This window comes from Pseudomonas sp. Pseusp15, from assembly GCF_059492165.1.
In genome coordinates, this window is sequence record NZ_CP168523.1 from 399,779 (window position 1) to 456,042 (window position 56,264).

The window sequence follows — 56,264 nt, forward strand, 5'->3', positions numbered from 1 at the left end:
ATCGCGGTGTTTTGTGCGGGATGCCAAGCGGATGAAAGAAGGGTTGGTGGCGGTGGTTGAGCCAAAGGGTGCTGCGGTCACGGCCTGAGGATTGATCGTTCCCACGCTCTGCGTGGGAATGATCGGCGGGCGGGACAAGGCAAACAAAAAGGCCCGCATCGCTGCGGGCCTTTTCACTTTTGGCGATGGAGCAGGGCGGTTTAGCCCGCTACCAACACCCGAATCGCTTCCAGTCGCAATGCCGCTTTGTCGAGCATGGCCAGGCCTTGCTCGCGCTGCTTGCGCAGGGCAACCAGTTCGCTGTCGCGCACGGTCGGGTTGACCGCTTGCAAGGCGGTCAGGCGCGCCAGTTCTTCGTCGGTATCGGCCGCCAGGCGACGTTGTGCCTCGGCCACGCGCTCGGCGTGACGCGGGGTGATCTTCTCTTCGCCGGCGTTGATCCGTGGCGTCAGCTGGTCGCGCTGGGCCTGGATGAACTTGTTGGCGCTGGCGCGGGGCACGCTTTCCAGTTGATCGTTCAGGGTTTCGAACGACACCCGGGCCGACAGGTCATTGCCATTGGCATCAAGCAGGCAGCGCAGGGCGGCCGGCGGCAGGTAACGGCCCAGTTGCAGCGAACGCGGGGCAACCACTTCGCTGACATAGAGCAGTTCCAGCAACACGGTGCCCGGTTTCAGCGCCTTGTTCTTGATCAGCGCCACGGCGGTGTTGCCCATCGAGCCGGACAGGACCAGGTCCATGCCGCCCTGAACCATCGGGTGCTCCCAGGTGATGAACTGCATGTCTTCACGAGACAGCGCCTGGTTGCGGTCGTAGGTGATGGTCACGCCTTCGTCGTCGCCCAGCGGGAAGCTGGCGTCGAGCATTTTTTCGCTGGGCTTGAGGATCAGCGCGTTTTCCGAATGGTCTTCGCTGTCGATGCCGAAGGCGTCGAACAGGGTTTCCATGTAGATCGGCAGGGCGAACTGATCGTCCTGTTCGAGAATCGCTTCGACCAGCGCATCGCCTTCACCCGCGCCGCCGGAGTTGAGTTCCAGCAAGCGGTCGCGACCGGTGTGCAGTTCGTCTTCCAGACGCTCACGCTCGGCGCGGGCCTCGTCGATCAGTGCTTTCCACTCACCATCGTCGGTCTCTTCCAGCAGCGGCAGCAGGCGCGGGCCGAACTGATGCTGCAAGGCGTTGCCGGTCGGGCAGGTGTTGAGGAATGCGTTCAGCGCTTCGTGGTACCACTGGAACAGCCGCTCTTGCGGGCTGGTTTCCAGGTATGGCACGTGCAGTTCGATGACGTGCTTCTGGCCGATCCGGTCGAGACGACCGATGCGTTGCTCCAGCAGGTCCGGGTGCGACGGCAGGTCGAACAGCACCAGATGGTGCGAGAACTGGAAGTTACGGCCTTCACTGCCGATTTCCGAGCAGATCAGCACCTGGGCGCCGAATTCTTCGTCCGCGAAGTAGGCGGCGGCGCGGTCACGCTCAAGGATGTTCATGCCTTCGTGGAACACCGTGGCCGGAATGCCGGAACGCACGCGCAGGGCGTCTTCCAGGTCCATGGCTGTTTCGGCGTGGGCACAGATCACCAGCACTTTGGTGCGCTTGAGCATTTTCAGGGTGTCGATCAGCCATTCGACGCGCGGGTCGAATTTCCACCAGCGTTCTTCTTCGTTGGCGTCCGGCTGGGACTGGAAGCTGACTTCCGGGTACAGCTCGATGTGATCGCCCAACGGCAGTTCGAGGTATTCGGCCGGGCACGGCAGCGGGTACGGGTGCAGTTTGCGCTCCGGGAAACCCTGCACGGCGGCGCGGGTATTACGGAACAGCACGCGGCCAGTGCCATGGCGGTCCAGCAGTTCGCGGACCAGACGGGCGCAGGCTTCGGTATCGCCATCGTTGACTGCGCTCAGCAGGGCTTCGCCTTCGTTACCGAGGAAGCCGTGAATGGTCTTGTGCGCTTCAGGCGACAGGCGCCCTTTGTCCAGCAACTCCTGAACGGCTTCGGCCACCGGGCGATAGTTTTCGCTCTCGGCGCGGAAGGCATGCAGGTCATGGAAACGATTCGGGTCGAGCAGGCGCAGACGGGCGAAGTGGCTGTCCTGGCCCAGTTGTTCCGGGGTTGCGGTCAGCAGCAATACGCCCGGGATCGTTTCAGCAAGCTGCTCCACCAGGGAGTACTCAGGGCTGACCTGGTCTTCGTGCCACACCAGGTGGTGCGCTTCGTCGACCACCATCAAATCCCAGCCGGCGGCGAACAACGCGTCCTGGGCTTTCTCGTCTTCCACCAGCCATTCGAGCGCCACCAGGGCAAGCTGGGTGTCTTCGAACGGGTTGGTGGCATCGCTTTCGATGAAGCGTTCTTCATCGAACAGTGCAACTTGCAGGTTGAAGCGGCGGCGCATCTCCACCAGCCACTGGTGCTGGAGGTTTTCCGGCACCAGGATCAGCACGCGGTTGGCGCGGCCCGAGAGCAGTTGGCGATGGATCACCAGACCGGCTTCGATGGTCTTGCCCAGGCCCACTTCGTCGGCCAGCAGAACGCGCGGCGCGATACGGTCGGCGACTTCACGGGCGATGTGCAACTGGTGCGCGATCGGTTGCGCGCGCACACCGCCCAGGCCCCAGAGCGACGATTGCAACTGGCGGCTGGTGTGTTCCAGGGTGTGATAACGCAGGGAGAACCAGGCCAGCGGGTCGATCTGGCCGGCGAACAGACGGTCGCTCGCCAGTCGGAACTGAATGAAGTTCGACAGTTGGGTTTCCGGCAGGGTGACCACTTCGTTCTGCCCATTGAGGCCGTGGTAGACCAGCAGGCCGTCAATGTCGTCGACTTCCTGTACGGTCAGTTTCCAGCCCTCGAAGTGAGTAATCGAGTCACCCGGCGAAAACCGCACGCGGGTGAGGGGCGCATTCCGTAGCGCATACTGGCGAGTGTCGCCAGTGGCCGGGTAGAGCACGGTCAACAAGCGGCCGTCCTGTGCCAGAACGGTGCCTAAACCCAGCTCGGCTTCGCTGTCACTGATCCAGCGTTGCCCCGGTTGATACTGCTGCGCCATGCTGCCTGACTCCCACCTTGAAAAAGCGGGCTATCTTAACGGAATGAGCCTTCAGGGCCAAAGGATTACTCAATAGGAGCTACCGAAGGTTGCGATCTTTTGATCTTCAAGTCCTGAAAAGATCGCAGCCTTCGGCAGCTCCTGTCTGTGCGTTGGGTCACAAGTTTTCGACCGATGGCTCAAGTCGCCATCCCCGCAGCCGACAGCCTGCTGACAGGAGACCAAAAATATGCTGCCACCGATGCTCCCCTTGAGCGCCGTGCCGATCACTTCACAGCAGGATCCGATCCGCCAGCGCCCGGATATTCCCCCCGTGGTGTCGGTGCAGGAAAGCTCCAATGAAAGCACCATCGACCTGCAAAACCGCGACCCGGAAGAGGCGGGCCTGCAGCTGCGCGAGGAGCAGCGTCGGCAACAGGAACGGGAGCGGCGCCGTCGCGAGGCCGATGAGGATCCTGAAGAGCATTTGGCGATCCCCGGTAATGAGCTCAATGCCGACAATACCGTGCCGGTGGTGCCGTTGATGGAGAGTCAGCCACGTCAGGGGTTGTGGGTCGATATCGAGATCTGAAGTGTCGGAGACTGGTCAGCGCCCGCGCCAGACCGCATTATTGGCGCAATCCTGTCGCCTTTAGCCGGCAGCTGAATTCATTTCCAAGCGATGCACTGAACGCCATGAGCCAAGATGACAAGCTGATCGACCTCAATTCTGAACGTGCCAAACGGGTTCATGACCTAAATGAAAAGCGCCTGAACGAAGTGCGCCAGGCATTTGAGCAGGCCATGCCGTTGGGTAAAGCGAAGAAAAAGCCGAAGAACAAACCGAAAAAGCGTTGAAACACCCTGCATCCGTTGATGCAGGTCAGTTATTTCCCTTCCTTTACGCCCAGTCTCGGGCGGCATTGATCCCGGTCAATTTTCTCTCCTGCCCGATTGGTTAACTTAGCCCCATCGCAACAGGGCAAGTCCAGGAGGCCAGTCATGTTTTTCGATAACGTGGTGATCGCCGGAGTGCTGACAGTCGGCCTCATGGTTCTGTTTTTTGCAGGGTTTGGATTTTTTATCTGGAAGGATTCGCATAAGCGGAGAAAACCGTAGTTCTTTCTGGAGCAATGAGCACGCAAGGCATTTTGGGCGACTTCGGTCGCCCTTTTTTTTGTGCGATCGAAAGGGACGCGGAGCGTCCCGGGCTGCATTCCCACGCAGAGCGTGGGAACGATCTAATACCGAAATGCGGGCAATAAAAAAGGCGCGAACCTCACGGAACGCGCCTTTTTCAGTAGCGGTGTATCAGCTACCCAGTGCCTTGGAGGCCAGCCAGAACAGGCCGGCCGACAGGGCTACGGTGGCTGGCAGGGTCAGGACCCAGGCCAGCAGGATGGTTCTGACAGTACCGCCTTGCAGGCCGCTTTTGTTCGCGACCATGGTGCCGGCCACGCCTGAGGACAGGACGTGGGTAGTGGAGACGGGCAGGCTGAAGATGTTGGCCAGGCCGATCATGCTCGCGGTGGTGATCTGCGCCGACATGCCTTGGGCATAGGTCATGCCTTGCTTGCCGATTTTCTCGCCGATGGTCAGTACCACGCGCTTCCAGCCGACCATGGTACCCAGGCCGAGGGCCAGTGCGACCGCCAGAATCACCCAGAACGGGGCGTATTCAGTGGTGGTGGTCAGGTCCTTGCGCAGTTTGTCCAGGTCAGCCTTTTCACGGGCAGCTAGGCCAGGCAGCTTGCTGACTTTCTTCGCCGTGTCGTCCAGGCAGAGCAGGTAACGACGCACTTCGATGCGGCTTTCCGCCGGCAGCGAGTGGTAGTCAGCTACACCCTTGAGGGTGTCGAGCAGGGCGGCGATGGTCGGTTCGGTCTGTTGCGGGTTGCAACGGAATTTCTCCGGCAGATCACCTTCCACGCTTTTGCCCAGGGCCAGGAACTCACCCAGCGTATCGGCATTGCGCTTGTAGAACTGGCTCAGGTGCAGGGTCGCATCGCGCGTCCGTTCGATCTGGTAGGTGGTGCTGCCCAGGTCGAGTACGAACTGCGCCGGGACGATACCGATCAGCACCAGCATGATCAGGCCGATACCTTTCTGGCCATCGTTCGAGCCGTGCACGAAGCTGACCGCCATGGCCGAAATCACCAGTACCAGACGGTTCCAGAACGGCGGGTGTTTCTTGTCGTCGATCTTGCGGCGCTGTTCCGGTGTCTTGTGCATCTTGGACAGCGGACGCCACCATTTAAGGCCGATCAGCACCAGGGCGGCAACGAGGAAGCCGGCCATCGGCGAGAACACCAGGGACGCGCCGATGTCGATCGCTTTCTGCCAGTTCACGCCGTCGGCCAACGGAATGTCGTTGATCAGGGCGTTGGCCAGGCCGACACCGAGGATCGAACCGATAAGCGTATGGGAACTGGAGGCCGGAATACCGAAGTACCAGGTGCCCAGGTTCCAGGTGATGGCGGCGGCGAGTAACGAGAACACCATGGCCAGCCCGTGACCGGTGTTCACATTGATCAACAGTTCTACCGGCAGCAGATGGACGATGGCATACGCCACCCCCACACCGCCCAGCAGCACGCCGAGGAAGTTGAACACACCGGAAAAGAACACCGCCAGATGAGGCGGCATGGCTTTGGTGTAGATAACAGTGGCCACCGCGTTTGCGGTGTCATGAAAGCCGTTGATGAACTCGAAGGCGAGGACAAAGGCCAGGGCGAGCAAGAGGCTCACAAGCACCCAAGCATCCAGTCCGCTGAATAAATCGATCATGAAGGTTTTCTGACCCGTTCGTAAGGGGGCGCGATTATGCCAGAAAAGACTGATAATCGATGCACTTGCTGCTCATCGGTTACATTCTTCAATGAATTAGTGGATGGCAATCCCCTGAATCCCAGGGTTTTTCAGGGGCCTACAAGTCATTGAATTCGCTTGGAAAGGCAGCTGCCACAAGGGTTTCTCTCGTTGGGACGAGAGGCTTGAACGCTTGTGTGAAATATCTGAGAAGAAGGTCAGGCAAGAGCCGTTTGCCTCATCGAATGGATGAGGAAGCCGCTGCCCGCTTGTAGCGGGCGCGAAAAGCACCATCGATACAACCCGTTTTTAACGGGTGCAGACGCAGGCTCTTGAAAGGATTCAAGTCGAGGCGGTCATGGCTCTTCGGCTTTGAGTTCCTTTTCCATCTTCTGCAATTCCTGGGTGAAGGCCTGATCCTGAACGGTGGCGCGTTTACGCCAGGGTTTGCGTTCGGGTTCGGGCTGAGCGGCGTAGGTGGTGATTTCCCCGCCGTAAACTTCCTTGTAACGTTGTTCCTGGCGCTCAAGTTCCGCGCGCAGTTCGTCTTTCGTCACAGTGCTACCTAATTGAGTTGAGATTAATTCTGGTGAAACGCGCTGCATCGATCTATTGACCATGCTCGTCGAAAGGGCAATGCCTGATACGACATCGTTCCCACGGCATAATCAATACTTCAATGTTGCAGGCGGCCACGGCACCAGAGAAAAACAGCTGACGCAGCATCAGTCTCCTGTTTCAGCGAGCGCGTTGGCGGAACATATTAAATGAGCGTCAAGCGCTTGCTGCGGACAGCGGCGATGGATATCGCGCTGCCGGCGGGCGGAATCGGTACAAAAAAACCGGTCGCCTCTGAAATGCATTATAGCGGTCGATTCGAAGAACACTATCTCTTGGCAGTTAAAAGTAGTTCCTCATGTGTGATTGTTTTGTTGCTCGCAACTTGCCGGTAACTACGGTGGACTGATGCCAGTTGCAGTGGTGACTTTCTGGCGCCATTAAGCCGGACAAATTATTACATCGTTCTCCTTTAAACCAGTGACCGAAAATAACAACCGTATTGTGGGTGAGTGAAAGCAGGATGGCTGAATGCACGCAGCACGATTGCGATTATCGGTCTGTGGTTCGATAATCGCCCAATCCTGGCAGCCGCTGGCTTGTGTGTCAGACCGGGGCCGCTTGTAATAGTCGCTGATCCGTGTGGGGAACCTGATATGAACGATCAAATGCGCAATTCCTTCGCTTCAGTGGCGCCGCCGATCGTCGCCTCGCCCGCCAAGCGAATCCAGGCCCTGACCGGTGACCCGGATTTCATGACTTCCCTGGCCCGTGGCCTGGCGGTGGTGCAAGCGTTCCAGGAGCGCAAGCGGCACCTGACCATTGCACAGATCAGCCACCGCACGGAAATTCCCCGCGCCGCTGTGCGACGTTGCCTGCATACGCTGATCAAGCTCGGCTACGCCACCACCGACGGGCGCACCTATTCGCTGCTGCCCAAAGTCTTGACCCTGGGCCATGCCTATCTGTCGTCGACTCCACTGGCGGTGTCTGCCCAGCCGTACCTGGACCGCATGAGCGAGCAACTGCACGAGGCCTGCAACATGGCCACGCTGGAGGGTGATGACATTTTGTACATTGCGCGCTCGGCGACTACCCAGCGGCTGATTTCCGTCGACCTCTCGGTGGGTGGGCGCTTGCCGGCCTATTGCACCTCCATGGGCCGGATTCTGCTCGCCGCGCTGGACGACACGTCGCTGCGCGAATACCTCGACCATGCAGACTTGCAAGCCAAGACCAGTCGCACCCTGCACACCCCCGAGGCCTTGCTCGAATGCTTGCAAGAAGTACGGCGACAAGGCTGGTGCATCGTCGATCAGGAACTGGAGCAAGGCCTGCGCTCGATTGCCGTGCCGGTGTATGACGCTTCTGGCCAGGTAGTGGCGGCGCTGAACGTCAGCACCCATGCCGGCCGGGTCAGCCGCAGCGAGCTGGAGCAACGTTTCCTGCCAGGTCTGTTGAGTGCCAGCCGCGACTTGAGTGCGCAGCTGTTCGCCTAAGCTGTTCGATAAACGCACAGAGTCGCGTTTATCGAATTGACGCTGTTTCTCTCGGATCATTAATGTCGCGGCAGCGTCATCCGGCGCTGCTGGCCTTCAGCCGGTTACCGGACGACGACCCAATAATAATGAGAAGAGGCATCGTCATGTGCACGTTTCCCCACTGTCGCTGTTCCCACCGGCTTAGCTGCCGAAACCGGATCGCCTGATCCCGACCTTCTTTTCTTGTGACAGCGTCAGCCTCGGCTGGCACTTGTTCGACTGCGTTCTTTGCGTGGAATAAAAATAATGAACCAGCCTCAGTCTGCTGTAGGGAACTGCCTCGATGTGCAGTCCTTCATCAACGCTCAACCCATTTCGCGCTACCAATGGCGGGTGGTGATCCTGTGTTTCCTGATCGTCTTCCTCGATGGCCTCGACACCGCGGCCATGGGGTTTATCGCGCCGGCATTGTCCCAGGACTGGGGCATCGATCGCGCCAGCCTCGGCCCGGTGATGAGTGCGGCACTGATCGGCATGGTCTTTGGCGCCTTGGGTTCCGGGCCGTTGGCTGACCGCTTCGGGCGAAAAGTCGTACTGGTAGGCGCGGTGTTGTTGTTCGGTGCGTTCAGCCTGGCATCGGCTTACAGCACCAATGTCGATCAACTGCTGGTGCTGCGTTTCCTCACCGGCCTGGGCCTGGGCGCCGGCATGCCGAACGCGACCACGCTGCTGTCCGAATACACCCCGGAACGCAAGAAGTCCCTGCTGGTGACCAGCATGTTCTGCGGCTTCAACCTCGGCATGGCCGGGGGCGGTTTCATCTCGGCCAAACTGATCCCGGCCTTCGGCTGGCACAGCCTGTTGATGATCGGCGGGATTTTACCGCTGATACTCACCGTCGTTTTGCTGTTGTGGTTGCCTGAATCGGCGCGCTATCTGGTGGTGCGCAATCGCGGTACCGACAAAGTGCGCAAGGCTCTGGCACCGATCGACCCAGCGCTGGTGGCCCAGGCTTCGAGCTTCAGCGTGCCGGAACAGAAAACCGTGAAGGCACGCAATGTGTTCGCGGTGATCTTCTCCGGCACTTACAGCACCGGCACATTGTTGCTGTGGCTGACGTACTTCATGGGGCTGGTGATTGTTTATCTGCTGACCAGTTGGTTGCCGACGCTGATGCGTGACAGCGGCGCGAGCATGGAGCAGGCCGCATTCATTGGTGCGCTGTTCCAGCTGGGTGGGGTGTTGAGCGCAGTGGGCGTGGGTTGGGCGATGGACCGGTTCAATCCGCACAAGGTCATCGGCACTTTCTACCTATTGGCTGGGGTGTTTGCCTACGCGGTAGGGCAGAGCCTGGGCAACATCGCCGTGCTGGCGACCCTGGTGCTGGTGGCCGGGATGTGTGTCAACGGCGCGCAATCGGCAATGCCGTCGCTGGCGGCGCGTTTTTACCCGACGCAAGGGCGGGCGACCGGTGTGTCGTGGATGCTTGGGATTGGCCGCTTCGGCGCGATCCTCGGGGCGTGGATGGGCGCGACGTTGCTGGGCCTGGGCTGGAACTTCGAGCAGGTGTTGACGGCTCTGGTGATTCCGGCCGCGTTGGCGACCACGGCGGTGGTGATCAAGGGCATGGTCAGCCATGCGGATGCGACCTGATCCGGCTTGAGAGTGATCGTTCCCACGCCGAGCGTGGGAACGATCTGAAATGCTTTTTTGGGATCGGTAGTGAGGTAACAATCTGTTCGATAAACGAACACTCAGTCGATTATCGGATTGTTTGGGTTGTTCCAGGGGCTTAATCTTCAGTCATTCCGGCGCTGCGCATCGGCGCCTTTTTCCCACACTGTCGGTTCATAACAAAACGGGAGCCTGCCCCATGGCTGAAATCCTTTCGCTGCATGACGCGGTGAAGCAGTTCGTCAACGACGGCGATACCGTCGCGCTCGAAGGCTTCACTCACCTGATTCCTACGGCGGCCGGTCACGAAATCATTCGCCAGGGCAAGAAAGACCTGACCCTGGTGCGGATGACGCCTGACCTGATCTACGACCAGTTGATCGGTGCCGGTTGTGCTCGCAAACTGATTTTCTCCTGGGGCGGCAACCCTGGCGTCGGTTCGCTGCACCGTCTGCGCGACGCAGTCGAGCGGCAGTGGCCGCATGCGCTGGAAATCGAAGAGCACAGCCACGCCGACCTGGCCAATGCCTACGTCGCGGGCGCTTCGGGCTTACCGTTCGCGGTGCTGCGAGCCTACGCCGGTTCCGACCTGCCGAAGGTCAACCCGCTGATCAAGACCGTCACGTGCCCGTTCACCGGCGAAGTGCTGGCGGCGGTGCCGTCGGTGCGCCCGGACATCACCGTGATTCACGCGCAGAAAGCCGACCGCCAAGGCAACGTGCTGCTCTGGGGCATTCTCGGGGTGCAAAAAGAAGCGACGCTGGCGGCCAAGCGTTGCATCGTCACCGTCGAAGAAATCGTCGATGACCTCAATGCACCGATGAACGCTTGCGTGCTGCCGACCTGGGCTCTGAGCGCGGTCTGCCACGTACCGGGCGGCGCGCATCCGTCCTACGCCCACGGTTACACCGAGCGTGACAACCGCTTCTACCAGGCCTGGGACCCGATTGCCCGCGACCGTGAAACCTTCACCGCGTGGATCAACGAGTACATCCACGGCTGCGCTGACTTCAGCGAGTTCCAGGCCAAGCTGGCCGCTGCTTCGGAGGCCAAGTAATGACTTACACCACCAATGAAATGATGACCGTCGCCGCCGCCCGCCGCCTGAAAAACGGTTCGGTGTGCTTCGTTGGTATCGGCCTGCCGTCGAAAGCCGCCAACCTGGCGCGACTGACGTCCTCGCCCGATGTAGTCCTGATCTACGAATCGGGTCCGATCGGTGCCAAGCCAAGCGTACTGCCATTGTCGATCGGTGACGGCGAGCTGGCGGAAACCGCCGACACCGTCGTCCCGACCGGTGAGATTTTTCGCTACTGGCTGCAGGGCGGGCGCATTGACGTCGGTTTCCTCGGCGCCGCGCAAGTCGACCGTTTCGGCAACATCAACACCACTGTGGTCGGCGACTACCATCAGCCGAAAGTTCGTCTGCCAGGTGCCGGTGGCGCGCCGGAGATTGCCGGTTCCGCCAAGAGCGTGTTGATCATCCTCAAGCAGTCGGCGCGCTCCTTTGTCGACAAGCTCGACTTCATTACCTCGGTTGGTCATGGCGAGGGCGGTGATTCGCGCAAACGTCTCGGCCTGCCAGGCGCCGGTCCTGTCGGCATTATTACCGACCTGTGCATCATGGAACCGGAAGCCGGCACCCATGAATTCGTGGTCACCGCGCTGCACCCAGGGGTGACCCGCGAGCAAGTGATCGCGGCCACCGGTTGGCCGATTCGTTTTGCCGACGCCGTTGAAAACACTGCCGAGCCAACCGAAGTCGAGTTGACCGCGCTGCGTGATCTGGAAGCCCGCACTGCGGCGGCCCACGGCCAAGCACCCGGAGAAGCCTGATGCGCGACGTTTATATCTGTGACGCGATTCGTACCCCCATCGGCCGTTTCGGCGGTGGCCTGTCGGCGGTTCGCGCCGATGACCTGGCCGCCGTGCCGATCAAGGCGCTGATGGCGCGCAACCCGTCGGTGGACTGGAACGCGGTGGACGAGGTGTTCCTCGGCTGCGCCAACCAGGCCGGCGAAGACAACCGCAACGTGGCTCGCATGGCGTTGCTGCTGGCGGGGCTGCCGGAAACCATTCCTGGCGTCACCCTCAATCGCCTCTGCGCTTCGGGCATGGACGCTATCGGCACTGCGTTTCGGGCTATCGCCAGCGGTGAGATGGAGTTGGCGATTGCCGGTGGCGTCGAATCGATGTCCCGCGCGCCATTCGTGATGGGCAAGGCGGACGCGGCGTTTTCGCGCAACATGAAGCTGGAAGACACCACCATCGGCTGGCGTTTCATCAATCCGTTGATGAAAGCCCAGTACGGCGTCGATGCTATGCCGCAAACCGCTGATAACGTGGCCGACGATTACCAGGTTTCCCGCGAGGATCAGGACGCTTTCGCACTGCGCAGTCAGCAACGGACAGCCGCCGCGCAAGCCGCAGGATTTTTCGCCGAAGAAATCGTTGAAGTGCGCATTGCCCACAAGAAGGGTGAAACAGTGGTCAGCCAGGACGAACATCCTCGCGCCGACACTACACTCGAAACCCTGGCCAAACTCAAACCGGTCAACGGCCCCGACAAAACCGTCACCGCCGGCAATGCCTCCGGTGTGAACGACGGTGCCGCAGCGCTGATTTTGGCTTCGGCCGAAGCCGTGAAGAAACACGGCCTGACCGCCCGCGCCAAAGTGCTCGGCATGGCCAGCGCCGGTGTCGCACCACGGGTGATGGGTATCGGCCCGGTGCCGGCGGTGCGTAAATTGACTGAGCGCCTGGGCGTGGCGGTCAACGATTTCGACGTGATCGAACTCAACGAAGCCTTCGCCAGCCAGGGTCTGGCGGTGCTGCGTGAACTGGGACTGGCGGATGACGCGGCCCAGGTCAACCCGAACGGTGGCGCCATTGCCTTGGGCCATCCGCTGGGCATGAGCGGTGCGCGTCTGGTGCTGACTGCACTGCATCAACTGGAAAAGACGGGCGGCAAGAAAGGCTTGGCGACCATGTGTGTCGGTGTCGGTCAGGGCCTGGCCCTGGCGATCGAACGGGTCTGACGCACAGAAGCGACTAATAAGAATTGAGGAAAGCGCAATGACTGACAAACCAGGTTACCGTCGCCCGCAGGCGGGCACTCAGCCGGAATACCTGCACCCTCCTTATCAATCCACCAACCTTCGCTCGCCGTCCAAGCCGTTGGTGTTTTTGCCTCATTCGCTGTCGGAAATCACCGGCCCGACCATCGGCGCCGAGCGTATTCAGGAGCGGGACAACGACTTGACCGCCCAGCACTCGGGCGAGCCATTGGGTGAACGGATCATCATCCACGGCCGTGTGCTGGATGAAGACGGTCTGCCGGTGCCGGGCATTCTGGTGGAGATCTGGCAGGCCAACGCCGCCGGTCGTTACAACCATGCCCGCGATCTGCACGACGCACCGATGGACCCGAACTTCACCGGTACCGGCCGCACCGTGACTGACGCCGATGGCTGGTATCAATTCCAGACCATCAAGCCTGGCGCCTACCCGTGGGGTAACCACCACAATGCCTGGCGTCCGGCGCACGTCCATTTCTCCCTGTTCGGACCGAGCATTCTGACGCGCCTGGTGACCCAGATGTATTTCCCGGGTGACCCGTTGCTGGCTTACGACCCGATCTACAACTGCGTGCCCGATACCAGCGCCAAAGAGCGTCTGATCGCCAGTTTCGATCTGGAAAAAACCATCCCTTCCTATGCCCTCGCTTATCGTTGGGACATCGTTTTGCGCGGCCGCGACGCCACGCCGATGGAGAAATAAGATGACGCTGAACGCGACCACGTCCCACACCGTCGGACCGTACTACCACATCGGCCTGACCTGGCTGAACCGTGAAGACTTGACCGTTGAACAGACCCTCGGCGAGCGTGTGGCGATCACCGGGCAAGTCGTCGACGGCAATGGCGACTTCGTCAACGACGCCATGCTCGAAGTCTGGCAAGCCAACGCCGCTGGCAAGTACGACCACCCCGAAGACGATCAGGACAAACCTCTGGACCCGAACTTCGAAGGGTTTGGTCGGGTGCCGGTGGATGCGCAAGGGCGCTTTCGTTTTACCACGATCAAGCCGGGCACTGTGGAAGGCCTGAAGGGCACGACCCAGGCGCCGCACCTGGTGGTGCTGGTGTTTGCTCGCGGGTTGGTGAAGCACTTGCTGACGCGGATTTACTTCGATGGTGAGCCAGCCAACGTGGCGGACCCACTGCTCGAATGCGTGCCCGCCGAACGTCGTGGCACCTTGTTGGCGAAGCAGGATGCTGCGGGTGTTTATCAGTGGAATGTGATTCTGCAGGGGACGGATGCGGAGACCGTGTTCTTCGATTATTGAGTGATCGTTGCTCTTGTGGCGAGGGAGCTTGCTCCCGCTGGTTTGCGAAGCAAGCCCAAACCCGGCTGACATGATGTATCAGGCAAACCGCGCCAACCGGTTTTACGACTGCTTCGCAGCCGAGCGGGAGCAAGCTTCCTCGCCACAGAGATTGCATAGCTCTCAGGTCATGCATCTGCGGAACGGGACTATTGCGAAATATGTCTAGACTCTCACGGTCCCCACAGAGTGAAAAAACAATGACAACCTCCACAGCTGTCTACACCGGTGAAGAACGCAGCAAAAGAATCTTTGCGATTGTCGGCGCCTCGTCCGGCAATCTGGTCGAGTGGTTCGACTTCTACGTCTACGCCTTCTGTGCGATCTACTTTGCCCCGGCCTTTTTCCCGTCCGATAACCCCACGGTGCAGTTGGTCAATACCGCGGGCGTGTTTGCCGCCGGGTTTCTGATGCGCCCCATCGGCGGCTGGATCTTCGGTCGGCTGGCGGACAAGCACGGGCGCAAGAATTCGATGCTGATCTCGATTCTGATGATGTGCTTCGGTTCGTTGCTCATCGCTTGCCTGCCGACCTACAACAGTATCGGTGTCTGGGCGCCGATCCTGCTGCTGTTCGCGCGCTTGCTGCAGGGTTTGTCGGTGGGCGGCGAATACGGCACCACCGCGACTTACATGAGCGAAGTCGCCCTCAAGGGCCAGCGCGGGTTCTTCGCGTCGTTCCAGTACGTGACGCTGATTGGCGGACAGTTGCTGGCGGTGTCGCTGGTGGTGATCCTGCAGCAGTTCCTCAATGAGGATGAGTTGCGTGCCTACGGCTGGCGGATTCCGTTCGTGGTCGGTGCAGTGGCTGCGTTGATTTCATTGTTCCTGCGTCGTGCGCTCAAGGAAACCAGCAGTAAGGAAATGCGCGAAAGCAAGGATGCCGGCAGCATTGGTGCGCTGTTCCGCGATCACAAGGCAGCCTTCATCACCGTGCTGGGTTACACCGCCGGCGGTTCGCTGATTTTCTACACCTTCACCACGTACATGCAGAAGTACCTGGTGAACACCGCTGGCATGCACGCCAAGACCGCCAGCTACATCATGACCGGTGCACTGTTCCTTTATATGTGCATGCAGCCGCTGTTCGGCATGCTCGCCGACAAGATTGGCCGGCGCAATTCGATGCTCTGGTTCGGCGCCCTCGGGACGTTGTTCACCGTACCGATCCTGTTGAGCCTGAAAAGTGTCAGCAGTCCGTTCCTGGCGTTTGTGCTGATTACCGTGGCGCTGGCGATCGTCAGTTTCTACACCTCGATCAGCGGTCTGGTGAAAGCCGAAATGTTCCCGCCAGAGGTGCGCGCCTTGGGCGTCGGCCTGGCGTATGCAGTGGCCAATGCGATCTTCGGCGGTTCGGCGGAATATGTAGCGCTGAGCCTTAAAGCCGGGGGCATGGAAAACTCGTTCTACTGGTACGTGACGGTGATGATGGCGGTGGCGTTCCTGTTCAGCCTGCGACTGCCGAAACAGCCGAAGTATCTGGAAAACGACCTTTGATCTTTCCGCGGGGGGCCTCACAGGCCCTCGCCTGTAAGGACTGTTTATGAATCAGCGACCGGGCAATCAATTGTTCGATGCCTACTTCACCGCACGCAACATGCGTGAGGTGTTCTGCGATCAGGGCCGGGTTCAGGCCATGCTGGATTTCGAAGCCGCACTGGCCCGGGCCGAAGCGCGGGTTGGCCTGATTCCGCAAGCGGCTGTCGTGTCTATCGAAGCGGCCTGCCGGGCTGAGCATTATGACTTCGCCGCCCTCGGTGAGGCGATTGCCACGGCGGGCAATTCGGCGATCCCTTTGGTCAAGGCGCTGGGCAAGCAGATCGCCAAAAGCGATGCCGAAGCCGAGCGCTACGTGCATCTGGGCGCGACCAGCCAGGACGTGATGGACACGGGCCTGGTGTTGCAATTGCGCCGCGCGCTGCAACTGATCGAAGCTGATCTGGCGCAGCTGGGGGAAACCCTCGCGACCCAGGCCAAGCGATACGTCGCCACGCCGCTGGCCGGGCGCACCTGGTTGCAACACGCGACACCGGTCACCCTTGGCATGAAGATCGCCGGTTGGCTGGGCGCGGTAACCCGCAGCCGCCAGCGTTTGCTGGAACTCAAGCCGCGCCTGCTGGTGCTGCAATTCGGTGGCGCCTCCGGCACCCTCGCAGCCCTTGGCGATCAGGCGATGCCGATTGCCGAAGTCTTGGCCGCGGAACTGCAACTGACCTTGCCGGAACAACCCTGGCACACCCAGCGTGATCGTCTGGTGGAGTTCGGCGCGGTGCTTGGCTTGATCGCCGGCAGCCTCGGCAAACTCGGCCGCGACATCAGCCTGTTGATGCAGACCGAAGCCGGCGAAGTGTTCGAACCGTCGGCGCCGGGCAAGGGCGGTTCCTCGACCATGCCGCACAAACGCAACCCGGTGGGCGCGGCGGTGCTGATCGGTGCGGCGACGCGGGTGCCGGGTTTGCTTTCGACTTTGTTCAGCGCGATGCCCCAGGAACACGAGCGCAGCCTGGGCCTGTGGCATGCCGAATGGGAAACCCTGCCGGAGATCTGCTGCTTGGTGTCGGGCAGCCTGCAGCAAGCGCTATTGGTGGCCGACGGACTGGAAGTGGACGCGATGCGCATGACCCGCAACCTCGACCTGACCCAGGGCCTGGTGCTCGCCGAAGCCGTGAGCATCGTCCTGGCGCAACGGGTCGGTCGCGACACCGCGCATCATCTGCTGGAGCAATGCTGCAAGCGTGCTGTGGCCGAGCAGCGTCATCTGCGCGCGGTACTCGGCGATGAGCCGCAAGTGACCGCCGAGTTGTCGGACGCTGAACTCGATCATCTGCTGGACCCCGCCCATTACCTCGGTCAGGCCCATACCTGGGTCGAGCGAGCGGTGGCTGAACATTTTGCGTTGACTGCCTGAAGGAGACTGCTGTGGCATTCGTACAACTCGCCGAGGGCGAACTGCACTACCAAATTCAAGGGCCGCAACTCGATGGACCGGTGGATGCGCCGGTACTGGTGCTGTCCAACTCACTGGGCACCGACCTGCACATGTGGGACGCGCAGATCCCGGCGTTCACCGAGCATTTTCGGGTGCTGCGTTTTGACACCCGTGGTCACGGCAAGTCATTGGTGACGCCAGGGCCGTACAGCATCGAGCAACTGGGCCGCGACGTGCTGGCGCTGCTGGATGCGTTGCACATCGAGCGCGCACATTTCTGCGGTCTGTCCATGGGCGGGTTGATAGGCCAATGGCTGGGGATCAATGCCGGTCAGCGTTTGAACAAACTGATCGTGTGCAATACCGCGGCGAAAATCGGCGATCCATCAGTGTGGAACCCACGGATCGAAACCGTGCTGCGTGACGGCGCGGCGGCAATGGTGGCATTGCGTGATGCGTCGATTGCACGCTGGTTTACCCCGGATTTTTCCGCTGCCAATCCGGCAGCGGCGAAGCAGATCACCGACATGCTCGCGGCTACCTCGCCTGAAGGTTACGCGGCCAATTGCGCGGCGGTGCGCGATGCCGATTTCCGTGATCAGTTGTCCTCGATCAAGGTGCCGCTACTGGTGATCGCCGGTACTGAAGACGCGGTAACGCCACCGTCCGGCGGGCATTTCATTCAGGAACATGTGCGGGGCGCCGAGTACGCCGAGTTCTACGCCGCGCACCTGTCCAACGTCCAGGCCGGCGCTGCGTTCAGCGAGCGGGTGCTGGCGTTTCTTTCAGGTCATTGAGGAATTTTTTGTGGACGAGAAACAACGTTACGACGAGGGCATGAAAGTCCGTCGCGCAGTGCTCGGTGACGCCCACGTCGACCGCAGCCTGAGCGCGCTGACCGAGTTCAACTCGGAGTTCCAGGAGATGATCACCCGCCACGCCTGGGGCGACATCTGGACCCGTCCGGGCCTGCCGCGCCACACCCGCAGCCTGATCACCATCGCCATGCTGATCGGCATGAACCGCAACGAAGAACTCAAACTGCACCTGCGCGCCGCCGCCAACAATGGCGTAACCCGTGGCGAGATCAAGGAAGTGATCATGCAGAGCGCGATCTATTGCGGCATTCCGGCGGCCAACGCGACGTTCCACCTGGCCGAGTCGGTGTGGGATGAGTTGGGGGTTGAGTCGCGGGAGTGATCCGCGAAAGTTGTGTTGCTTGAGCTGACGTCTTCGCGGGCAAGCCTCGCTCCTACAGGTGGTGTGATCTGTAGGAGCGAGGCTTGCCCGCGAAGGCGTTTTAGAGTCTTACAGCAGGCTGATCGGATAGCTGACGATCAACCGGTTCTCATCGAACTCGTTGTTGCTGAAGTCACGGCGGATGGTGGAGTTGCGCCATTTGACGTTGAGGTCTTTGAGTGCGCCGCTTTGTACGGTGTAACCCAGTTCGCTTTCGCGGCCCCACTCCTTGCCGTCGCTGGTGGTGGCGGTGTGGACGTTGTCGCCGCTGATGTAGCGGTTCATCAGGGTCAGGCCCGGCACGCCCAGAGCGGCGAAGTTGTAGTCGTGGCGCACTTGCCAGGATTTTTCCCTGGCGTTGTCATAGCTGGAGTTGTAGCTGTCGTTGGCCAAAGTGCCGCCGCTGGTGCCGTTGACCCGCATCCAGGCGTTGTCGCCGGTGAGTTTTTGCAGGCCGACGTAAAAGGTGTTGCCACCGTATTTGGCCGAGAACAGACCCGACCAGGTCTTGTTGTCCAGCTCGCCCGCCCGGGCGCTGCCGTCATCCTTGCCGTAGAAGAACCCGAGATTGGCGCCCAGCGTCCAGTCACCCAGCGGTTGGGTGTGGATCAGGTTGACGTATTGCTGGCTGTAGATGTCCTTGAGTTCAGCATTCCACAGGCCGATCTGAGTACGCTTGTCGTTGAAGACGTATTCACCGCCCTGGAAGTTGAAGCGGTCTGAGGTGAACGCCGCTTTGCCGGTCATCGACATGTCATTCATGCTGCTATCGTCGCGCGGGCTGTTGGCGCGGAACTGGCCGCCGTAGAGCGTCAGGCCATTGATTTCCTTCGAGGTGATCTGGCCGCCACGGAAGGTTTGTGGCAGCGAGCGACCGTCGTCCGAACGCAGGATCGGCAGCACCGGCATCCATTCGCCGACCTTCACTTCGGTCTGGGACAACTTCGCCTTGAACGCCACGTTGGCGCGACCGAAGTTGTCCGCCGGGCGGCCATCGTGATCCAGCGGCAGCAATTGCGTCCCGCCGGTGCCTTTACCGCCGTCGAGCTTGACCGAATACAACCCCAGCACGTCCATGCCGAACCCGACGGTGCCCTGGGTGAACCCGGATTTGGCGTCGAGGATAAAGCTTTGCGTCCATTCTTCAGCCTTGCCCTGGCTCTTGGTCGGATTGGTGAAGTTACGGTTGATGTAGAAGTTACGCAGGTTCAGGTTGACCTTGGCACCTTCGACAAAGCCTGCTTCCTCGGCCAAGGCGGGCAGGGCCGCGCCGGCCAGTGCGATGGCGATCAGACTGGGGAACAAATACTGCGTGGTGGAGGAAGTCATGGACTCGGGTCTCTCTAATTGTCAGGGATAAGGCAGTACACAGCCGCAACCAAGGGGTCGCAGACAAAAAATCGAATTCGGATAAGGGGGCGGGCGAGATCAGCCGGAGCGCAGAGGGCGCGTAGTCATGGTGTCGGACCTTGTTGTTATTGATTTTTGCAGGTGCGGACAATGGTGCGAGGGATGGGCGGGGGATTCAATTGGGGGGGATGGGGTTTTGGGCGATTAACGAACACTAATCGACGTCAGCGTGGGCGCGGACGGTATGAGGCATTCCTAATAAAATCCCATAGTTATTCGGGTTGATAAGGGGCATCCGCAGGTGTGTTCTATTAATGGCGCCTTGTTGTTTTGTTGATGTTAGATGGAAGTGTTTATTGCTTTAGTTGTAAGACGTTTCCTACAGTGTTGGCTGTCATTAAAGGTAGATCAATAGTCGCCGGTTAAACTTAAGAATTGGTGTTGTCGGTTATCGTAAAAAGATTTAAAGAGAGCCATGGGCTTGGCTGGAAAAGAAAAGAGGCCTTGCTATATTCAAATTCCTCAGGCGGGCAAAAGAAACTCTCTTGCTTCGTCAGGGGATGTTTTTCGTCATGCCGAAATAACAAGGAGAAGTACCATGGGTAATAAAGTCAATCAGGAACGTTTGGCCTCGGTTCTGGGACGGGCCGTGCTGGACGAAAAATTTGCCAACGCCTTACACAGTGATCCGGCAGGGGCGGCTAAAAATATTGGCGTGCACTTAAGTACTGACGAGATCGCGGCGGTTAAAGGTATTGATGCTGCAAAACTGACGGCAGCTTCCTCCAGCATTCGGAGCAACCTGGGGATACGCGCGGTATTCGATACACAGAACCAGCAGCAACAAGCGCGCATGGATTAACGGTGGGTGATGCCATTTGGCGTGCCACGAAAGGTGGGCTTTTACGGTGGTACGCCGAATGGCCTTATCAGACTCATGACCTGAAGCATTCGGGCACGGAGTGAATGACGCATGTCTGTCACCTTGGCTCCAATGAATGACGCGGACTTTGCTACGTTCGCTGACAGAGCGCTTGCTGAATATGGCGACGGGATGGTCGCCGCCGGCGAGTGGGGCCAGGAGGAGGCGTCGCAAAGGGCACGAAGCGTCTTCGAGCAATTGTTGCCGCAAGGGCGATTGACTGAAAAGAATCAACTCTGGGTAATCCAGGATCAAGCGCGGCGCATCGGTGAATTATGGGTTGCCGAACGACACGCTGGCGCCGGTCGGATCGCCTTCATTCTGGATATTTACATTGACCCCGGCGAGCGCCGCCAGGGTTATGCAAAACAATCGCTGCTGGCCCTGGAATCATGGGCGAGCCAGGCGGGATGCAAGGAAGTGCGGTTGCATGTCTTTGGTCGCAACGATGCGGCGCGTCGTCTTTATGAACAACTGGGTTATGGCATTGCCAGTCTGACAATGGCGAAGCCGTTGCCGCCAACCTAAGGGAAGGTTGAGAAATGGACATCGGTAACAGTGGTCAACGTGAGCTCTCGGTCGAGGATTTATTTCAGGGCACGACCTTCCTTGCGGATTCGGAGCCTTCGCGATTTGAAGTCTTGCTGGAGCGTGTCAGTCGAAATCGATACACCAGCTTTGTTGCGCTGTACACCGAACTTTTTCAGTTGTTTCCCAACGCGCCACATCTTGCAGAGTTTTTTGAACAGGCATTTAATCTTATCGTCCCTCCGACCCGTGAACAGCGCTTGATTATTAATGATCCGGTGTTTCAAGTGTGGAATGTACTGACGGCTCATTATGCCAATCTGGTCATCACGAAAAAGACCGAGGACAGGAGTGAGCTGGAAAAAATGCTGTGCGAATTTCCTGAGATGTTAGTGCGTGTCAAAGCATCCGACAGTTCCCGCGTGAATCATTATTGCCCCCCTGTGCATCGGTTTGATGTCGATCCGCTGGTAGCGATAGTAATGCCGCCCAGTTATGAGTTTCCGGAGGATGAAGCCGTCCGCAAACAGTTGGAGCGTAGCGGTTACTCCGTACGTTTTTTTTGCGACGTGGTGAATATTGCCCTGTTGCGCATAGAGCACACATGGCCCGCCTGCCGTGAGCAAATCAAAAAACTGGTCAAGTCGATTTTCTATTTACCCGATGGTTCATTTCGAAGCTGTTCGGCGTCCCGTTTCACCGGAATCATCCTGTTGTCGAGCCGGGATGATTCGATACTCGATCTGGAAGAGTCCCTGGTGCATGAGGCCACCCATCAGTTGCTCTATCACATTGTCGAGGCGTGCCCGGTCGTTAAGGAAGAGACCTCGCGGGAGCCGTTGTACACCTTGCCGTGGTCGGGACAGAAGCGTGACTTTTATGGCTACTTCCACGCGTTTTACGTGTACATCGCGTTGGTCAAATACCTGGGGCGGGTTCGTTCGCGTTCGACCGATGAGCTGCAACGGGCGCAAAACCGTCTTCTGTACATTCTGCGAGGCTTGATCAAGGCATTGCCGGACTTTGAGGCCAGCACTGAATTCACCCCACAAGGACGTCAACTTCTGGAAAACCTCGCCAAAGAGGTCAGAGCGCAGGAAAACCAATATGCCGGGCTGTTGGCGATATCGGGGACTGATACTGAGCAACAACGCTTGCTGGGTCTGACCGCCTGAAGCCGGGGAGGCTCACATGGGGATGTTTGATGCCTCGTCCTATCCCGAGGCCGGAGTAGGGCTGGAATACCATTTGCCACGGCGCAGGGCACAGGATGACCGGTCGGAGGATGGACTTGACCCGACGGTCGAGCGAATTCTCGCTGAGGGTTTGCCGCATTTCGATTACGTCGAGTTTCAGCCGACCCACTGCATCCTGCAGCCTCGTTTACTTGACGTCAGCGCTCGAGTACCGAGCCTGCTGCACTCGTCCAGTTTGTCCCTGGGCAGCGTGGGCATCGCGATGGATCGCGAATTTCTGAACATGACGCGGAGACTGTGCGACAAAACCCGCTCGCCGTGGCTGGCCGAGCATATTTCCTGGTCGCGTTTCCACGGTGGCGACACGCAGCATTTCATTTTGCCGACCCTGGCCCAAGAGGTGGCTGACACGGTGGTGGCCAATGCCATCGAATTGCGCGAGCTCACGGCCACACTGCTGGTGCTGGAAAACGCACCGCGGTTGTTTTCATTGCCGGGCGCACAAGAGCAGTCCGAAGGCGAGTTCATTTCCAGTGTGGTGGAGCGCAGCGGCTCGGGATTTTTGCTGGATCTCGACAGCGCGATCACGACCGCCAGAACCCAGGGTTACGACCTGAACGACTATTTGCGTTCGTTGCCGCTGGACCGGTTGATTGAAATTCACACCAGCCATCCACGGCGGGATTGGGACATTTTGCGTGAGCTGTTCAGATCATCCCCGGTGAAAGCGATTACCCTGGAGTGGGATATTTCGCGCAAAACCGATGACGCGGAACTGTTGACCTTGATCAAGGCCATCAAGTCCTTGAGGCCCAAGGCCCTGTTCTGGCAGGAGCTTGATCAACAGGGTGATCAACAGACGCCGTCGGAGGACGCGCAGACCCTGCTGAAACTCAGGGAAAGCACCTGGCTCAGCGTTGGCTCGGCGTCGTTTTTTATCCGAGACCGGCAGCAGGACTTGAGCCTGGAGTTTGACGTGACGTTGCTGCCGTTACTGCGCCATTTCCTGAGCCCGCAAACGCTGGAAAGTGCCTTGTTGCTGCCGGGGGTTTTGCAAAGTCCTGCACAGGACGACAACCTGGCGTTTCTGAGAACACTGGTCAGCCATGGTGTTTTGCTGCCCGTGGTGAATCAATCGGGTTCGGTCACGTATAACCAGGGTAAGCATTCGCTCAACCTTTGGACCCGTTGGGATGCAGCGCTGGAGTTTTACCTGAGTACCCGGACCGGCTCGCACACGCCCTACATCAGCGTCGCCGAGCTGGAAACGGAGCTGGAGCAAAAGGCCTCGGCGCAACCTCAGCCGTCGGCGTTCAAGGACTACTGGTCCCATCCGTTCATCGCCCTGGAAAACCCGCTGTTGCCTGCCTGTGCGATTGCTCAGCCGACGCTGCTGGACTCGCTGTGCAATCGCCGTACGTCGCGAACCTTCAGTGATCAGCCGTTGAGTTCGGAACAACTGTCTTTGTTGCTCTACTACACCTGGGGCGCGACCGTCGTGCAGCACAACCGCATGGGTGACTATTTCCTGAAGAAAACCTCGCCGGCCGGCGGTTCGCTGCAGGGCACCGAGGTGTATGCGGTGCTGATGAACGTGCAGGGTTTCGAGCGGGGGCTTTACCACTATTCGGTACGCCGTCATGGGCTTGAGCTGATTTCCCTGGAAGATCCGCGAGCCTGGATCAGCGAGGCTTGTGGTGGACAGGCGTGGATCAAGGATGCGGCAGCGGTGTTCGTTTCCACGGCGCGGGTCGAGCGAATGGCCTGGAAATACGAATTCAGCCGCGCATTGCGGGTGGCGCTGATGGATGCCGGGCATCTGAGTCAGACCTTTTCCCTGCTGGCCACCGCGCTGGGCCTGGGCAGTTTCACTACCGCAGCGTTACGCGACGAAATGTTCGAAAACCGCTTGGGGCTCGATTATCTGGAAGAGCCGGTGTTTCTGGTCAATGGAGTCGGAGGGTGAAGCGAACAGGCTGGTTTTTTTCATGACCAACAAAAAGCCCACCAAACGGTGGGCTTCGTATTTGCGGAGCTATCAGAACAACTTCATCTTCGGCGCTTCTTCTTTCAACGGCTCGTTCTTCGCCGTCTGTTCATTCCAGCCACCGCCCAACGCCTTGTACAGGTTGACCGCGCTGGTCAGCTGCGCCAGGCGGTCGGTGATCAGCGCCTGTTGGGCACTGAACAGCTGGCGCTGGGCGTCGAGGAAGGTCAGGTTGCTGTCGACCCCGATGCGATAACGACGCTCGGCCAGACGGTAGTAGTCCTGGTTGGCGCTGACGAAATCACGCTGAGCCTGCAACTGCTCGGTGTAGGTCTGGCGTGCGGCCAGGCCATCGGCGACTTCCTGGAAGGCTGTTTGAATGGACTTCTCGTAGTTCGCCACGCTGATGTCTTTCTGGATCTTGGAGTAATCCAGGCTGGCACGCAGGCTGCCGGCGTTGAAGATCGGCAGGTTGATTTGCGGCTGGAACAACCAGGTGCCCGAACCACCCTTGAACAGACCGGACAGGTCCGGGCTCAGGGAGCCGGCATTGGCGGTCAGGCTGATGCTCGGGAAGAATGCAGCCCGCGCCGCGCCGATGTTGGCGTTGGCGGCCTTGAGGTTGTATTCGGCCTGGAGGATGTCCGGGCGACGTTGCAGCAAGTCCGACGGCAGGCCGGCCGGCACGTCGCTCAGCAGGTCGTCCGACAGTGGCTTGGCTGCTTGCAGATTGGCCGGGATGCCGGTGCCGAGCAGCAACACCAGGCTGTTTTCATCTTGGGCGACCTGACGGGTGTATTTGGCCTGTTGCGCACGGGCGTTTTCCACCGAGGTACGTGACTGGGCCAGATCCAGCGCCGAGGCTACGCCCACTTCGTTGCTGCGCGAGGTGAGCTTGTAGCTCTCCTCGAAGGCACCGAGGGTTTCCTGGGTCAGTTTCAGCAGTTCCTTGTCGGCCTGCCAGGTCAGATAGGCATTGGCCACGCTGGCCACCAGACTGATCTGCGTGCTGCGCCGTGCTTCTTCAGTGGCGAAGTACTTCTGCAGGGCCTCTTCGCTCAGGCTGCGCACCCGACCGAACAGGTCGAGTTCGTAGGCGCTGATGCCGACGGTGGCCGAGTAGGAACTGTTGATGTTCGCTTCGCCGGTTTGCGAGGCCCGTGCCGGAACCCGCTGACGACTGCCGCTGCCGGTGGCCGAAACCGCCGGGAACAGGTCGGCGCGCTGGATGCGGTATTGAGCCGCATAAGCGTCGATGTTCAGCGCCGCGACACGCAGGTCACGGTTGTTCTCCAGCGCGGTCTGAATCACCTGCTGCAGCGCAGGGTCGTGGAAAAACTGCTTCCAGCCCTGTTCGGCGGCGGCCTGGTTGGGCGCCTGGGCCGGCGAATACGCCGGGCCTTGCGGGTATTGGCCTGCCACCGGTGCTTCAGGCCGCTGATAATCGGGTATCAGCGAGCAGCCACTCAGCACGAAAGCGGTGACTGCCAGGGAGAGTAGCGACTTGCTCATTAGCCAGCCTCTTGAGGAGTTTCAATGGCGTCATCCTGGTCGGCGACTTTGCGCTGGCCCATGGACGACACGGTGACGAAGAACAACGGAACCCAGAAGATCGCCAGGATTGTGGCCGTGAGCATACCGCCAATCACCCCGGTACCGATCGCATGTTGGCTACCCGAACCTGCGCCCGTGGAAATGGCCAGCGGTACCACGCCGAGCACGAATGCGAGCGAGGTCATGATGATCGGTCGCAGACGCATCCGGCAGGCTTCGATCGCTGCATCGCGCAGGCTACGCCCTTGCTCATGCAGTTCCTTGGCGAACTCGACGATCAGAATGGCGTTTTTCGCCGCCAGACCGATGGTGGTCAACAGCCCCACCTGGAAGTACACGTCGTTGGACAGGCCGCGCAGGCTGGTCGCCATCAGCGCACCGATGATCCCCAGCGGCACGACCAGCATGACCGCGATCGGGATCGACCAGCTTTCATACAACGCCGCCAGACACAGGAACACCATCAACAGCGACAAGGCGTACAGCGCTGGTGCTTGCGAGCCGGACAGACGTTCCTCGTACGACAGACCGGTCCAGGAAATACCGACACCGGCCGGCAGTTTCTTGGCCAGGGCTTCGACTTCGGCCATGGCCTCACCGGTGGAATAGCCGGGCGCCGGGGCACCGAGGATTTCTATCGCTTCCACGCCGTTGTAACGGGCCAGTTTCGGTGAACCGTAGATCCATTCACCCCTGGCGAACGCCGAGAACGGAACCATGGTGCCGGCGCTGTTGCGCACGTACCACTTCTTCAGGTCTTCAGGACTCATGCGAGCGCCGGGCAGGCCTTGCACGTAAACCTTCTTCACACGACCGCGGTCGATGAAGTCGTTCACATAGCTACTGCCCAGGGCAATCGACAGGGTGTTGTTGATGTCGGTGAGGGTCACGCCCAGGGCGCTGGCCTTCTCATCGTCGATTTCCAGCTGGTACTGCGGCTCGTCATTCAGGCCGTTCGGACGGACTTGCGACAGGACCTTGCTTTGCGCCGCCATGCCGAGGAACTGGTTACGGGCTTCCATCAGCTTGTTGTGACCGATGCCGGCACGGTCCTGAAGGAATACGTCGAAACCGGTGGCGTTACCCAGTTCCAGTACCGCTGGTGGCGCAAAGGCAAACACCATGGCGTCGCGGAAGGTAAAGAAGTGCTGTTGGGCACGGGCCGCCAGTTTGAACACGCTGTTGTCGGCGTTACGTTCGTCCCATGGTTTGAGCATGATGAACGCCATGCCCGAACTCTGGCCACGGCCGGCGAAGTTGAAGCCGGTCACTGTAAACACCGAGGCCACTGCATCGCCTTCGCCGCCATCCTTGCTCGGACGCAGCAGGAACTCGCGCATTTCATCCACGACCACTTGCGTGCGCTGGGAGCTGGAACCGGCCGGGGTTTGCACCTGGGCAAACAGTACGCCCTGGTCTTCTTCCGGCAGGAACGCCGTTGGAATGCGGGTGAACAGCCAGATCATGCCGACCACGATAATCAGGTACGCCAGCAGGTACGGAGCCTTGTACGCGAGCATGTTGCCGACGCCGCGCTCGTAGCTTTTGACGCCACGGTCGAAGTTGCGGTTGAACCAGCCGAAGAAGCCGCGTTTCGGCGTGCCGTGCTCGCCTTTCGGAATCGCCTTGAGCATGGTGGCGCAAAGCGCCGGGGTGAAGATCAATGCAACCAGCACCGACAAGGCCATGGCCGAAACGATGGTGATCGAGAACTGCTTGTAGATCACACCGGTGGAGCCACTGAAGAACGCCATCGGCAGCAGTACCGCGGACAGCACCAGAGCAATACCGACCAGCGCACCCTGGATCTGCCCCATGGATTTCTTGGTGGCCTCCTTGGGTGACAGGCCTTCTTCGCTCATGACCCGTTCGACGTTTTCCACCACGACGATGGCATCGTCCACCAACAAGCCGATGGCCAGCACCATGCCGAACATGGTCAGGGTGTTGATGCTGAAGCCGAATGCCGCGAGGATCCCGAATGTACCCAGCAATACCACCGGCACGGTCATCGTGGTGATGACGGTGGCGCGGAAGTTTTGCAGGAACAGGAACATCACCAGGAACACCAGCACGATCGCTTCGACCAGGGTTTCAACCACACCCTTGATCGACTCGGTCACCACCGGAGTGGTGTCATACGGGAACACCACTTCCATCCCTTGCGGGAAGAACGGCTTCAGGTCATCGATGGTTTTGCGCAGGGCCTTGGCGGTATCGAGGGCGTTGGCACCGTTGGCCAGTTTCACTGCCAGACCAGAGGCCGGGCTGCCGTTGAACTGTGCGCTGACGCTGTAGTTCTCGCCCCCCAGGCCTACTTCGGCGACGTCTTTGAGGCGAACCTGCGAGCCGTCCTTGTTGACCTTGAGCAGGATTTCCTTGAACTGCTCGGCAGTCTGCAGGCGGGTCTTGCCGATGATCGTAGCGTTCAGTTGCTGGCCGGGCAGGGCGGGCAAGCCGCCGAGTTGACCGGACGAGATCTGGACGTTCTGCGCCGCGATGGCGGTTTTCACGTCCACCGGGGTCAGGTTGAAGTTGTTCAACTTGGCCGGGTCGAGCCAGATCCGCATCGCGTACTGGGCGCCGAAGACCTGGAAGTCACCGACACCGGCGGTCCGCGAGATCGGGTCCTGCATGTTCGACACGATGTAGTTGGACAGGTCGTCCTTGGTCATGCTGCCGTCGCGCGACACCACACCGATGACCATCAGGAAGTTTTTCACCGACTTGGTCACGCGGATACCCTGCTGCTGCACTTCTTGCGGCAGCAGCGGGGTGGCCAGGTTCAGTTTGTTCTGGACCTGAACCTGCGCGGTATCGGAGCTGGTGCCCTGCTCGAAGGTCGCGGTAATGGTCATGCTGCCGTCGGAGTTACTTTCCGACGAGACATAACGCAGGTTGTCGATACCGTTGAGCTGTTGCTCGATCACCTGCACCACGGTGTCCTGCACGGTTTGTGCAGACGCGCCAGGGTAAGTCACGGAGATCGCAATGGCCGGAGGCGCAATGCTCGGGTATTGGTTGATGGGCAGCTTGAGGATCGATAAAGCCCCGACCAGCATGATCACCAGGGCAATTACCCAGGCGAAAATCGGACGGTCGATAAAAAATTTCGACATGGTTTACTCCCCTTTGCCGCCGACAGCGACTTTGGCTGCCTGTGCGGGGACCGGGCTCTTGGCGTTGACGTTGGTGGCTTCAGTGGCCTTGACTTCAACACCAGGTCTGACGAATTGCAGCCCTTCAGTGATCAGGCGATCGCCTGCCTTCAAGCCGTCTTCAATCAACCATTGGTTGCCGACAGTACGGCTGGCCTTGAGCTGACGCAGTTCGACCTTGTTGTCCGGACCCACGACCAGCGCGGTCGGGGTGCCTTTGAGGTCGCGGGTCACGCCTTGTTGCGGCGCCAGAATCGCCGCGCTGTTCACGCCGGATTGCAACTGAGCGTGAACGAACATGCCCGGCAGCAGGGTGTGATCAGGGTTGGGGAACACCGCGCGCAGAGTCACGGAACCAGTGGTCTGGTCTACCGAGACTTCAGAGAACTCGAGCTTGCCGTCCACGGCGTACTGGCTGCCGTCTTCCAGGGTCAGCTTGACCGCGGCGGCATTGTCGCCCGCCTTTTGCAGACGACCGCTTTCCAGTTCGCGGCGCAGCTCAAGCAGCTCCACCGAGGACTGGGTCACGTCGACATAGATCGGGTCCAGTTGCTGGATGACCGCCATGGCGTCGCTCTGGCCGCTGCTGACCAGCGCGCCTTCCGTCACCGACGAACGGCCGATTCGACCGGAGATCGGTGCGTAGACCTTGGTGTAGCGCACGTTGATCTGGGCGGTCTGCAGGGAGGCTTCCGATTGCAGGCGGTTGGCCAGTGCCGTGTCGTACTCCTGACGGCTGACGGCCTGTTCGTCGACCAGTTGCTTGTAGCGATCGGAGATCGACTTGGTCGAACGCAGGTTGGCTTCGGCGCTTTTCAGGGTCGCGTCATAGACCGACGGGTCGATCTGATACAGCTGCTGACCGGCCTTGACGTCGCCGCCTTCCTTGAACAGTCGTTTGAGAATGATGCCGTTGACCTGTGGGCGAACTTCGGCAATACGGAACGCACTGGTGCGCCCTGGAAGTTCGGACGTCAGGGTGAAGGCTTGTGGTTGCAGGGTTACGACGCCGACCTGAGGGGTGGGTGCGGCAGGTGCCGCCTCTTCCTTTTTACATCCACTGAGCAGCGATGCCAGGGCGAGGGCAGTAACCAGAGCGGTAACAGCTGGCTTGAATTGCATGAAGATCCTCGGGTCAGGCGCGCAAGTTGCGCACAAGAAAGGTGGAAGGTTAAAAAATTTTACCGGGTGGATAAGTAGCTTGCTAAGGAATATACTTACATTCATGCTTGTTTGTAAATACCTTGGCGGCGTACCCACACCGTTACAAAAGCCGTCCAAAGATTTGAATTGTAGGCCTGAGACGAAGCCCGAAAGCGCTCGCCTCACTTCTATTCAGCGGATGCTCAGACATCGCTGAGGCACCCTGATTGAGGTTTTACTGCCATGGTCCGTCGCACCAAAGAGGAAGCTCAAGAAACCCGAAGCCAGATACTCGAAGCGGCAGAAAAAGCCTTTTTCGAGCGGGGCGTGGCACGCACGACGCTGGCGGATATCGCTACCCTGGCCGGGGTGACTCGCGGGGCTATCTACTGGCATTTCAGTAACAAGGCGGATCTGCTGCAGGCGATGCTCGATACCCTGCACGAGCCGCTGAATGAAATGGCCAAGGCCAGTGAAAGCCAGGACGAACTCGACCCGCTGGGCTGCATGCGCAAACTGCTGATTCATTTGTTTCATCAAGTTGCACTGGACCCGAAAACCCGACGCATCAACGAGATTCTGTTTCATAAGTGCGAATTCACCGATGAAATGTGCGACCTGCGCCAGCAGCGCCGAACGGTCAGCCTCGATTGCAATGTGCGAATCGCGCTGGCCCTGAGTAATGCGGTGAATCGCGGGCAGTTACCGGAAAACCTCGACGCTGCCCGCGCGGCCATCAGCTTGCATGCCTACATCGATGGCATCCTGTATCAGTGGCTGTTGGCGCCCGACAGTTTTCAACTGCACATCGAAGCCGAGCGTTGGGTCGACACAGGTTTGGATATGCTGCGCTTGAGTCCCAGCCTGCGCAATTGAAACAAAATGCGTAATTGGATCCGTTTTTGTCAAGGCATGACGCGGGGAATGTCCCTGCTTCGCGCGCCTTTTTGCAATGGGATGCTTTTATATACGTACGTTCGCCAGGTTGATAGGTAGCGAGCTACGTATTTTGTAGGGATTTTGTGTCGAGTATGTGAATGAGTGTGAACGCCCCGGCTACAAGGGCGCCGAATAGCCGACCAAAGGCATCGCATTTGCCTCGGTGACCTTTGATCTTCCATACGCAAAAGCCCCGGCTCTTTCGAGTCGGGGCTTTTGCATTTCAACGGTCGAGGCTTACAGCGTCGGATAGTCGATATAACCGACCGGGCCCTTGCCGTAGAACAGTTCCGGACGCGGCTCGTTCAGCGGTGCATCGGCCTTCAAGCGCGCTGGCAGGTCCGGGTTGGCGATGAACGGCACACCAAACGCCACCGCGTCGGCCTTGCCGCTGGCCAGCCACTCGTTGGCGCTGTCCTTGGTGAAGCGTTCGTTGGCGATGTACGGGCCGCCGAAGGCTTCTTTCAATTGCGGGCCGAGGCTGTCGGCGCCTTCTTTTTCGCGCGAGCAGATGAACGCGATGCCGCGTTTTCCCAGTTCGCGAGCGACGTAGGTGAAGGTCTCGGACAGGTTGTCGTCGCCCATGTCATGGGAGTCGGCGCGCGGTGCCAGGTGCATGCCGACGCGGCCAGCGCCCCAGACTTCGATCACGGCGTCAGTCACTTCCAGCAACAGGCGCGCACGGTTTTCCAGGGAGCCACCGTAGTTGTCGGTGCGCTGGTTGGTGCTGCTTTGCAGGAACTGGTCGAGCAGGTAACCGTTGGCACCGTGGATTTCCACGCCGTCGAAACCGGCGGCCTTGGCATTCTCGGCCCCCACGCGGTAAGCGTCGACGATGTCGGCGATTTCAGCGGTTTCCAGGGCGCGCGGAGTTGGGTAGTCGGCCAATGGACGAACCAGGCTGACATGGCCTTTAGGCTGGATGGCACTCGGTGCGACCGGTGCTTCGCCGTTCAGGTACGAAGGGTGGGAAACCCGACCCACGTGCCACAGTTGCAGGAAGATTTTGCCGCCCGCGCCGTGAATCGCTTTGGTCACGTTGCTCCAGCCGCGCACCTGGTCGTTGGACCAGATGCCGGGAGTGTCCGGGTAACCGACGCCCATCGGCGTGACCGACGTGGCCTCGCTGAGGATCAGGCCGGCAGAGGCGCGCTGCACGTAATACTCGGCCATCAGCGCGTTCGGCACACGGCCTTCGTCGGCGCGGCAGCGGGTCAACGGTGCCATGATGATGCGGTTGGCCAACTCGAGGTCGCCCAGTTTGATCGGATCGAAAATTGTCGTCATTTAATAGCTCTCTTTTAGCGATTAATGGGTAGCGGGGGCCAGCTCGGCATCGCCGCTCTGACGGAAAGTAATCAGGGTCACCAGCAGGGCGAGCACCGCCAGTGCGGCTGCCGCGAGTGGCACGCGGGTCAGGCCGAAGCCGTGGGCGATGACGCTGCCGCCGACCCAGGCACCGAGTGCGTTGCCGACGTTGAAGGCGCCGATGTTCAGGGTCGACACCAGGTTCGGTGCAGCCTTGCCGAAGGTCACCACGTTGACTTGCAGTGCCGGCACGGCGGCAAAGCACGCGGTGGCCCAGAGGAACAGGGTGATTTCGGTCGGGATCAGGGCCACGCTGGTCCAGGTCAGCACGGTGGAGACCACCGCCATGGTGATGAACACACCGATCAGCGTCGCCGCCATGCCTTTGTCAGCCAGCTTGCCGCCGATGATGTTGCCGACTGTCAGGCCCAGGCCGATGAGCACCAGGGTCCAGGTCACGCCACGCGGGGAAACACCGGTGACTTCGCCCAGCAGCGGCGCGACATAGGTGAACAAGGTGAAGACCGACGCGGCGAACAAGGCGGTCATGCTCAGGGATAACCAGATACCGGCCCCCTTGAGGGCGCGCAGTTCGGCGCGCATGTCGAGTTTCTCTTCATCGCGCTTGGCCGGCAGAAAGCGAATCAAACCGATCAGCGCAATCACACCGATCACGGTCACTGCCCAGAAGGTCGAACGCCAGCCGGCTTCCTGGCCGAGCGCGGTGCCCAGCGGTACGCCGAGGACGTTGGCCAGGGTCAGGCCGGTGAACATCAGGGCCACGGCCGACGCACGTTTGTTGGCCGGCACCAGGCCTGCCGCCACCACCGAACCGATGCCGAAGAACGCGCCATGGCACAAGGCGGTGACCACACGGGCAAACATCAGGACGTTGTAGTCACTGGCCAGGGCGCAGAGCAGGTTGCCGATGATGAAAATCCCCATCAACGCTACCAGCGCGGCCTTGCGCGGCAGCCTGGCGGTGGCCAGTGCCATGAACGGCGCACCGATGGCCACGCCCAGGGCGTAACCGGTCACCAGCCAGCCGGCGCCGGGGATCGACACACCGAGGTCCGCCGCCACATCGGGCAGCAAGCCCATGATGACGAACTCGGTGGTGCCGATGGCGAAGGCGCTCAAGGCCAGAATGAGTAGCGAGAGGGGCATGATTGATTCCTTATCGGCCAAAGGGTCAGAGCTCTTTGCTGAAGGTGCGAAGGAACTCCTGGATGGTTTCCTCGTTGCGTTTGAAAAAATGCCACTGGCCGACTTTGCGGCTGCTGATCAGGCCGGCGCGTTGCAGGGTCGCCAGGTGTGCGGACACCGTGGACTGCGACAAACCGCAACGTTGATCGATCTGCCCGGCGCAGACGCCGTGCTCGTTGCTGTGGGTCTGGTCGGGAAATTCGACGGCCGGGTCTTTGAGCCAGTGCAGGATTTCTCGCCGTACCGGATGTGCCAGGGCTTTTATTATTTCGTCGAGGTCGAGGTTCATGGCTTGGGGCTCGTGATGAGTAAAACGTTATATCGCGATGGGGCGAACTTTAAATCGGTATTTCGCGATATACCAATATGATTTCGGTCTGATGACTGCGTAAATCGGTATATCGGGTTATAACGATATTAGTGAGGCAGTGCTAAGCTGCGTCCATGAACTATCTCGCACATCTGCACCTCGGTGGCCAACGCCCCGGTCAAATGCTCGGCAGTCTGTATGGCGACTTCGTCAAGGGACGGCTGCAGGGGCAGTTCGATCCGGAGGTCGAGGCGGCCATCCAGTTGCATCGCAGCATCGATGTCTTCACCGACCGTCATCCGTTGGTGGATGTCTCGTTGTCACGGTTTTCCATCACGCGCAGGCGTTACGCCGGGATCGTGCTCGATGTGTTTTTCGACCATTGCCTGGCGCGGGACTGGGCGCTGTACGCCGACCGTCCGCTGGGGCAATTCACCTCGGATGTTTACCGGGTGCTGCTGGCCGAGCCGCAGTTGCCGGAGCGCCTGGCGAAGATTGCGCCGCACATGGTGGCCAATGACTGGTTGGGGGCTTATCAGGAATTCGAAGTGCTGGAGCAGGTACTGCGGGGGATTTCACGCAGGCTGACGCGGCCCGAGGAACTGGCCGCGGCAATGCAGGAGTTGCGGCGGTTGTATGAACCGTTGAGCGAGGATTTCCGGTTGTTCTATCCGCAGCTTCAAGACTTCGCACAAAACCGCTGACACCAATCCTTCTTTGTAGGAGCGAGCGGTGCGGCGATCCGACTTGCCCGAGAAGCGGTCCTCGAGGGCGCCAAAAGCTTCGCGGGCAAGCCTCGCTCCTACAAACGCAAAATCAGGCGGCGATCAGTTCGCCGGCACGCCGTGGCTCGGCAGGTTTCGCGACTTCACCAAACAACGCCTTCTGCACCGCCTGCTGCGCCTCGAACGCCAGCGCCGCGCGTTCCCGGTCCTGGCACTCGATCGGCTTGAGCAGGTGAATCTCCACCTCACCCCGATCATTGGCGAACAAGCGCATCAGGTGTGACAGCAAATCATCATCGCCAATGAACGGTGCCAGGGTATCCAGCTCGCCGTTGCGCAGATAACGAATCGCCACCGGTTGCAGCGCCACTTCGGAATCGATCGCCGCTGACAGCAAACGACCATGAAACGTGCGCAGCGAACGCCCATCGGTGGTGGTGCCTTCCGGGAACATCAGCAGCGGGTGTTCCTGTTCCAGATGGCGAGTCATCTGTTTGCGGATCAACTGACTGTCGCCTGAACCACGGCGAATGAACAGGCTGCCAGCCTTGGCCGCCAACCAGCCCGCCACCGGCCAGGTGCGCACTTCAGCCTTGGACAGGAATGACAGCGGCGTGAGCATGCCCAGCAGCGGAATGTCGGTCCAGGACACATGGTTGCTGACCCAGAGCATCGGCGCCTTCGGCAATTGACCATTGACGGTGACATGAAAGGGCAGGGCATTGCTCAGCCGCGCCATGAAAAACCGCGACCAGCGCTGGCGACGGACCATCGAATGGGCAATCCCCAGTCGTTCGAACGCGCCGAACACACTGGCCATGGTCAAGCCCAGCGCCACCACCATCAGCACTCGCGCAATTCGCGCGTACACCCGCAAGCGGCTCATTACACAGCCGCCTTGAAGTGCTTGGCGTAACGCGGGCAGAGCTCGTCGCGCTTGAGCAGGATGAACACGTCGGCCACCTGGAAGTCTTCGTCCCAGCACGGCTCGCCGCAGATTTTTGCGCCCAGGCGCATGTAGGCCTTGAGCAGCGGCGGCATTTCGGCGATGACGTTCGATGGAATGTCCAGCGTCGGCAATGGCTTCTTCGGCTCGGCCCGCAGGTGTTCGGTGCACAGGTAACGTTCGCGCAGGCGTTGCATGATCGCGTGGGCCTGGATGCCGCCGTCCTGCATCGGAATGCTCGCGCAACCCATCAGATAGCTGTAGCCGCCCTGGTTCAGCACTTCGGCCAGTTCACCCCAGAGCACGGCGATGGTGCCGCCGTTGCGGTAGGCCGGGTCGACGCAGGTGCGACCGATTTCCAGGATCGGGCCTTTCAGATGAACCAGGCCATGCAGGCTGAATTCTTCTTCGCTGTAGAACTTGCCCAGGCTGCTGGCGGCTGTGTGGTCGAGCAAACGAGTGGTCGCAACCAGGCGCCCGGTGTTCAAGTCACGTACGCCGATGTGGGCGCAGTGAACATCATAGTCATCCATGTCCAGACCCAATTCCGCGCCTTTCAGCCTGGCGTTGAATTCGCCGCTGAACACGTTGAAGCGCAAGGCCTGGGCTTCCTGCAGTGCCTCGGCGCCCACCAGGCGTTCGGCTTGCAGGCGGCGTTCATTGCCGGTGTCGCTGATGCGGGCGATCTGAGTCATTGCGAATCTCCGTACGGGCTGGCCACCCGTCTTGGGTTGCAGCCGATCGACTTTCTTTATGCAGCCGTGTTGTGCAAAGTCAGGCTATGTAGCCCCGGTGTCATCGCCATGAAGCTTTGGTGATGCTTATATGACAGCCCACAAGGAGCCTCTTATGCCCTGGCAAACCCTGTTGAACCGCAGCGATCGCCTGCCCGCCGACCCCGATCTTGGCGAAGGCTTCGCGACCTTGTTGCACCGCTTGGGCACGGTCACCCCGTTTGAATTGGCGGTGAACGGCGGACGGCTGATGGCGACTCCGGGGTTGGCGTTTCTGGTGGGGTATCAAGCGGCGCTGCGGATGCTCTGGCCGAGCGCGCCGCTGAGCCTCGGTGCGTTGTGCGCGACCGAGCAACGCAGCTTGCGGGTGGCGGACATGCAGACCCGGCTGCGGGATCTGCGTCTGAGCGGACGCAAGGATTTCGTCACCGCCGGCGATGCCTCCGACTGGCTGCTGGTCGCCGCTCGCAGCGAAGAGCCAGGCAGCGATCCGCGCCTGAGTCTGGCGGTGGTTTACCCCGGCGAACCGGGCGTGCGTCTGGAGAAACTCGCGCCGTTGCCGTTGATGCCCGAGATCAGCCACGGTCGGCTGTTTCTCGACAACGCGCTGTGCGAATTGTTGGCGGGGGACGGCTGGGATGCTTACGTCAAACCGTTCCGCACCCTGGAAGACATTTATGTGCTGAGTGCGATGACCGCGTGGCTGTTCGGCATTGGCCAGGACAACGACTGGCCGCACACCTTGCAACTGCGTTTGCTGGCGCTGCTGGCCGGGTGCGCGGAAGTCAGCCGCCAGGCGCCGAACAATCCGGCCGGGCATGTGTTGCTGGGCGGTTTGTTTGCTCAGTTCGACGGGCTCAAGGCTGAAGTGAATCAGGCCATGACCGACGGCCCGCCGCAGTGGGCGGCGATGTGGCAGCGCGATCAGGCCGTGATGGATCTGGCGGCAGGGGCGCGGGGCAAGCGGTTGGCCAAGGCGTTGGCGGGATCTTCGTTAGGGTGACGGGCCTCCCAAAACTGTCATCAACCTCGACTAGGCTCAGCAGGTTCATCCTCCGAGCGTCCTCCATGTTCAAAGGCTTGTCGCTGATTTCCATCCTGCTGTTCAGCTTCACGGCCCAGGCCGAAAACTGGCCGGCCGAGCAATGGTTGCCCGGCCCGACAGTCACCGGTCCGGCCGTTCAAGCCCTGGAAAACTACGCTTTCCCACTCCGCAACGACACCACCCGCGAGGGCATCCGCACCGATGCCTTGCTGGTGATCCATGACGGCCAACTCGTCTACGAGCGCTACGCCGACCCGACCCGTGCCGACACCCCGCACCTGACCTGGTCGATCAGCAAAAGCCTGATGGCCACGGTGCTCGGCGTGGCCTATGGCGAAGGTCTGTTCAACTTGCAGGACCCGGCGGTGCAGTTCTATCCAGCGCTGGAAAAACACCCCGCCATGACCATGGCCGACTTGCTGCATTGGGCCTCGGGCCTGGATTGGCAGGAAGACTATGAGTACGCACCGTTGAAGTCCTCGGTGGTAGCGATGCTCTACACCCGAGGTCATCGCGACATGGCTGCGTTTACCGCCGACCATGACGCGTACGCCAGGCCCGGTCAGGCCTTCCGCTACTCCAGCGGCGACAGCAATCTGCTTTCCGTCGCGTTGAAAGCCATTGTTGGCCCGGCCCGATATCCGGATTATCCGTGGACCGCATTGTTCGAACCCTTGGGCATTCGCGGCGCGGTTTGGGAAGCGGATGCCACGGGGACATTTGTCGCTTCGTCCTATGCCTACCTCACCGCCCGGGACCTGGCACGGGTCGGCCTGTTGATGGCGCGCGACGGTCGCTGGCGCGAGCGGCAGCTGCTGCCCAAGGCGTGGGTCGACTTCAGCCGTGAGCCGTTCGCCCGCTACCGAGCCAACCAGGATGAAGCGGTGCCCGGCGGGCATTGGTGGCTCAATCGAGCGGTGGATGGTGCGGCACAACCCTGGCCCGATGCGCCCGTCGACACCTTCGCCGCGCTGGGCCATTGGGGCCAGGCGATGTACGTGATTCCCAGCGAAAAACTGGTGATCGTCCGCTACGGCGATGATCGCGATGGAAGTTACCGGCATAACGAACTGCTCAAACTCGCGCTCCAGGCGTTTGCCATGAAGGTGCAGCCATGAGCCGTCGCAGTTTCATTCGCCGTCGGCCGTTCAGCACATTGTTGCTGGTGCTGCTGACCGCTTTGCTCGGCTGGGGCTGGCAGGAACGCGTGGCGCTGTGGGCTTTTCCCGACATCATCAGCGCTTACACCGCCAAGGAATACTGCTCGTGCCGGTATGTGATGAACAATCCGGCGGCGTATTGCCAGGGTTATGTGAAGCAGTATTTACCCACCAGCGGTTTCGTCGATGATGCCGCGAGCAAGCGGGTGACGGTCGGCGGATTGGGGCGCAGCAACAGCGCACAGTGGATCGGCGAGCGCCAGGGCTGCCGCCTGCAACCCTGACGTGGTCGTACTCGTTGTGGCGAGGGAGCTTGCTCCCGCTCGGCTGCGAAGCAGTCGTAATGCCAGCGGCGGAGATCTGATTGGAGGAACTCATTGTCTGATTTCGGGAGCGCTTCGCACTCCAGCGGGAGCAAGCTCCCTCGCCACAAAGATTGGGGCGAAGTCACAGAAAGTTTGCAACCTGCCTCAAGCCAGTTAAGGTTCGCTCAGGTTTATCTGCCCCCGAGTTTCTATGTTCAAGCGGTTCATCTACAAAACCCTCGCTTCCCTGCTGCTGGCCGGTGTCACCGTGTCGGCCCAGGCCAATTGGTATCTGGACGGCGAGTCCTCGCGGCTGTCGTTTGTCAGCACCAAAAACGCCAACATCTCCGAAGTGCAGCGCTTTCTGGTGCTGCATGGCAAGGTCGACCCCAAGGGGCTGGCCGAGGTGGAAGTCGAGCTGGAGTCGGTTAATAGCGGCATTCCGCTGCGTGACGAACGCATGCGCAAGGAACTGTTCCAGATCCAGACGTTTCCCGAAGCGCTGATCACCACGCAGATCGACCTGCGGCCAATCAACGATCTGGCGCCTGGTGCACAACTGGAATTGCGCTTGCCGGTGACCGTCGGCCTGCATGGCAAGCAACACCAATACAACGCCGAACTGCTGGCGACCCGTCTCGATGACCGGCGCTTTCAAGTGGTGACCCTCGAGCCTTTGGTGATCAGCGCCGAAGATTTCGACCTGGCCCCAGGCCTGGAAAGCTTGCGCAAGCTCGCCGGTTTGTCGGCCATCAGTCTGTCGGTACCGGTGGGTGCGGTGCTGATTTTCACGGCGCGCTGAAATGCGTGGTGCAATTTTTCCGTGGCGCGAAGGCAATCGCTTCGAACTGCTGATCGACGGCCCGCAGTTTTTCCCGCGCATGCTGGTGGCGATTGCCCGCGCCGAAGAACAAGTCGAGCTGGAGCTGTACCTGGTGGAGGCAGGGGCCTGCGCCGAGGCGATGGTTCAGGCGCTGGTCCAGGCGGCCGAGCGTGGCGTGCGGGTACGCTGTCTGTTCGATGACTATGGCAGCCTGGCCTTCACCCTGACTTTGCGTCAGCGCCTGATGGCCGCCGGGGTCGAGTTGCGTTTTTACAATCGGCTGAGCTGGCGACGCTGGGTGGGCAACTTCTATCGCGATCACCGCAAGTTGCTGCTGGTGGATCAATCCCTGGCGGTCGTTGGTGGCACCGGGGTCACCGATGAGTTCTGGTCGCCGGGCGAAGACACCTGCGAATGGCACGAAGTGATGGTGGAAATCACCGGTCCCCTGGTCATCGACTGGCAATTGCTGTTCGACCGCCAATGGATCGCCAACCGCTATCGGCGTGCCTGGAAACCCGTTTCACACTTCGGTCTACCGCGCCTGCCGCGAGTGCCGGTGATGGGCGAGGGCATGGGCCGGGTCGCTTATGCCGACGCCCGCCAGCACCGGGACATTCTGCAATCGCTGATTCGCGCGCTGAACAGCGGCAAGCAGCGAATCTGGCTGGCCACGCCCTATTTCCTGCCAACCTGGAAAGTCCGCCGCTCGCTGCGCCGGGCGGCGAATCGCGGCGTCGATGTGCGTCTGCTGCTGACCGGGCCGCGTACTGATCACCCGTCGGTGCGCTACGCCGGGCATCGCTACTACCCGCGACTGCTCAGGGCCGGGGTGAAGATCTTCGAATACCAGCCGTGTTTCCTGCACCTGAAAATGGTGTTGATCGACGATTGGGTGAGTATCGGCTCATGTAATTTCGATCACTGGAATCTGCGCTTCAATCTGGAGGCCAACCTCGAAGCCCTGGACCCAGGGCTGACCCGAGCGGTGGCGGCGAGTTTCGAGAATGACTTTGCCTTGAGCCAGGAAGTCAGTCTTGAGGCGTGGAAGCGCCGACCGTTGTGGCGGCGGGTCAAGCAGAGGGTTTGGGGATGGGTGGATCGGGTGGTGGTGAATCTGCTGGATCGGCGGGGCTGAACACTTTTTCAGATCGTTCCCACGCAGAGCGTGGGAACGATCATCTTTTGCTTTCAGGCGGGGTTACAGCAACTCAAAGCTCTGCTGCGTCACGTCCTGTGAGTCCAGGCCGATCTCCACGTTGAACTTGCCCGGTTCCGCAGCGTACTTGAGCTGGGCGTTGTAGAACTTCAGGTCATCCTCGGTGATGGTGAAGTGCACGACTTTCTGTTCGCCGGCCTTGAGCAGCACTTTCTGGAAGTTCTTCAGTTCCTTGACCGGGCGGATCATCGAGCCGGTCACGTCCTGGATGTACAACTGCACCACGGTTTCGCCGTCACGCTTGCCGGTGTTCTTCACCACGACGCTGGCGTCGAGCTTGCCGGTCTTGTTCAGCGTGGTCGACGACAATGCCATGTCGGTCAGGCTGAACTGGGTGTAGCTCAGGCCGAAGCCGAACGGGAACAGTGGCCCGGTGGTGTCTTCGAAATACTGCGAGGTGTAGTTGCCCGGTTTGCCGGGAGTGAACGGCCGGCCAATGCTCAGGTGGTTGTAGTAGGTCGGAATCTGACCCACCGAGCGCGGAACGGTGATCGGCAGCTTGCCCGACGGGTTGTAGTCGCCGAACAGTACGTCAGCGATAGCGTTACCGCCTTCGGTGCCACTGAACCAGGTTTCCAGAATCGCGTCAGCCTGCTCTTTCTCTTCGAGAATCGACAGCGGACGACCGTTCATCAACACCAGCACCAGCGGTTTGCCGGTGGCTTTCAACGCCCTGATCAGCTCGCGCTGGTTGCCCGGGATGTTCAGGTCGGTGCGGCTCGACGATTCGTGGGACATGCCACGGGATTCGCCCACTGCGGCCACTACCACATCGGCATCTTTGGCGGCTTTTACCGCTTCGTCGATCAACACGTTGGCCGGGCGCGGATCGTCCACCACTTCCGGGGCATCGAAGTTGAGGAAGTTCAGGTAATCGAGGATTTTCTTGTCGTCGGTGATGTTCGCGCCACGGGCGTAGATCAACGTCGACTGCGCGCCGAGGGCATTTGTCATGCCGTCGAACAGGGTGACCGATTGCGCAGGTTTACCGGCGGCAGCCCAACTGCCCATCATGTCGATCGGTGCTTTTGCCAAAGGGCCGACCAGGGCGATTTTCGCGGTTTTCTTCAGGGGCAGGGTATCGCCCTGGTTCTTCAGCAACACCAGGCTGCGGCGCGCGACATCACGGGCCTCGGCGCGGTGCAGGCGGCTTTCGGCGTAGGTGTCGGCCGGGTCATCCTCTGCCTTGCCGATGCGCAGGTACGGGTCTTTGAACAGGCCCATGTCGTACTTGGCGGCGAGCACTTCGCGCACGGCGTTGTCGATGTCTTTCTGTTCGATCTCGCCGGATTTGAGCAGCCCCGGCAGCTCTTTGCCGTAGAGCGTGTCGTTCATACTCATGTCGATGCCGGCCTTGATCGCCAGCTTCGCCGCTTCACGACCGTCGCGGGCGACGCCGTGTTTGATCAGCTCGAAAATCGCCCCGTGGTCGCTGACTGCCAGGCCCTTGAAGCCCCATTCCTTGCGCAGCAGGTCGTTCATCAGCCAGGTGTTGGCGGTGGCCGGTACGCCGTTGATCGAGTTCAGCGCAACCATCACCCCGCCGGCACCGGCGTCGATGGCGGCGCGGTACGGCGGCAGGTAATCCTGGTACATCTTGACCGGGCTCATGTCGACGACGTTGTAGTCGCGACCGCCCTCGACCGCGCCGTACAAGGCAAAATGCTTGACGCTGGCCATGATGCTGTCAGCCGCGTTCGCACCGCTGCCCTGCAAGGCCTTGACCATCACACCGGCAATTCGCGAAACCAGGTAGGTGTCTTCGCCGAAGCCTTCGGAGGTGCGGCCCCAGCGTGGGTCGCGGGAGATGTCGACCATCGGCGCGAAAGTGATGTCGAGGCTGTCAGCCGCGGCTTCCTGGGCGGCGATGCGCCCGGACCGGCCAATGGCGTCCATGTCCCAGCTCGAGGCCAGGGCCAGGGGAATCGGGAAAATGGTGCGGTGGCCGTGGATCACGTCATAGGCGAAGAACATCGGGATCTTCAACCGGCTGCGCATGGCCGCGTCCTGCATCGGACGGTTTTCGGCGCGGGTGATCGAGTTGAAGGTGCCACCGATATTACCGGCCGCGATTTCCTTGCGGATCAGCTCCCGAGGCATTTCCGGGCCGATGCTGATCAGGCGCAACTGGCCGATCTTTTCATCGAGAGTCATTTGTTTCATCAGATGGCTGATGAAGGCGTCCTTGTTTTCTATCGGTGCGGGCGTCGTGGCGGCCAATACGGTATGACTGGCCAGGCTGACGAACAGGCCCAGCAAACACAGCTTCTTCATGAATATTCTTCTCAAAAGGCCCAAGCGGCAGTGAATACGCGCCGGTCAGCCAAAATTTTGGGAGCGACTATTGTTGTTTGGGTGTTGCTTAGAAAAATGCAGCACACTTCTTACTGTTTTTTCGCTGGGCATCTTTTAGCCCATTGGCTCGATGCAATCCAGTAGCGGCGCAGATTATGCCCCAAGAGCCGGGGTCAAAGTTCGCCGGTTGTTTTATCAACGCAATGTGCAAGGGAGCATCAACCAGATGAATGTACGACACCCCTATCGGTCGAGCCTGCAGGTTGCAGCCTTGATGTTGCTGACCGCTTTGCTGGCCGGTTGCGGCATCAACACTATCCCGACCCTCGACGAACAGGCCAAGGCCGCGTGGGGCCAGGTGCAGAACCAGTACCAGCGCCGCGCCGACCTGATCCCCAACCTGGTGGAAACCGTCAAGGGCTACGCCAAACACGAGGAAGAAACCCTGACCGCAGTGGTTGAAGCCCGGGCCAAGGCGACGTCGATCCAGGTGGATGCGAGCACGCTGGATAATCCGGAAAAACTCAAACAGTTCCAGCAGGCGCAGGATCAGCTGACCGGCGCGCTGAGTCGGTTGATGGTGGTGTCCGAGCGTTATCCTGACCTCAAGGCCAACCAGAACTTCCTGGCGCTGCAATCGCAACTTGAAGGCACCGAGAACCGCATCGCCGTGGCGCGTCGCGACTTCATCCTCGCGGTGCAGAAATACAACACCGAGCTTCGCACCTTCCCCGGTCGCTTGTGGCACACCGTGTTGTACAGCGACTTGCCGATCCGCGAAACTTTCGAGGCCACCAGCCCCGGTGCCGAAAAAGCGCCTGAAGTGAAGTTCCAGTAGGCGCCGGACCGGGTTTGAAGTGCCACCAAGGAAGAGGTTGCCAATGCGCGTGATGAAAGTGGGCCTGATGCTGTTGTTCTGGGTCTTTGCCCTGACGGCCCAGGCCGGGTTGAAGTTTCCGGAACTGACCGGACGGGTGGTGGACAACGCCCAAATGATCGAGCCAGCGGTGCGCGAGCAGCTGGTTCAGCAGCTTAATGCCCACGAGAAGTCCACCGGCGAGCAGTTGGTGGTGGTCACGTTGCCGGACCTGCAGGGCGCCGACATCGCGGATTTCGGTTATCAGCTGGGACGCTACTGGGGCATTGGCCAGAAGGACAAGAACAACGGCGCGCTGCTGATTGTCGCGCGTGCCGAGCGAAAATTGCGGATCGAAGTCGGTTATGGCCTGGAAGATCGCCTGACCGATGCGCAGAGTTCGGTGATCATCAATCAGGTGATCACACCGGCGTTCAAGGCCGGCAATTTCAGCAAGGGCATCAGCGATGGCGTTTCGGCGATGCTGGTGGTGCTGGGGGGCAATCCGCTGAACGAGCCGTCGACGGTGTATGAGCCGCGTGGCAATCAGGAGAGCGATTTCGTTGCGCGGCATCCGGGAATATTCGTGTTCCTGGTGCTGCTGTTTATCCTGACGATCTTCGTCGGCCAGATGTTCGGTATTCTGCCAAGTGGAGGGGGTAGAGGCCGGGGTGGTTTCGGTGGCGGGGGGTTTGGCGGCGGTGGCGGGGGCTTCGGTGGCGGCGGGGGCAGTTTCGGCGGCGGTGGTTCGTCGGGCGGCTGGTGATGACACGGCAGGAAACACAACAACAATAGCGAGCAGGCATTCATAAACATGGCATTACTGACTGAACACGAACAACGCAAAGTCGCCGAGGCGATTGCCCGGGTCGAGCGCGACACCGACGCCGAACTGGTGACAGTGCTCGCGGCCCGCGCCGACGACTATGCGTATATCCCGCTGCTCTGGGCCAGCCTGTTGGCGCTGGTGGTGCCGGGTATCGTGCATTACCTGACCGGTTGGCTGACCATGCACAGTCTGTTGCTGGTGCAATGGGTCAGCTTCATCGTGTTGTGCCTGGTGTTCCGGATTCCGAAAGTCACCACGCGCCTGATCCCGCGCTCGGTCCGTCACTGGCGTGCGTCGAACCTGGCGCGTCGGCAGTTCCTGGAGCAGAACCTGCACCACACCGTGGGCGGCACCGGCATGCTGATTTTTGTCTCCGAGGCCGAGCGTTACGTGGAAATTCTGGTGGATGAAGGGATTTCCAAACGGCTGGACAACAAGAATTGGGACGCGATTGTGGCGACGTTTACCCAGCAGGTGAAGCAGGGGCAGACGTTGCAGGGGTTTGTGACGTGCATCGAGGCGTGCGGCGAGTTGCTCAAGGTGCACGTGCCGGTGACCCAGGTGCGCAATGAATTGCCGAATCGGTTGGTGGTGTTGAGCTGAATCAAAAAATCGTCCGAACGCGGCCCGAGCTTTCGGCAGCTTTTGTGGCGAGGGAGCTTGCTCCCGCTGGGCTGCGAAGCGGCCCCAAAACCGGCAAACACACGCTGTCAGACACACCTCGTTGTCTGCTTTGCGACTGCTGCGCAGCCGAGCGGGAGCAAGCTCCCTCGCCACAGAATCTTTGCCGTTTGGCAAATAACAGTGTTCCTGAACCGCATCCCCCCTAAAATACCCGCCATTCCCCGATTCGCACCGCCCGAGGCCGTTTTTTCCATGTCTGTCACCGCCACTCCCGCCAGCCTCGCGCCGGATCACCACGCCCAGTTCATCGACCTGCTGCAAACCAGCCTGGATGCCAATGCCTTCATCAAACTGGTGCTGGCCAAGTACGTTGGTGGCGAAGCGGACTTGCAGCGGTTGATCATCAAGCAGCTGACGGTCAAGGATCAGCCGTGCCTGTCCTTCGTCTACCGCTACAAGACCCGCGACATCACCAAGAACCTGCCGATTGCCGAAGGTGTGGCGACCATTGCCGCGCTGTTGCCGGCATCGTTCAAAAATGCGCATTTACTGTCACTGACCGACGAAGCCCAGCTCGAATACAGCAAAAAGGGCAAATCTTCGCTGTTCAAGAGCAAACCTCAGCAATTGCGTGAAGTGCCGTCCGCCGAGCACAACCGCGAGAAGAACCGCTTCCTCGACCTGAACCGGCCGTTCCTCAAAGACCTCGGCGTGACCAACGCCCAGCATGAGCTGATCCCGGCGATGTCGCGCAAGTGGAAGCAGATCAACAAGTTCATCGAAGTCTTCAGCCATGCGCTGACCTCCTCGCCGCTGGCGCTGGACAAACCGGTGCGAGTGGCGGATTTCGGCTCGGGCAAGGGTTACCTGACGTTCGCGATCCATGACTACCTGCGCAACACCCTGAAAACCGAGGGCGAGGTGACCGGTGTCGAGCTGCGCGAAGACATGGTCAAGCTGTGCAACAGCGCGGCGGCGAAGCTGGAACATCCGGGGCTGGTGTTCAAATGCGGTGACGTGCGCAGCGTGGCGCCGAGCGAGCTGGACGTGATGATCGCGTTGCATGCCTGCGACATCGCCACCGACTATGCGATTCACACCGGCATCCGTTCCGGCGCTGCGATCATCATGTGCTCGCCGTGCTGCCACAAGCAGATACGCCTGCAGATCCAGAGCCCGGCATTGCTCAAGCCGATGCTGCAATACGGCCTGCACCTGGGCCAGCAGGCGGAAATGGTCACCGACAGTTTACGTGCGTTGTTTCTGGAAGCCTGCGGCTACGAGACCAAGGTGTTCGAGTTCATCTCACTGGACCACACCAACAAGAACAAGATGATTCTGGCGGTCAAACGCGCCGAGCCGGTGGACCCGGCTCAGCTGTTGGTGAAGATTCAGGAGCTGAAGGATTTCTACCACATCAGCGAACATTGCCTGGAAACCCTGCTGCGGGCTGACGGGTTCCTGGTCGCTAAGGCTTGAGCTGAACCCCCGCCGGTAACGTGTCCGGTTGCGCCGGGCGCACTGCGGTCTTGCGCCCGAGCATCACCGTCACGATCACCCCGGCCGCAAACAGCCAGGTAATCGGCTCGACGTGCTCACCGAAGAACAACGCCGAAAACGCGATGGTGAAGAAGATCTGCAGCAACTGGATCTGACTGACCCGGGCGATGCCGCCCATGGCCAGCCCGGCGTACCAGGCAAAGAAGCCGATGAACTGCGAAAACAGCGAGACATAACCGAAGGCCCACCAGGTCCTGGCCGAAATCTCGCCCTGATGTTGCAGCGCCAGGTACAACACCGGCCCAATCAGCAACGGCGTCGACAGCACCAACGCCCAGCAGATCACCTGCCAGCCGCCCATCTCCCTGGCCAACCGGCCGCCTTCGGCATAGCCCAACCCACCCACGGCAATCGCCCCGAGCATCAGCAAGTCACCGGCCTGAATACTGCCGGCGCCGCTGATCAGCGCATAGCCGAGCACCAGCGCACTGCCCAGCGCGGCGCAGGCCCAGAAGGCTTTCGACGGACGCTCATGGGACAGCCACGCGGCATACAGCGCCACGCACAGTGGTTGCAAACCGTTGACCAGTGCGCCGTGGGAGGCGGGCAGTGTCTGCATGGCCCAGGCCGACAGCACCGGGAAGCCGAGGATGACCCCGGCGATCACCAGTGTCAGGCCTTTGACCTGTTTCCAGGTGGGCCATTTTTCCCGGCGCCACAGCAATAACAGCGCAGCCGGAATCGCCGCGAACAGCGCCCGCCCGAGGCCATTGAGCAGCGGATGGAGTTCCTGCACGACGATCCGTGTGAAGGGCAGGGTCAGGCTGAAGATAACGACGCCGATCAGGCCGAGGGCCATGCCGGTGTTTTCGCGCGAGGACATGATGGCAACCAGAATCGAGGGTGGCGGGAAGAGCCTTCATCTAGCCATAAACCGGCGTTTTTCGCGCTTACAGCTGAGTTCAGAAATATCAGTACAGTTGATGTAATCCTGTGGTGAGGGAGCTTGTCGGATCGCCGCACCATCCCGTTCGGCTGCAAAGCAGCCGTAAACCTGCTCAAGTGGTGTCTCCGAAGGAATGCAGGGGGCCGCTTCGCAGCCCAGCGGGAGCAAGCTCCCTCGCCACAAAAAGCCAATCCAGTTCATATCGTCCGTAGTAGTCGGTTATTACCCGACCCGCCGGATAAGGACTACCTTGAATACTCCTGCAGGCCCACGCATTTTCCAGAGGAGTCCTCCCCATGGCTGCTAAAAAAATCCTGATGCTGGTTGGCGATTACGTCGAAGACTACGAAGTGATGGTGCCCTTCCAGGCGCTGCTGATGGTCGGCCACACGGTGCATGCCGTTTGCCCGGACAAAACCGCCGGCCAGACCGTGCGCACGGCGATTCATGACTTCGAAGGCGACCAGACCTACAGCGAAAAACCCGGTCATCTGTTTGCCCTGAACTTTGATTTCACCAAGGTCGATGCGGCGGACTACGACGCGCTGCTGATCCCGGGCGGTCGTGCGCCGGAGTACCTGCGCCTGAACGAAAAAGTCCTGGCTCTGGTGCAAGCGTTCGACAAGGCTGGCAAACCGATCGCCGCCGTATGTCACGGCGCGCAATTGCTGGCCGCCGCCGGTATTCTTGAAGGTCGCGAGTGCAGCGCCTACCCGGCCTGTGCCCCGGAAGTGCGCCTGGCTGGCGGCACGTACATCGATATCCCGGTGACGGAAGGCCACGTTCAAGGCAATCTGGCCACAGCCCCGGCCTGGCCGGCGCACCCGAGCTGGCTGGCCGGTTTTCTCGGGTTGCTGGGCACCAAAATCACGCTGTAACGAGGGACCTGCCCATGTGCGAGCTCTACGTCAAGGCCGATCCGATTCTCTACGAATCGCGCTCCCGCTCGCTGCGCATCTGCGGGGTGGTGACCACCCTGCGGCTGGAGAACCAGTTCTGGGACATCCTCAGCGAAATCGCCGAGGTCGACGGCATGACCACCAATCAGTTGATCGCCAAACTGTATGAAGAGGTGATGGACTACCGCGGCGAGGTGGTGAATTTCGCCTCGTTCTTGCGGGTCAGTTGCATGCGCTATTTGAGCCAGCGCCGGGTGCAGGCACCTGAGTTGTCGGTGGTGCGGACGGGGGTGAAGTAGGGCGGTTTTGTTTGGACCTTACCGGCGACAGAAAACCTGGCTTGGTCTTTACTCTGAAGCGCGAAACCTCTCAATCGCCAAGGAGAACAAGCATGTCTGGATGGTACGAAGTGAGCAAAACCAGCAATGGTCAGTTCAAGTTTGTGTTGAAAGCGGCCAACGCCGAAACCATTCTGGTCAGTGAGCTGTACACCACGCGCGGTGCGGTCGATAGCGGAATCGCCTCGGTCCAGGCCAATAGCCCGCTGGACGAACGCTACGAGAAAAAAGCCACCAAGGATGGCCATCCTTACTTCAATCTGAAGGCCGGTAACCACGAGATCATTGGCAGCAGCGAGTCTTATTCATCCGATGCCGCGAGGGAAAAAGGCATCGCCAGCGTCAAGGCCAACGGTCCGACCACGGTGATCAAGGACAAGACCTTGCCGGTGTTTTAAACACACCGCATACCCACTGCGGGAGCGAGCCTGACGGCTCGCTCCCGCAGTGGTTTTGTGTGTTCCCGACGATCAGCGCAACGCGTTCAACAAACCCTGCAACTGACTGCGGCCAGTCTCGCCGAGTGCAAACACCGGCAACCGCGGGTCGCCCGCTTCCAGCCCGACCAGGCGCAAACCAGCCTTGATGGTCGCCGGCAGACCGCCCTTGAGGATGAAGTCCAACAACGGCAACTGGCGATAGAACAGTTCGCGAGCCTTGCTCAGATCATTGGCCAATACCGCTTCGTACAAGTCGAGATTGAGCTGCGGGATCAGGTTCGGCGCCGCTGTGCACCAGCCTTTGGCGCCGGCCGCGAACGCTTCCAGTGCCAAGGGATTGCAGCCGTTATAGAACGGCACCCGGCCTTCGCCCAGCAGTTGCAGTTTGTGCATGCGCTGAATGTCGCCGGTGCTCTCCTTGACCATGGTGACGTTGTCGACCGCGTTGAAAATCCGCAGGATCAACTCCACCGACATGTCGGTGCCGCTGGTGGCCGGGTTGTTGTAGAGCATGATCGGCACGCCGATGCTCTCGCCGATGGCGCGGTAGTGGGCGAGGATTTCCGCCTCGCTGAGTTTCCAGTACGAGGCCGGCAGCACCATCACCACATCGGCGCCGTGGGCCTCGGCGAAACGCGCGCGGCGCACGGCTTTGGCGGTGGTCAGGTCGGACACGCTGACGATGGTCGGGACGCGTTTGGCGACGTGGCGGATGCTGAATTCGCTGACTTGATCCCATTCCGCGTCGCTCAGGTAAGCGCCTTCGCCGGTGCTGCCCAATGGGGCGATGGCGTGGACACCGCTGTCGATCAGGCGGTCGATGGAACGCCCGAGCGCGTCGAGATCAACACCTTCGCCCTGGGCGGTGAACGGGGTGATGGTGTAGCCGATGATGCCGTGAATGTTTACGGTCGACATGGCGTCTCTCCTTTCAAGAATGAGTGGGGTCAGTTCAGGCAATCGGCGTGTTGGCGCAGGTTCTGCCGGGCGTAGTAGTTGAACGCGGCGGCGTGGCGCTTGGGCTTGGATATCCAGTCGTGGGCTTCACGGCCCAGCTCGGGAAGAATCGGTTTGATGACACCGGTGGCCATGGCCAGCAACTGCAACTTCGCTGCGCGTTCGATCAGTTGCGCAATGACACAGGCCTCTTCGATGGTCGCGCCGGTGGACAACTGGCCATGGTGGGAAAGCAGGATCGCCCGCTTGTCGCCCAAGGCCCCGGCAATCAGTTCGCCTTCTTCATTGCCCACGGGCACCCCCGGCCAGCCTTCGAGAAACGCGCAGTCGTCGTAGAGCGGGCAGAGGTCCATGTGGGAAATCTTCAGCGGTACTTCCAGCATCGACAGCGCCGCGACGTGAGTCGGGTGCGTGTGAATGATGCAGTTCACGTCCGGTCGGGCGCGGTACACCCAGCTATGGAAGCGGTTGGCCGGGTTGGGCATGCCGTGGCCTTCAAGCACTTCCAGGTCTTCGTTGACCAGCAACAGATTGCCTGAAGTGATCTCGTCGAAACCCAGGCCCAGTTGCTGGGTGTAATAGGTGCCCGGTTGCGGGCCGCGAGCGGTGATTTGCCCGGCCAGGCCGGAGTCGTGGCCGTTTTCGAACAGAATGCGGCAGGTCAGGGCCAGCTTTTGCCGGTCGGTCCACGTATTATCCGCCAGGGTGTTTTGCATCTGTGTCAGCGCTTGCTTGACCAGTTGCTCTTTGGGTAGTGCTAATGTCTTGGCCATATCGGTGTCCTTTGGGTGGGGCATGCAAATGACACTAAAGAGGCTATATGACACTTTGTGTCATTGGCAAGGATAAATCGTTGCCTCCTTGATGGGTTAATCGCTCTACATGTCTATCCGTTTGAAATTATTGAGAAAAAAACTTGGCGTGACGCTGGAGGCCCTGGCCGAAAAATCCGGCATGACCAAGAGCTATCTGTCGAAAGTCGAGCGCGGGTTGAATACCCCGTCGATCGCCGCCGCGCTGAAACTGGCCAGGGCGCTGAACGTGAAGGTCGAGGAATTGTTTTCCGAAGACAACGTCAGCCTCGACAGCTACAGCCTGGTGCGCAACGACGAACGCCAGTCCCTGGCCGCCAACGACCAGAGCCCGGGTTATGCGGTGTTGGCCCATCAGATCAGTGAGCGCAGCCTGTTGCCGTTCATCATTTACCCGCCGAGCGAGTTCACCGACAAAACCTTCAAGGAACACCTGGGGGAAGAGTTTCTGTTCGTCCATGAAGGGCAGGTGGAAGTGGACTTCATGAACGAGCGGGTGCTGCTCAATCGTGGGGATGCGCTGCACTTCAACGCGCAGAAACCGCATCGCCTCAGGTCAGTGGGCGAGGTGCAGGCGCAGTTGTTGGTGGTGGTGCATAGCAGCGAGGAATGAGGTTATCGGGCCTTCGTGGCGAGGGGGCTTGTCGGAACGCCGCACCGCCCCGTTCGGCTGCGCAGCAGTCGTAAAACCAGAGAACTCGGTGTGACTGAAGATACTAGGGGGCTGCTTCGCAACCCAACGGGGGCGAGCCCCCTCGCCACAGGTCAGACCTCGACCGGCACGGTCAGCTTAGGGTTACCGAGCGCATGCGTCTTCGAATCAAAAAAACGCAACGCCACACCCGTCCCCTCGAACACCTTCGCGTAATGCCGCTTTTGATGCTGGATGAACGCCTTGCTGCGCGGGTAAATCGAGATCGCTACCACCTTCGGCTTCGCCTGTCGCAGTGCATGAGCGATGTGACTGTCCTGCTCGCCAAGGGCATGCCCGAAGATGCACAACCCGTCACCGTGGCCGAGTAACTGGTCGTAGCAGAACGACAGGTAATCCGAACTGCGAATGGTCTTGAGTTTGTCTTGCGCCGGGCCTTCGTTGACGAACAGCGGCACGTCGTCGAGGGTCTTGATCGTATTGTTGATCGCGAAATTACCGAGCAACGTTCCCTCGGTCGACATCAACTTGCGCGCGGTGCCGTCCTGATTGCGCACCAGATGCAGGCCGCCGTGCAGGTACAGCAAACGTGGTTTGTCGGTGGCGCTGGCGCTCAGATCGAAGCCGGGTTCGGCACCCTGGAACAGGTCGGTCACGACGTCCGGCCGATGCTGGATCGCCCAATAGCTGAGCAAGTCGTAGTTGGTGGTGAACACCGTCCGATAGCTGCCCAGTTCCTGATTGATCGTCGCCAGCGTCGAAGGCTTCACCAGCCGCCACGGGATATGCACCGCGTGCACGGTGTTGATCAGCGCTTCCTTGATCGCGTAGTAGCGATTGCGCGGTGCCGCAGAGCTGACGGCCAGGGCCTTGTTGACCCGGCTGGTGGTCTTCAGCGCCCCAAGCACTTGTTCAAAACTGCGCGTCTGCATCGCGTCGAACACGCTCAGCTCGGACTGGCTCAGCGGTTTTTCTTCGACGGTGCGGGCATTTTCGAACAGCGAGTCGTAGCCGAAGTCGTCCCACACGGCGCGGCTGGCGCCGTTACCCACCAGCAGGCCGCCGAATGAGGCGGTGGTGCGCAAGGCGTTCCAGTCTTCAAGTTGGGCATCGACATCCTGGAAATCGGTCATTGCGTTTGTCGTCTCGAAGCAAAAGGTCTGATGGACGGCGACTTTATCACGCCCGGGCGTTGAGCCAGATCAACATACCGCGTGACTGATCGGTCGACCCTGTGCGCACCCGCCGAATCGGCATTGCCGATTCGGTTTCAGCCAGGAGACTCGCGCATGAGCAGTACGTTTTTCATCCCCGCCGTGAACATCATGGGCACCGGTTGCCTCGACGAAGCCATGGACGCCATTGGCAAGTATGGTTTTCGCAAGGCGCTGATAGTCACTGACGCCGGGCTGGCCAAGGCTGGCGTGGCATCGAGGATTGCCGAGAAACTGGCGTTGCAGGACATCGACTCGGTGATCTTCGACGGCGCCAAGCCGAATCCGAGCATCGCCAACGTCGAGCACGGCCTGGGCCTGCTCAAGGAAAGTCGCTGTGATTTCGTGGTGTCTCTGGGCGGCGGTTCGCCTCACGACTGCGCCAAGGGCATCGCCTTGTGCGCCACAAACGGTGGGACGATCCGTGACTACGAAGGTGTCGATCAGTCGGCCAAACCCCAGCTACCGTTGATCGCGATCAACACCACCGCCGGCACTGCCAGCGAGATGACCCGTTTTTGCATCATCACGGATGAATCGCGCCACGTAAAAATGGCCATCGTCGACCGCAACGTTACGCCGCTGCTGTCAGTCAACGACCCAGAACTGATGGTCGCCATGCCCAAGGGCCTGACCGCCGCCACCGGCATGGACGCATTGACCCATGCCGTCGAAGCCTACGTCTCCACGGCAGCCAACCCGATTACCGATGCCTGTGCGCTGAAAGCCATCACATTGATCAGCGACAACCTGCGCCAAGCCGTGCAGGACGGCAGTGACATGATCGCGCGGGAAAACATGGCCTACGCGCAATTTATGGCGGGCATGGCGTTCAACAATGCGTCCCTTGGTTACGTTCACGCGATGGCCCATCAGTTAGGCGGGTTCTACGACCTGCCCCATGGTGTGTGTAACGCGGTGCTGCTACCTCACGTGCAGAGCTTCAACGCGCTGGTGTGCGCCCCTCGCCTGACCGACGTTGCCCACGCGATGGGGGCCGACATTCGCGGGCTCAGTCCGGAAGAGGGCGCGCAGGCGGCGATCGCGGCGATCCGCAGCCTGGCCAGGGATGTGGACATTCCCGCCGGTTTGCGTGAGCTCGGTGCCAGGCTCAATGACATCCCGGTCCTTGCCAGCAATGCCCTGAAAGACGCCTGTGGACTGACCAACCCACGGGCGGCGGATCAGCGGCAGATCGAGGAGATTTTCCGCAGCGCGTTCTAAGCGGTTCGACGGCCGGGCGCGAGCACTACGCAAAGCAGCGCGCCCAAGGCCAGCAAGGTGCATAACAGCGACAAAGGCCATGCCTGCTGGCTGGCTATCAGGCTGGCGATACCGCCGATAACGGCGGCCATCAGTTGATGAATGAAACCGCTCAACGCCATCGCATAAGCACCGCTGACCGGGGAGCCGTGGTTGGCCAGGGACAAGCTGATTGGGTAAATCAGCGATTGGCCGAATACTGCAAAACAATAGGGCAACCAGAACAGCAGCGCGATAGACGTGCCTGCGAGGCTACCCAGCAACATGACTGCGCTGCCGGCCAGTATCAGCCCGACGCCCGCCGTCATCAGCCATTGCTGACCGGTATGCAGTACGAAGCGATTGACCGCCACGGCCCCGAGAAAGTACGCCGCGCTGATGGGCCAGCCCAACAAGCCGTATTCCACTGCCGACCACTTGAAGGCGCCTTGCAGAATCAGCGGTGCAGCGGTGTTGAACGCGACAATCACCCCATACCCCAAGCCACCGGCGAGGGCCGGTAACAGGAAGGCCCGATGCCGCAGAATGTGCCCGTAGCTCGTCCAGGCGGATGATGGTGTGTTCTCTTCTGCCAGCATCGGGAACGTGACCCGCACCACCACCAGCGCCATCAACAGGCTCACACCACCCAATAAGTAGAAAATCGCTGACCAGCCCAGTGTCACCTGGATGATCGACCCCAGGTATTGACCGATACCCAGCGCCACCACAAAGGAAATCGATATCCAGGACAACGCCTTGGCCAGCAGATCGCCGCGAAAACTGTCGCGGATCAGCACCCGGGCCATGACTGAAATCCCGCTGGCGCCAATCCCCTGAATCAGGCGAAAAACCAGGAACGATTCAAGTGTCTGGCCCAGAGGCAGGGCCAGGTTGCCCAGCCCATAGAGGCCGAGCGCCGCGAGCAATACCGGCTTGCGGCCAATGCGTTGGCCCAGGCTGCCCCAGAACAGCATCGGCAGCGCCATGCCGATCAGATACACCGCCAATCCCCATGAAACCTGTGAGGCATCTGCGGACAGATCCCGGGCAATATCCGGCAGCGCCGACAGATAAATGCTCATGCCCAATTGGGCGAGAAAAACCGTACAGCAGGTGATCAGGAGGGTGGTGCTGCTCTTCATTTAATCTTCCCTGTTTTTTCAGCCGCCGATGTCCCGGCCGTGAGCACGTAAAAGCTCGGTGATGAGTCCACAGAAATGGCGGATCAGCGTCGTCCCCATGTCGGCGCGCAGGGTGATTCTGATGGCTGCCTTGCCTTGTGCAACCACCGGGAAAAAGACTGCCGAGGTGAAGAATCCGTGATTGGCCAGTTCAATGGCGATGTGGTTGGCCAGCGATGCCTCACCGCAATTGACCAGTCGAATCGCCATGTTGCTGTTGTGTTGTGCGGTTCGTATGAGGCTGTCAAAGAGGCGGATATTAACCTGAAGCTTTTCCTGCAGCTCGGCGAATTCCAGGGTGTGGTGTAGCTGGATGGATGCCCGGCCCGCGCCAATGGCTGCACTGTTCAGGCTTTGCGACCAGTTGCTGGGGCCGCCGTAACGCGCAATGAGCTTCTTCTGCCGTTCACTGCCCAGCATCACCAGACCGCCGCTGGCGCCGAACGACTTGGCCAGCGAGGCGACGATGAGGCAGTCATCATCCAGGGTATGCAGCCTGGGACGCACAAGACCGGCGCCGAATGTTCCTACAGAGGAAAGCGCGTGGGAGTCGTCCAGATAGAGAAACAGCCCATAGCGGTCCTTCAGATACAAAAGGCTGTCCATGTCCGCAACCCCGCCCATGCTGTAGGCGCCGTCGGCGACATACGCGACCCTGGTGTGCTGTTGACACAGCGTCTCGAGGAAGTCCATGTCGTTATGCGGGCACGTCACGACCTTCGTTTCATCGGCACAGGCGGCTTTGAGGTGACTCATCGAGTAATGCGCCAACCGGTCGAAAGCCATCACCGGAGGGCTATTTTCCGTGAATACGCCG

General features: G+C 60.2%; 55 protein-coding genes (2 of these 55 running past the window's edge). 36 read left to right on the forward strand and 19 right to left on the reverse strand.

The features are described 5' to 3' along the window. On the forward strand, positions 1–88 hold the final stretch of the coding sequence (locus ACEN8R_RS01925; RefSeq protein ID WP_256580779.1) for a spinster family MFS transporter. It extends 1,280 nt beyond the left edge of the window; the window shows 88 of its 1,368 coding nt (coding positions 1,281–1,368); the start codon falls outside the window, past its left edge; it ends in the stop codon at positions 86–88. Between the two features lie 112 nt (positions 89–200). Here the strand turns inward: ACEN8R_RS01925 and rapA are convergent, their stop codons facing one another. Next, the gene (gene rapA, locus ACEN8R_RS01930) at positions 201–3,047 is read right to left on the reverse strand and encodes an RNA polymerase-associated protein RapA (RefSeq protein ID WP_018926884.1); all 2,847 of its coding nucleotides are present in this window, start codon (positions 3,045–3,047) and stop codon (positions 201–203) included. 229 nt (positions 3,048–3,276) lie between these two features. On the opposite strand from rapA, the gene ACEN8R_RS01935 reads away from it, so the two are divergent. The 3 genes from ACEN8R_RS01935 to ccoM all read left to right on the forward strand — a co-directional run bounded on the left by ACEN8R_RS01935 (position 3,277) and on the right by ccoM (position 4,145). After that, entirely contained in the window at positions 3,277–3,618 is a 342-nt protein-coding gene (locus tag ACEN8R_RS01935) for a hypothetical protein (protein WP_018926883.1), read from the forward strand. Positions 3,619–3,722: 104 nt separating this feature from the next. Continuing rightward, complete coding sequence (locus ACEN8R_RS01940; protein WP_007935839.1) at positions 3,723–3,884, forward strand: hypothetical protein; 162 nt, start codon at positions 3,723–3,725, stop codon at positions 3,882–3,884. Between the two features lie 144 nt (positions 3,885–4,028). Further along, complete coding sequence (ccoM, locus tag ACEN8R_RS01945; RefSeq protein WP_018926882.1) at positions 4,029–4,145, forward strand: cytochrome c oxidase subunit CcoM; 117 nt, start codon at positions 4,029–4,031, stop codon at positions 4,143–4,145. Between the two features lie 192 nt (positions 4,146–4,337). On the opposite strand, the gene ACEN8R_RS01950 is transcribed toward ccoM, so the two are convergent. Further along, positions 4,338–5,813 carry an inorganic phosphate transporter gene (locus ACEN8R_RS01950; RefSeq protein ID WP_018926881.1) on the reverse strand — a complete coding sequence of 492 codons (1,476 nt, stop codon included), beginning with the start codon at positions 5,811–5,813 and terminating at the stop codon, positions 4,338–4,340. A 377-nt stretch (positions 5,814–6,190) separates the two neighbouring features. After that, on the reverse strand, positions 6,191–6,391 hold the full coding sequence (locus ACEN8R_RS01955) for a hypothetical protein (protein WP_018926880.1): 201 nt from the start codon (positions 6,389–6,391) through the stop codon (positions 6,191–6,193). 210 nt (positions 6,392–6,601) lie between these two features. On the opposite strand from ACEN8R_RS01955, the gene ACEN8R_RS01960 reads away from it, so the two are divergent. From ACEN8R_RS01960 to pcaC, 12 genes are all read left to right on the forward strand, one after another. Further along, positions 6,602–6,787 carry a hypothetical protein gene (locus ACEN8R_RS01960; protein WP_138866217.1) on the forward strand — a complete coding sequence of 62 codons (186 nt, stop codon included), beginning with the start codon at positions 6,602–6,604 and terminating at the stop codon, positions 6,785–6,787. Between the two features lie 261 nt (positions 6,788–7,048). Continuing rightward, positions 7,049–7,891 carry a pca regulon transcriptional regulator PcaR gene (pcaR, locus tag ACEN8R_RS01965; protein ID WP_007935836.1) on the forward strand — a complete coding sequence of 281 codons (843 nt, stop codon included), beginning with the start codon at positions 7,049–7,051 and terminating at the stop codon, positions 7,889–7,891. A gap of 288 nt (positions 7,892–8,179) precedes the next feature. Continuing rightward, positions 8,180–9,526: a 4-hydroxybenzoate transporter PcaK gene (pcaK, locus tag ACEN8R_RS01970; protein WP_018926878.1), complete on the forward strand. Its 1,347-nt coding sequence runs from the start codon at positions 8,180–8,182 to the stop codon at positions 9,524–9,526. Positions 9,527–9,746: 220 nt separating this feature from the next. Further along, positions 9,747–10,604 carry a CoA transferase subunit A gene (locus tag ACEN8R_RS01975; protein WP_495624552.1) on the forward strand — a complete coding sequence of 286 codons (858 nt, stop codon included), beginning with the start codon at positions 9,747–9,749 and terminating at the stop codon, positions 10,602–10,604. Continuing rightward, a complete protein-coding gene (locus tag ACEN8R_RS01980) occupies positions 10,604–11,383 on the forward strand; it encodes a CoA-transferase subunit beta (protein WP_018926876.1) in 780 nt (259 codons plus the stop codon). Before ACEN8R_RS01975 ends, ACEN8R_RS01980 begins: the two co-directional genes overlap by 1 nt. Next, positions 11,380–12,585 carry a 3-oxoadipyl-CoA thiolase gene (gene pcaF / locus ACEN8R_RS01985; protein WP_173861175.1) on the forward strand — a complete coding sequence of 402 codons (1,206 nt, stop codon included), beginning with the start codon at positions 11,380–11,382 and terminating at the stop codon, positions 12,583–12,585. The genes ACEN8R_RS01980 and pcaF overlap by 4 nt, the downstream gene beginning before the upstream one ends. Before the next feature lie 37 nt (positions 12,586–12,622). Then, positions 12,623–13,327: a protocatechuate 3,4-dioxygenase subunit beta gene (gene pcaH, locus ACEN8R_RS01990; RefSeq protein WP_018926874.1), complete on the forward strand. Its 705-nt coding sequence runs from the start codon at positions 12,623–12,625 to the stop codon at positions 13,325–13,327. A 1-nt stretch (position 13,328) separates the two neighbouring features. After that, positions 13,329–13,895, forward strand: coding sequence for a protocatechuate 3,4-dioxygenase subunit alpha (pcaG, locus tag ACEN8R_RS01995; protein ID WP_018926873.1), 567 nt, complete (start codon positions 13,329–13,331; stop codon positions 13,893–13,895). Between the two features lie 239 nt (positions 13,896–14,134). Continuing rightward, the gene (locus tag ACEN8R_RS02000; protein ID WP_018926872.1) at positions 14,135–15,430 is read left to right on the forward strand and encodes an MFS family transporter; all 1,296 of its coding nucleotides are present in this window, start codon (positions 14,135–14,137) and stop codon (positions 15,428–15,430) included. Between the two features lie 46 nt (positions 15,431–15,476). Beyond that, positions 15,477–16,841, forward strand: a complete 1,365-nt coding sequence (locus ACEN8R_RS02005) for a 3-carboxy-cis,cis-muconate cycloisomerase (protein WP_018926871.1) — start codon at positions 15,477–15,479, stop codon at positions 16,839–16,841. A gap of 11 nt (positions 16,842–16,852) precedes the next feature. Beyond that, positions 16,853–17,659: a 3-oxoadipate enol-lactonase gene (gene pcaD, locus ACEN8R_RS02010; protein WP_018926870.1), complete on the forward strand. Its 807-nt coding sequence runs from the start codon at positions 16,853–16,855 to the stop codon at positions 17,657–17,659. Positions 17,660–17,669: 10 nt separating this feature from the next. Then, positions 17,670–18,062 carry a 4-carboxymuconolactone decarboxylase gene (gene pcaC, locus ACEN8R_RS02015; protein ID WP_018926869.1) on the forward strand — a complete coding sequence of 131 codons (393 nt, stop codon included), beginning with the start codon at positions 17,670–17,672 and terminating at the stop codon, positions 18,060–18,062. Positions 18,063–18,170: 108 nt separating this feature from the next. Here pcaC and ACEN8R_RS02020 read toward each other — a convergent pair whose 3' ends face one another. Next, on the reverse strand, positions 18,171–19,430 hold the full coding sequence (locus ACEN8R_RS02020; protein ID WP_018926868.1) for an OprD family porin: 1,260 nt from the start codon (positions 19,428–19,430) through the stop codon (positions 18,171–18,173). Between the two features lie 619 nt (positions 19,431–20,049). Here ACEN8R_RS02020 and ACEN8R_RS02025 point away from each other — a divergent pair. From ACEN8R_RS02025 to ACEN8R_RS02040, 4 genes are all read left to right on the forward strand, one after another. Then, positions 20,050–20,313: an Os1348 family RiPP precursor gene (locus ACEN8R_RS02025; protein ID WP_018926867.1), complete on the forward strand. Its 264-nt coding sequence runs from the start codon at positions 20,050–20,052 to the stop codon at positions 20,311–20,313. A gap of 111 nt (positions 20,314–20,424) precedes the next feature. Then, positions 20,425–20,901, forward strand: coding sequence for a GNAT family N-acetyltransferase (locus ACEN8R_RS02030; protein ID WP_026286480.1), 477 nt, complete (start codon positions 20,425–20,427; stop codon positions 20,899–20,901). Positions 20,902–20,915: 14 nt separating this feature from the next. Then, complete coding sequence (locus tag ACEN8R_RS02035; RefSeq protein ID WP_018926865.1) at positions 20,916–22,076, forward strand: aKG-HExxH-type peptide beta-hydroxylase; 1,161 nt, start codon at positions 20,916–20,918, stop codon at positions 22,074–22,076. A 16-nt stretch (positions 22,077–22,092) separates the two neighbouring features. After that, the gene (locus ACEN8R_RS02040) at positions 22,093–24,063 is read left to right on the forward strand and encodes a multinuclear nonheme iron-dependent oxidase (protein ID WP_018926864.1); all 1,971 of its coding nucleotides are present in this window, start codon (positions 22,093–22,095) and stop codon (positions 24,061–24,063) included. 72 nt (positions 24,064–24,135) lie between these two features. Here the strand turns inward: ACEN8R_RS02040 and emhC are convergent, their stop codons facing one another. Genes emhC through ACEN8R_RS02055 form a run of 3 tightly spaced genes read right to left on the reverse strand, consistent with a single transcriptional unit; the run spans position 24,136 to position 29,918 of the window. Continuing rightward, on the reverse strand, positions 24,136–25,596 hold the full coding sequence (gene emhC / locus ACEN8R_RS02045) for an efflux RND transporter outer membrane subunit EmhC (protein WP_018926863.1): 1,461 nt from the start codon (positions 25,594–25,596) through the stop codon (positions 24,136–24,138). Further along, positions 25,596–28,757, reverse strand: a complete 3,162-nt coding sequence (gene emhB / locus ACEN8R_RS02050) for an efflux RND transporter permease subunit EmhB (protein WP_018926862.1) — start codon at positions 28,755–28,757, stop codon at positions 25,596–25,598. Before emhB ends, emhC begins: the two co-directional genes overlap by 1 nt. Before the next feature lie 3 nt (positions 28,758–28,760). Continuing rightward, complete coding sequence (locus ACEN8R_RS02055; RefSeq protein ID WP_018926861.1) at positions 28,761–29,918, reverse strand: efflux RND transporter periplasmic adaptor subunit; 1,158 nt, start codon at positions 29,916–29,918, stop codon at positions 28,761–28,763. Positions 29,919–30,182: 264 nt separating this feature from the next. On the opposite strand from ACEN8R_RS02055, the gene emhR reads away from it, so the two are divergent. Beyond that, a complete protein-coding gene (emhR, locus tag ACEN8R_RS02060) occupies positions 30,183–30,815 on the forward strand; it encodes an efflux system transcriptional repressor EmhR (protein WP_018926860.1) in 633 nt (210 codons plus the stop codon). 300 nt (positions 30,816–31,115) lie between these two features. On the opposite strand, the gene ACEN8R_RS02065 is transcribed toward emhR, so the two are convergent. Genes ACEN8R_RS02065 through ACEN8R_RS02075 form a run of 3 tightly spaced genes read right to left on the reverse strand, consistent with a single transcriptional unit; the run spans position 31,116 to position 33,681 of the window. Beyond that, on the reverse strand, positions 31,116–32,165 hold the full coding sequence (locus ACEN8R_RS02065) for an alkene reductase (protein ID WP_018926859.1): 1,050 nt from the start codon (positions 32,163–32,165) through the stop codon (positions 31,116–31,118). A 21-nt stretch (positions 32,166–32,186) separates the two neighbouring features. Beyond that, positions 32,187–33,353, reverse strand: a complete 1,167-nt coding sequence (locus ACEN8R_RS02070) for an MFS transporter (protein ID WP_018926858.1) — start codon at positions 33,351–33,353, stop codon at positions 32,187–32,189. 25 nt (positions 33,354–33,378) lie between these two features. Continuing rightward, the gene (locus ACEN8R_RS02075; RefSeq protein WP_018926857.1) at positions 33,379–33,681 is read right to left on the reverse strand and encodes an ArsR/SmtB family transcription factor; all 303 of its coding nucleotides are present in this window, start codon (positions 33,679–33,681) and stop codon (positions 33,379–33,381) included. Between the two features lie 155 nt (positions 33,682–33,836). Between ACEN8R_RS02075 and ACEN8R_RS02080 the strand changes: the two genes are divergently transcribed. After that, positions 33,837–34,406, forward strand: coding sequence for an acyl carrier protein phosphodiesterase (locus ACEN8R_RS02080; protein ID WP_495624553.1), 570 nt, complete (start codon positions 33,837–33,839; stop codon positions 34,404–34,406). Between the two features lie 112 nt (positions 34,407–34,518). Here the strand turns inward: ACEN8R_RS02080 and ACEN8R_RS02085 are convergent, their stop codons facing one another. Beyond that, positions 34,519–35,313 (reverse strand): lysophospholipid acyltransferase family protein, encoded by a 795-nt coding sequence (locus ACEN8R_RS02085; RefSeq protein ID WP_018926855.1) that lies wholly within the window; start codon positions 35,311–35,313, stop codon positions 34,519–34,521. After that, positions 35,313–36,068, reverse strand: coding sequence for an L-ornithine N(alpha)-acyltransferase (gene olsB / locus ACEN8R_RS02090; protein WP_019580897.1), 756 nt, complete (start codon positions 36,066–36,068; stop codon positions 35,313–35,315). Before olsB ends, ACEN8R_RS02085 begins: the two co-directional genes overlap by 1 nt. Before the next feature lie 154 nt (positions 36,069–36,222). On the opposite strand from olsB, the gene ACEN8R_RS02095 reads away from it, so the two are divergent. The 5 genes from ACEN8R_RS02095 to ACEN8R_RS02115 all read left to right on the forward strand — a co-directional run bounded on the left by ACEN8R_RS02095 (position 36,223) and on the right by ACEN8R_RS02115 (position 40,578). Continuing rightward, complete coding sequence (locus ACEN8R_RS02095; protein WP_018926853.1) at positions 36,223–37,110, forward strand: acyl-CoA dehydrogenase middle domain-containing protein; 888 nt, start codon at positions 36,223–36,225, stop codon at positions 37,108–37,110. A 65-nt stretch (positions 37,111–37,175) separates the two neighbouring features. Then, positions 37,176–38,270, forward strand: a complete 1,095-nt coding sequence (locus tag ACEN8R_RS02100) for a serine hydrolase domain-containing protein (protein WP_018926852.1) — start codon at positions 37,176–37,178, stop codon at positions 38,268–38,270. After that, complete coding sequence (locus ACEN8R_RS02105; protein WP_018926851.1) at positions 38,267–38,596, forward strand: hypothetical protein; 330 nt, start codon at positions 38,267–38,269, stop codon at positions 38,594–38,596. Before ACEN8R_RS02100 ends, ACEN8R_RS02105 begins: the two co-directional genes overlap by 4 nt. A gap of 232 nt (positions 38,597–38,828) precedes the next feature. Beyond that, entirely contained in the window at positions 38,829–39,419 is a 591-nt protein-coding gene (locus ACEN8R_RS02110) for a YceI family protein (RefSeq protein ID WP_495624554.1), read from the forward strand. Position 39,420: 1 nt separating this feature from the next. Continuing rightward, positions 39,421–40,578 carry a phospholipase D-like domain-containing protein gene (locus tag ACEN8R_RS02115; RefSeq protein ID WP_018926849.1) on the forward strand — a complete coding sequence of 386 codons (1,158 nt, stop codon included), beginning with the start codon at positions 39,421–39,423 and terminating at the stop codon, positions 40,576–40,578. Positions 40,579–40,641: 63 nt separating this feature from the next. On the opposite strand, the gene bglX is transcribed toward ACEN8R_RS02115, so the two are convergent. Beyond that, entirely contained in the window at positions 40,642–42,933 is a 2,292-nt protein-coding gene (gene bglX, locus ACEN8R_RS02120) for a beta-glucosidase BglX (protein WP_018926848.1), read from the reverse strand. A 247-nt stretch (positions 42,934–43,180) separates the two neighbouring features. On the opposite strand from bglX, the gene ACEN8R_RS02125 reads away from it, so the two are divergent. The 4 genes from ACEN8R_RS02125 (at position 43,181) to ACEN8R_RS02140 (ending at position 46,742) form a co-directional block, all read left to right on the forward strand. Beyond that, the gene (locus ACEN8R_RS02125; protein ID WP_026286479.1) at positions 43,181–43,792 is read left to right on the forward strand and encodes a LemA family protein; all 612 of its coding nucleotides are present in this window, start codon (positions 43,181–43,183) and stop codon (positions 43,790–43,792) included. A gap of 43 nt (positions 43,793–43,835) precedes the next feature. Continuing rightward, a complete protein-coding gene (locus ACEN8R_RS02130; RefSeq protein ID WP_018926846.1) occupies positions 43,836–44,576 on the forward strand; it encodes a TPM domain-containing protein in 741 nt (246 codons plus the stop codon). 48 nt (positions 44,577–44,624) lie between these two features. Continuing rightward, entirely contained in the window at positions 44,625–45,242 is a 618-nt protein-coding gene (locus ACEN8R_RS02135) for a TPM domain-containing protein (protein ID WP_018926845.1), read from the forward strand. A gap of 273 nt (positions 45,243–45,515) precedes the next feature. Further along, entirely contained in the window at positions 45,516–46,742 is a 1,227-nt protein-coding gene (locus ACEN8R_RS02140; RefSeq protein WP_018926844.1) for a class I SAM-dependent methyltransferase, read from the forward strand. On the opposite strand, the gene ACEN8R_RS02145 is transcribed toward ACEN8R_RS02140, so the two are convergent. Further along, on the reverse strand, positions 46,732–47,646 hold the full coding sequence (locus ACEN8R_RS02145; RefSeq protein WP_018926843.1) for a DMT family transporter: 915 nt from the start codon (positions 47,644–47,646) through the stop codon (positions 46,732–46,734). The two genes, ACEN8R_RS02140 and ACEN8R_RS02145, sit on opposite strands and share 11 nt — an antisense overlap. Positions 47,647–48,005: 359 nt before the next feature. Here ACEN8R_RS02145 and ACEN8R_RS02150 point away from each other — a divergent pair, with 359 nt between their 5' ends. The 3 genes from ACEN8R_RS02150 to ACEN8R_RS02160 all read left to right on the forward strand — a co-directional run bounded on the left by ACEN8R_RS02150 (position 48,006) and on the right by ACEN8R_RS02160 (position 49,344). Next, positions 48,006–48,587 (forward strand): DJ-1/PfpI family protein, encoded by a 582-nt coding sequence (locus tag ACEN8R_RS02150; protein ID WP_018926842.1) that lies wholly within the window; start codon positions 48,006–48,008, stop codon positions 48,585–48,587. Positions 48,588–48,601: 14 nt separating this feature from the next. Then, positions 48,602–48,907 carry a ribbon-helix-helix domain-containing protein gene (locus ACEN8R_RS02155; RefSeq protein ID WP_018926841.1) on the forward strand — a complete coding sequence of 102 codons (306 nt, stop codon included), beginning with the start codon at positions 48,602–48,604 and terminating at the stop codon, positions 48,905–48,907. A gap of 92 nt (positions 48,908–48,999) precedes the next feature. Continuing rightward, a complete protein-coding gene (locus ACEN8R_RS02160) occupies positions 49,000–49,344 on the forward strand; it encodes a YegP family protein (RefSeq protein ID WP_018926840.1) in 345 nt (114 codons plus the stop codon). A gap of 72 nt (positions 49,345–49,416) precedes the next feature. Here ACEN8R_RS02160 and ACEN8R_RS02165 read toward each other — a convergent pair whose 3' ends face one another. Continuing rightward, complete coding sequence (locus ACEN8R_RS02165) at positions 49,417–50,304, reverse strand: dihydrodipicolinate synthase family protein (protein WP_018926839.1); 888 nt, start codon at positions 50,302–50,304, stop codon at positions 49,417–49,419. 29 nt (positions 50,305–50,333) lie between these two features. Then, positions 50,334–51,116 carry an aldolase gene (locus ACEN8R_RS02170; RefSeq protein WP_018926838.1) on the reverse strand — a complete coding sequence of 261 codons (783 nt, stop codon included), beginning with the start codon at positions 51,114–51,116 and terminating at the stop codon, positions 50,334–50,336. 109 nt (positions 51,117–51,225) lie between these two features. Here ACEN8R_RS02170 and ACEN8R_RS02175 point away from each other — a divergent pair, with 109 nt between their 5' ends. Then, positions 51,226–51,768 carry a helix-turn-helix domain-containing protein gene (locus ACEN8R_RS02175; protein WP_018926837.1) on the forward strand — a complete coding sequence of 181 codons (543 nt, stop codon included), beginning with the start codon at positions 51,226–51,228 and terminating at the stop codon, positions 51,766–51,768. A gap of 152 nt (positions 51,769–51,920) precedes the next feature. Here the strand turns inward: ACEN8R_RS02175 and ACEN8R_RS02180 are convergent, their stop codons facing one another. Continuing rightward, the gene (locus ACEN8R_RS02180) at positions 51,921–52,940 is read right to left on the reverse strand and encodes a DUF4917 family protein (protein ID WP_018926836.1); all 1,020 of its coding nucleotides are present in this window, start codon (positions 52,938–52,940) and stop codon (positions 51,921–51,923) included. Positions 52,941–53,096: 156 nt separating this feature from the next. Here ACEN8R_RS02180 and yiaY point away from each other — a divergent pair, with 156 nt between their 5' ends. After that, complete coding sequence (yiaY, locus tag ACEN8R_RS02185) at positions 53,097–54,245, forward strand: L-threonine dehydrogenase (protein WP_018926835.1); 1,149 nt, start codon at positions 53,097–53,099, stop codon at positions 54,243–54,245. On the opposite strand, the gene ACEN8R_RS02190 is transcribed toward yiaY, so the two are convergent. Beyond that, on the reverse strand, positions 54,242–55,408 hold the full coding sequence (locus tag ACEN8R_RS02190) for an MFS transporter (protein ID WP_018926834.1): 1,167 nt from the start codon (positions 55,406–55,408) through the stop codon (positions 54,242–54,244). The genes yiaY and ACEN8R_RS02190 overlap by 4 nt on opposite strands. Before the next feature lie 18 nt (positions 55,409–55,426). Then, on the reverse strand, positions 55,427–56,264 hold the 3' portion of the coding sequence (locus tag ACEN8R_RS02195) for an aminotransferase class I/II-fold pyridoxal phosphate-dependent enzyme (RefSeq protein WP_018926833.1). It continues 398 nt past the right edge of the window; only the last 838 of its 1,236 coding nucleotides appear in the window; the start codon falls outside the window, past its right edge; it ends in the stop codon at positions 55,427–55,429.

Coding starts and splice junctions, on each gene's coding strand:
- bglX (WP_018926848.1), bottom strand. CDS start 42,933: ATGAAGAAGCTGTGTTTGCTGGGCCTGTTCGTCAGCCTGGCCAGTCAT.
- ACEN8R_RS02115 (WP_018926849.1), top strand. CDS start 39,421: ATGCGTGGTGCAATTTTTCCGTGGCGCGAAGGCAATCGCTTCGAACTG.
- ACEN8R_RS01980 (WP_018926876.1), top strand. CDS start 10,604: ATGACTTACACCACCAATGAAATGATGACCGTCGCCGCCGCCCGCCGC.
- ACEN8R_RS02025 (WP_018926867.1), top strand. CDS start 20,050: ATGGGTAATAAAGTCAATCAGGAACGTTTGGCCTCGGTTCTGGGACGG.
- pcaG (WP_018926873.1), top strand. CDS start 13,329: ATGACGCTGAACGCGACCACGTCCCACACCGTCGGACCGTACTACCAC.
- ACEN8R_RS02170 (WP_018926838.1), bottom strand. CDS start 51,116: ATGGCCAAGACATTAGCACTACCCAAAGAGCAACTGGTCAAGCAAGCG.
- ACEN8R_RS02165 (WP_018926839.1), bottom strand. CDS start 50,304: ATGTCGACCGTAAACATTCACGGCATCATCGGCTACACCATCACCCCG.
- rapA (WP_018926884.1), bottom strand. CDS start 3,047: ATGGCGCAGCAGTATCAACCGGGGCAACGCTGGATCAGTGACAGCGAA.
- ACEN8R_RS02145 (WP_018926843.1), bottom strand. CDS start 47,646: ATGTCCTCGCGCGAAAACACCGGCATGGCCCTCGGCCTGATCGGCGTC.
- ACEN8R_RS02140 (WP_018926844.1), top strand. CDS start 45,516: ATGTCTGTCACCGCCACTCCCGCCAGCCTCGCGCCGGATCACCACGCC.
- pcaH (WP_018926874.1), top strand. CDS start 12,623: ATGACTGACAAACCAGGTTACCGTCGCCCGCAGGCGGGCACTCAGCCG.
- ACEN8R_RS02175 (WP_018926837.1), top strand. CDS start 51,226: ATGTCTATCCGTTTGAAATTATTGAGAAAAAAACTTGGCGTGACGCTG.
- ACEN8R_RS02085 (WP_018926855.1), bottom strand. CDS start 35,313: ATGAGCCGCTTGCGGGTGTACGCGCGAATTGCGCGAGTGCTGATGGTG.
- emhB (WP_018926862.1), bottom strand. CDS start 28,757: ATGTCGAAATTTTTTATCGACCGTCCGATTTTCGCCTGGGTAATTGCC.
- ACEN8R_RS02180 (WP_018926836.1), bottom strand. CDS start 52,940: ATGACCGATTTCCAGGATGTCGATGCCCAACTTGAAGACTGGAACGCC.
- ACEN8R_RS02030 (WP_026286480.1), top strand. CDS start 20,425: ATGTCTGTCACCTTGGCTCCAATGAATGACGCGGACTTTGCTACGTTC.
- ACEN8R_RS02000 (WP_018926872.1), top strand. CDS start 14,135: ATGACAACCTCCACAGCTGTCTACACCGGTGAAGAACGCAGCAAAAGA.
- ACEN8R_RS02080 (WP_495624553.1), top strand. CDS start 33,837: ATGAACTATCTCGCACATCTGCACCTCGGTGGCCAACGCCCCGGTCAA.
- emhR (WP_018926860.1), top strand. CDS start 30,183: ATGGTCCGTCGCACCAAAGAGGAAGCTCAAGAAACCCGAAGCCAGATA.
- ACEN8R_RS01960 (WP_138866217.1), top strand. CDS start 6,602: ATGAGCGTCAAGCGCTTGCTGCGGACAGCGGCGATGGATATCGCGCTG.
- emhC (WP_018926863.1), bottom strand. CDS start 25,596: ATGAGCAAGTCGCTACTCTCCCTGGCAGTCACCGCTTTCGTGCTGAGT.
- ACEN8R_RS02040 (WP_018926864.1), top strand. CDS start 22,093: ATGGGGATGTTTGATGCCTCGTCCTATCCCGAGGCCGGAGTAGGGCTG.
- ACEN8R_RS02075 (WP_018926857.1), bottom strand. CDS start 33,681: ATGAACCTCGACCTCGACGAAATAATAAAAGCCCTGGCACATCCGGTA.
- ACEN8R_RS02130 (WP_018926846.1), top strand. CDS start 43,836: ATGCGCGTGATGAAAGTGGGCCTGATGCTGTTGTTCTGGGTCTTTGCC.
- pcaR (WP_007935836.1), top strand. CDS start 7,049: ATGAACGATCAAATGCGCAATTCCTTCGCTTCAGTGGCGCCGCCGATC.
- ACEN8R_RS02095 (WP_018926853.1), top strand. CDS start 36,223: ATGCCCTGGCAAACCCTGTTGAACCGCAGCGATCGCCTGCCCGCCGAC.
- ACEN8R_RS02100 (WP_018926852.1), top strand. CDS start 37,176: ATGTTCAAAGGCTTGTCGCTGATTTCCATCCTGCTGTTCAGCTTCACG.
- ACEN8R_RS02035 (WP_018926865.1), top strand. CDS start 20,916: ATGGACATCGGTAACAGTGGTCAACGTGAGCTCTCGGTCGAGGATTTA.
- ACEN8R_RS02020 (WP_018926868.1), bottom strand. CDS start 19,430: ATGACTTCCTCCACCACGCAGTATTTGTTCCCCAGTCTGATCGCCATC.
- yiaY (WP_018926835.1), top strand. CDS start 53,097: ATGAGCAGTACGTTTTTCATCCCCGCCGTGAACATCATGGGCACCGGT.
- ACEN8R_RS02110 (WP_495624554.1), top strand. CDS start 38,829: ATGTTCAAGCGGTTCATCTACAAAACCCTCGCTTCCCTGCTGCTGGCC.
- olsB (WP_019580897.1), bottom strand. CDS start 36,068: ATGACTCAGATCGCCCGCATCAGCGACACCGGCAATGAACGCCGCCTG.
- ACEN8R_RS02005 (WP_018926871.1), top strand. CDS start 15,477: ATGAATCAGCGACCGGGCAATCAATTGTTCGATGCCTACTTCACCGCA.
- ACEN8R_RS02150 (WP_018926842.1), top strand. CDS start 48,006: ATGGCTGCTAAAAAAATCCTGATGCTGGTTGGCGATTACGTCGAAGAC.
- ACEN8R_RS02055 (WP_018926861.1), bottom strand. CDS start 29,918: ATGCAATTCAAGCCAGCTGTTACCGCTCTGGTTACTGCCCTCGCCCTG.
- ACEN8R_RS01940 (WP_007935839.1), top strand. CDS start 3,723: ATGAGCCAAGATGACAAGCTGATCGACCTCAATTCTGAACGTGCCAAA.
- ACEN8R_RS02125 (WP_026286479.1), top strand. CDS start 43,181: ATGAATGTACGACACCCCTATCGGTCGAGCCTGCAGGTTGCAGCCTTG.
- ACEN8R_RS02155 (WP_018926841.1), top strand. CDS start 48,602: ATGTGCGAGCTCTACGTCAAGGCCGATCCGATTCTCTACGAATCGCGC.
- ccoM (WP_018926882.1), top strand. CDS start 4,029: ATGTTTTTCGATAACGTGGTGATCGCCGGAGTGCTGACAGTCGGCCTC.
- ACEN8R_RS02065 (WP_018926859.1), bottom strand. CDS start 32,165: ATGACGACAATTTTCGATCCGATCAAACTGGGCGACCTCGAGTTGGCC.
- ACEN8R_RS01975 (WP_495624552.1), top strand. CDS start 9,747: ATGGCTGAAATCCTTTCGCTGCATGACGCGGTGAAGCAGTTCGTCAAC.
- ACEN8R_RS01950 (WP_018926881.1), bottom strand. CDS start 5,813: ATGATCGATTTATTCAGCGGACTGGATGCTTGGGTGCTTGTGAGCCTC.
- ACEN8R_RS02070 (WP_018926858.1), bottom strand. CDS start 33,353: ATGCCCCTCTCGCTACTCATTCTGGCCTTGAGCGCCTTCGCCATCGGC.
- pcaK (WP_018926878.1), top strand. CDS start 8,180: ATGAACCAGCCTCAGTCTGCTGTAGGGAACTGCCTCGATGTGCAGTCC.
- ACEN8R_RS01935 (WP_018926883.1), top strand. CDS start 3,277: ATGCTGCCACCGATGCTCCCCTTGAGCGCCGTGCCGATCACTTCACAG.
- ACEN8R_RS02160 (WP_018926840.1), top strand. CDS start 49,000: ATGTCTGGATGGTACGAAGTGAGCAAAACCAGCAATGGTCAGTTCAAG.
- ACEN8R_RS02135 (WP_018926845.1), top strand. CDS start 44,625: ATGGCATTACTGACTGAACACGAACAACGCAAAGTCGCCGAGGCGATT.
- ACEN8R_RS02105 (WP_018926851.1), top strand. CDS start 38,267: ATGAGCCGTCGCAGTTTCATTCGCCGTCGGCCGTTCAGCACATTGTTG.
- ACEN8R_RS02190 (WP_018926834.1), bottom strand. CDS start 55,408: ATGAAGAGCAGCACCACCCTCCTGATCACCTGCTGTACGGTTTTTCTC.